Annotated in this window: 55 protein-coding genes (1 of these 55 running past the window's edge); 21 read left to right on the top strand and 34 right to left on the bottom strand. The window is 42.4% G+C overall.

Going from position 1 to position 57671, the window contains the following annotated elements; genetic code table 11:
• Window positions 1-150 carry the 5' portion of an ABC transporter permease gene (locus tag BA70_RS08145; protein WP_034320563.1) on the bottom strand. The gene continues 1026 nt to the left of window position 1, outside the view, so only the first 150 of its 1176 coding nucleotides appear in the window; it begins with the start codon at window positions 148-150; the stop codon falls past the left edge of the window.
• Window positions 150-890: an ATP-binding cassette domain-containing protein gene (locus BA70_RS08140; RefSeq protein ID WP_034320560.1), complete on the bottom strand. Its 741-nt coding sequence runs from the start codon at window positions 888-890 to the stop codon at window positions 150-152. The genes BA70_RS08145 and BA70_RS08140 overlap by 1 nt, the downstream gene beginning before the upstream one ends.
• A gap of 161 nt (window positions 891-1051) precedes the next feature.
• On the opposite strand from BA70_RS08140, the gene BA70_RS08135 reads away from it, so the two are divergent.
• Both BA70_RS08135 and BA70_RS08130 read left to right on the top strand, forming a co-directional pair.
• Window positions 1052-1753 (top strand): LytR/AlgR family response regulator transcription factor, encoded by a 702-nt coding sequence (locus tag BA70_RS08135; RefSeq protein ID WP_034320557.1) that lies wholly within the window; start codon window positions 1052-1054, stop codon window positions 1751-1753.
• Between the two features lie 11 nt (window positions 1754-1764).
• Entirely contained in the window at window positions 1765-2739 is a 975-nt protein-coding gene (locus tag BA70_RS08130) for a sensor histidine kinase (RefSeq protein WP_034320555.1), read from the top strand.
• 31 nt (window positions 2740-2770) lie between these two features.
• Here BA70_RS08130 and BA70_RS08125 read toward each other — a convergent pair whose 3' ends face one another.
• Complete coding sequence (locus BA70_RS08125) at window positions 2771-3700, bottom strand: aldo/keto reductase (RefSeq protein ID WP_034320552.1); 930 nt, start codon at window positions 3698-3700, stop codon at window positions 2771-2773.
• A 471-nt stretch (window positions 3701-4171) separates the two neighbouring features.
• Between BA70_RS08125 and BA70_RS08120 the strand changes: the two genes are divergently transcribed.
• Window positions 4172-5212, top strand: coding sequence for a DUF4352 domain-containing protein (locus tag BA70_RS08120; protein ID WP_034320549.1), 1041 nt, complete (start codon window positions 4172-4174; stop codon window positions 5210-5212).
• Window positions 5213-5267: 55 nt separating this feature from the next.
• On the opposite strand, the gene BA70_RS08115 is transcribed toward BA70_RS08120, so the two are convergent.
• The 3 genes from BA70_RS08115 to BA70_RS08105 form a co-directional block, all read right to left on the bottom strand.
• On the bottom strand, window positions 5268-6353 hold the full coding sequence (locus tag BA70_RS08115) for an SEC-C metal-binding domain-containing protein (protein ID WP_034320546.1): 1086 nt from the start codon (window positions 6351-6353) through the stop codon (window positions 5268-5270).
• Window positions 6354-6545: 192 nt separating this feature from the next.
• Window positions 6546-7484, bottom strand: coding sequence for a response regulator (locus tag BA70_RS08110; RefSeq protein ID WP_034320544.1), 939 nt, complete (start codon window positions 7482-7484; stop codon window positions 6546-6548).
• A gap of 4 nt (window positions 7485-7488) precedes the next feature.
• Window positions 7489-8775, bottom strand: a complete 1287-nt coding sequence (locus BA70_RS08105) for a sensor histidine kinase (protein WP_034320542.1) — start codon at window positions 8773-8775, stop codon at window positions 7489-7491.
• 517 nt (window positions 8776-9292) lie between these two features.
• Here BA70_RS08105 and BA70_RS08100 point away from each other — a divergent pair.
• Together BA70_RS08100 and BA70_RS08095 are read left to right on the top strand one after the other, a co-directional pair.
• On the top strand, window positions 9293-10273 hold the full coding sequence (locus BA70_RS08100) for a glutaminase (RefSeq protein WP_051691126.1): 981 nt from the start codon (window positions 9293-9295) through the stop codon (window positions 10271-10273).
• A gap of 33 nt (window positions 10274-10306) precedes the next feature.
• Window positions 10307-11734: an alanine/glycine:cation symporter family protein gene (locus BA70_RS08095; RefSeq protein ID WP_034320539.1), complete on the top strand. Its 1428-nt coding sequence runs from the start codon at window positions 10307-10309 to the stop codon at window positions 11732-11734.
• A gap of 39 nt (window positions 11735-11773) precedes the next feature.
• Here BA70_RS08095 and BA70_RS08090 read toward each other — a convergent pair whose 3' ends face one another.
• The 4 genes from BA70_RS08090 to BA70_RS08075 all read right to left on the bottom strand — a co-directional run bounded on the left by BA70_RS08090 (window position 11774) and on the right by BA70_RS08075 (window position 16170).
• A complete protein-coding gene (locus BA70_RS08090; RefSeq protein ID WP_034320536.1) occupies window positions 11774-12634 on the bottom strand; it encodes an alpha/beta fold hydrolase in 861 nt (286 codons plus the stop codon).
• A 112-nt stretch (window positions 12635-12746) separates the two neighbouring features.
• Window positions 12747-13112: a VOC family protein gene (locus BA70_RS08085; protein ID WP_034320533.1), complete on the bottom strand. Its 366-nt coding sequence runs from the start codon at window positions 13110-13112 to the stop codon at window positions 12747-12749.
• A 100-nt stretch (window positions 13113-13212) separates the two neighbouring features.
• The gene (locus BA70_RS08080) at window positions 13213-14595 is read right to left on the bottom strand and encodes an amino acid permease (protein WP_034320530.1); all 1383 of its coding nucleotides are present in this window, start codon (window positions 14593-14595) and stop codon (window positions 13213-13215) included.
• Between the two features lie 66 nt (window positions 14596-14661).
• Window positions 14662-16170 carry a class I adenylate-forming enzyme family protein gene (locus BA70_RS08075; RefSeq protein WP_034320527.1) on the bottom strand — a complete coding sequence of 503 codons (1509 nt, stop codon included), beginning with the start codon at window positions 16168-16170 and terminating at the stop codon, window positions 14662-14664.
• A 262-nt stretch (window positions 16171-16432) separates the two neighbouring features.
• Here BA70_RS08075 and BA70_RS08070 point away from each other — a divergent pair, with 262 nt between their 5' ends.
• Window positions 16433-16870, top strand: coding sequence for a MarR family winged helix-turn-helix transcriptional regulator (locus BA70_RS08070; RefSeq protein ID WP_034320524.1), 438 nt, complete (start codon window positions 16433-16435; stop codon window positions 16868-16870).
• Window positions 16871-17029: 159 nt separating this feature from the next.
• Here the strand turns inward: BA70_RS08070 and BA70_RS08065 are convergent, their stop codons facing one another.
• The 4 genes from BA70_RS08065 to BA70_RS08050 form a co-directional block, all read right to left on the bottom strand.
• Window positions 17030-18163, bottom strand: a complete 1134-nt coding sequence (locus tag BA70_RS08065; RefSeq protein WP_034320521.1) for a zinc-dependent alcohol dehydrogenase — start codon at window positions 18161-18163, stop codon at window positions 17030-17032.
• A gap of 165 nt (window positions 18164-18328) precedes the next feature.
• Window positions 18329-19351, bottom strand: a complete 1023-nt coding sequence (locus tag BA70_RS08060) for a quercetin 2,3-dioxygenase (protein WP_034320518.1) — start codon at window positions 19349-19351, stop codon at window positions 18329-18331.
• 80 nt (window positions 19352-19431) lie between these two features.
• Window positions 19432-19995, bottom strand: coding sequence for a TetR/AcrR family transcriptional regulator (locus BA70_RS08055; RefSeq protein WP_034320767.1), 564 nt, complete (start codon window positions 19993-19995; stop codon window positions 19432-19434).
• Between the two features lie 46 nt (window positions 19996-20041).
• Window positions 20042-21523 carry an amidase gene (locus tag BA70_RS08050; RefSeq protein ID WP_034320765.1) on the bottom strand — a complete coding sequence of 494 codons (1482 nt, stop codon included), beginning with the start codon at window positions 21521-21523 and terminating at the stop codon, window positions 20042-20044.
• A 189-nt stretch (window positions 21524-21712) separates the two neighbouring features.
• Between BA70_RS08050 and BA70_RS08045 the strand changes: the two genes are divergently transcribed.
• Window positions 21713-23326: a S8 family peptidase gene (locus BA70_RS08045; RefSeq protein WP_239646642.1), complete on the top strand. Its 1614-nt coding sequence runs from the start codon at window positions 21713-21715 to the stop codon at window positions 23324-23326.
• 39 nt (window positions 23327-23365) lie between these two features.
• On the opposite strand, the gene BA70_RS08040 is transcribed toward BA70_RS08045, so the two are convergent.
• Together BA70_RS08040 and BA70_RS08035 are read right to left on the bottom strand one after the other, a co-directional pair.
• Window positions 23366-23902: a ribonuclease FAU-1 family protein gene (locus BA70_RS08040; RefSeq protein WP_034320512.1), complete on the bottom strand. Its 537-nt coding sequence runs from the start codon at window positions 23900-23902 to the stop codon at window positions 23366-23368.
• Between the two features lie 191 nt (window positions 23903-24093).
• Window positions 24094-24630: a GNAT family N-acetyltransferase gene (locus BA70_RS08035; RefSeq protein ID WP_034320509.1), complete on the bottom strand. Its 537-nt coding sequence runs from the start codon at window positions 24628-24630 to the stop codon at window positions 24094-24096.
• Window positions 24631-24844: 214 nt separating this feature from the next.
• Here BA70_RS08035 and BA70_RS08030 point away from each other — a divergent pair, with 214 nt between their 5' ends.
• A complete protein-coding gene (locus tag BA70_RS08030) occupies window positions 24845-26062 on the top strand; it encodes a multidrug effflux MFS transporter (protein WP_034320506.1) in 1218 nt (405 codons plus the stop codon).
• A gap of 28 nt (window positions 26063-26090) precedes the next feature.
• Here the strand turns inward: BA70_RS08030 and BA70_RS20295 are convergent, their stop codons facing one another.
• From BA70_RS20295 to BA70_RS08015, 4 genes are all read right to left on the bottom strand, one after another.
• Complete coding sequence (locus BA70_RS20295) at window positions 26091-26252, bottom strand: hypothetical protein (RefSeq protein ID WP_167331427.1); 162 nt, start codon at window positions 26250-26252, stop codon at window positions 26091-26093.
• Entirely contained in the window at window positions 26249-26836 is a 588-nt protein-coding gene (locus BA70_RS08025) for a DUF1700 domain-containing protein (RefSeq protein ID WP_034320504.1), read from the bottom strand. Before BA70_RS08025 ends, BA70_RS20295 begins: the two co-directional genes overlap by 4 nt.
• Entirely contained in the window at window positions 26829-27146 is a 318-nt protein-coding gene (locus tag BA70_RS08020; protein WP_034320502.1) for a PadR family transcriptional regulator, read from the bottom strand. The genes BA70_RS08025 and BA70_RS08020 overlap by 8 nt, the downstream gene beginning before the upstream one ends.
• Window positions 27147-27255: 109 nt before the next feature.
• Entirely contained in the window at window positions 27256-28086 is an 831-nt protein-coding gene (locus tag BA70_RS08015; RefSeq protein ID WP_034320763.1) for a YitT family protein, read from the bottom strand.
• 335 nt (window positions 28087-28421) lie between these two features.
• Here BA70_RS08015 and mmuM point away from each other — a divergent pair, with 335 nt between their 5' ends.
• The 3 genes from mmuM (at window position 28422) to BA70_RS08000 (ending at window position 31559) form a co-directional block, all read left to right on the top strand.
• On the top strand, window positions 28422-29360 hold the full coding sequence (mmuM, locus tag BA70_RS08010) for a homocysteine S-methyltransferase (RefSeq protein WP_034320500.1): 939 nt from the start codon (window positions 28422-28424) through the stop codon (window positions 29358-29360).
• A 47-nt stretch (window positions 29361-29407) separates the two neighbouring features.
• Window positions 29408-30811, top strand: coding sequence for an S-methylmethionine permease (mmuP, locus tag BA70_RS08005; RefSeq protein ID WP_034320498.1), 1404 nt, complete (start codon window positions 29408-29410; stop codon window positions 30809-30811).
• 127 nt (window positions 30812-30938) lie between these two features.
• Entirely contained in the window at window positions 30939-31559 is a 621-nt protein-coding gene (locus BA70_RS08000; RefSeq protein ID WP_034320496.1) for a hypothetical protein, read from the top strand.
• A gap of 344 nt (window positions 31560-31903) precedes the next feature.
• Here the strand turns inward: BA70_RS08000 and BA70_RS07995 are convergent, their stop codons facing one another.
• Both BA70_RS07995 and BA70_RS07990 read right to left on the bottom strand, forming a co-directional pair.
• Window positions 31904-32386: a hypothetical protein gene (locus BA70_RS07995; protein WP_034320494.1), complete on the bottom strand. Its 483-nt coding sequence runs from the start codon at window positions 32384-32386 to the stop codon at window positions 31904-31906.
• A gap of 104 nt (window positions 32387-32490) precedes the next feature.
• Entirely contained in the window at window positions 32491-35157 is a 2667-nt protein-coding gene (locus BA70_RS07990; RefSeq protein ID WP_034320491.1) for a S8 family peptidase, read from the bottom strand.
• A gap of 242 nt (window positions 35158-35399) precedes the next feature.
• Here BA70_RS07990 and BA70_RS07985 point away from each other — a divergent pair, with 242 nt between their 5' ends.
• The 6 genes from BA70_RS07985 to BA70_RS07960 are packed head-to-tail and all read left to right on the top strand — an operon-like array spanning window position 35400 to window position 42889.
• Entirely contained in the window at window positions 35400-35858 is a 459-nt protein-coding gene (locus BA70_RS07985; RefSeq protein WP_034320489.1) for a PTS sugar transporter subunit IIA, read from the top strand.
• Window positions 35855-36184, top strand: coding sequence for a PTS fructose transporter subunit IIB (locus BA70_RS07980; RefSeq protein ID WP_034320486.1), 330 nt, complete (start codon window positions 35855-35857; stop codon window positions 36182-36184). Before BA70_RS07985 ends, BA70_RS07980 begins: the two co-directional genes overlap by 4 nt.
• 36 nt (window positions 36185-36220) lie before the next feature.
• The gene (locus BA70_RS07975) at window positions 36221-37339 is read left to right on the top strand and encodes a PTS fructose transporter subunit IIC (RefSeq protein ID WP_034320485.1); all 1119 of its coding nucleotides are present in this window, start codon (window positions 36221-36223) and stop codon (window positions 37337-37339) included.
• Window positions 37340-37367: 28 nt separating this feature from the next.
• Window positions 37368-40031 (top strand): mannosylglycerate hydrolase, encoded by a 2664-nt coding sequence (mngB, locus tag BA70_RS07970; protein WP_034320482.1) that lies wholly within the window; start codon window positions 37368-37370, stop codon window positions 40029-40031.
• A 57-nt stretch (window positions 40032-40088) separates the two neighbouring features.
• Window positions 40089-40973 (top strand): ROK family protein, encoded by an 885-nt coding sequence (locus tag BA70_RS07965; RefSeq protein ID WP_034320480.1) that lies wholly within the window; start codon window positions 40089-40091, stop codon window positions 40971-40973.
• Entirely contained in the window at window positions 40970-42889 is a 1920-nt protein-coding gene (locus BA70_RS07960; protein WP_034320477.1) for a BglG family transcription antiterminator, read from the top strand. The genes BA70_RS07965 and BA70_RS07960 overlap by 4 nt, the downstream gene beginning before the upstream one ends.
• Window positions 42890-42949: 60 nt before the next feature.
• Here BA70_RS07960 and arr read toward each other — a convergent pair whose 3' ends face one another.
• Complete coding sequence (gene arr, locus BA70_RS07955) at window positions 42950-43366, bottom strand: NAD(+)--rifampin ADP-ribosyltransferase (RefSeq protein ID WP_034320475.1); 417 nt, start codon at window positions 43364-43366, stop codon at window positions 42950-42952.
• 790 nt (window positions 43367-44156) lie between these two features.
• On the opposite strand from arr, the gene BA70_RS07950 reads away from it, so the two are divergent.
• Entirely contained in the window at window positions 44157-44438 is a 282-nt protein-coding gene (locus tag BA70_RS07950; protein ID WP_034320472.1) for a hypothetical protein, read from the top strand.
• A 427-nt stretch (window positions 44439-44865) separates the two neighbouring features.
• Here the strand turns inward: BA70_RS07950 and BA70_RS07945 are convergent, their stop codons facing one another.
• From BA70_RS07945 to licT, 4 genes are all read right to left on the bottom strand, one after another.
• Window positions 44866-45051: a hypothetical protein gene (locus tag BA70_RS07945; protein ID WP_034320468.1), complete on the bottom strand. Its 186-nt coding sequence runs from the start codon at window positions 45049-45051 to the stop codon at window positions 44866-44868.
• Between the two features lie 158 nt (window positions 45052-45209).
• Complete coding sequence (locus BA70_RS07940) at window positions 45210-46631, bottom strand: glycoside hydrolase family 1 protein (RefSeq protein WP_034320465.1); 1422 nt, start codon at window positions 46629-46631, stop codon at window positions 45210-45212.
• Window positions 46632-46650: 19 nt separating this feature from the next.
• A complete protein-coding gene (locus BA70_RS07935; protein WP_034320462.1) occupies window positions 46651-48510 on the bottom strand; it encodes a beta-glucoside-specific PTS transporter subunit IIABC in 1860 nt (619 codons plus the stop codon).
• Window positions 48511-48745: 235 nt separating this feature from the next.
• Window positions 48746-49582, bottom strand: coding sequence for a BglG family transcription antiterminator LicT (gene licT / locus BA70_RS07930; RefSeq protein ID WP_034320761.1), 837 nt, complete (start codon window positions 49580-49582; stop codon window positions 48746-48748).
• Window positions 49583-49767: 185 nt separating this feature from the next.
• On the opposite strand from licT, the gene BA70_RS07925 reads away from it, so the two are divergent.
• Window positions 49768-49968, top strand: a complete 201-nt coding sequence (locus BA70_RS07925) for a hypothetical protein (protein WP_034320459.1) — start codon at window positions 49768-49770, stop codon at window positions 49966-49968.
• Window positions 49969-50003: 35 nt separating this feature from the next.
• Here the strand turns inward: BA70_RS07925 and BA70_RS07920 are convergent, their stop codons facing one another.
• A complete protein-coding gene (locus BA70_RS07920) occupies window positions 50004-51623 on the bottom strand; it encodes an APC family permease (RefSeq protein ID WP_034320456.1) in 1620 nt (539 codons plus the stop codon).
• A gap of 342 nt (window positions 51624-51965) precedes the next feature.
• Entirely contained in the window at window positions 51966-52934 is a 969-nt protein-coding gene (gene trhO / locus BA70_RS07915; protein WP_034320453.1) for an oxygen-dependent tRNA uridine(34) hydroxylase TrhO, read from the bottom strand.
• A 199-nt stretch (window positions 52935-53133) separates the two neighbouring features.
• On the opposite strand from trhO, the gene BA70_RS07910 reads away from it, so the two are divergent.
• On the top strand, window positions 53134-54216 hold the full coding sequence (locus BA70_RS07910; RefSeq protein ID WP_078061675.1) for an iron-containing alcohol dehydrogenase family protein: 1083 nt from the start codon (window positions 53134-53136) through the stop codon (window positions 54214-54216).
• A gap of 53 nt (window positions 54217-54269) precedes the next feature.
• Here the strand turns inward: BA70_RS07910 and BA70_RS07905 are convergent, their stop codons facing one another.
• The 5 genes from BA70_RS07905 to BA70_RS07885 all read right to left on the bottom strand — a co-directional run bounded on the left by BA70_RS07905 (window position 54270) and on the right by BA70_RS07885 (window position 56915).
• The gene (locus tag BA70_RS07905; RefSeq protein ID WP_034320450.1) at window positions 54270-55097 is read right to left on the bottom strand and encodes an aldo/keto reductase; all 828 of its coding nucleotides are present in this window, start codon (window positions 55095-55097) and stop codon (window positions 54270-54272) included.
• A 96-nt stretch (window positions 55098-55193) separates the two neighbouring features.
• Window positions 55194-55610 carry a DUF5301 domain-containing protein gene (locus BA70_RS07900; RefSeq protein ID WP_034320448.1) on the bottom strand — a complete coding sequence of 139 codons (417 nt, stop codon included), beginning with the start codon at window positions 55608-55610 and terminating at the stop codon, window positions 55194-55196.
• 29 nt (window positions 55611-55639) lie between these two features.
• Window positions 55640-56101, bottom strand: a complete 462-nt coding sequence (locus BA70_RS07895) for a 2-thiouracil desulfurase family protein (protein WP_034320446.1) — start codon at window positions 56099-56101, stop codon at window positions 55640-55642.
• Window positions 56098-56343, bottom strand: coding sequence for a hypothetical protein (locus BA70_RS07890; RefSeq protein WP_034320756.1), 246 nt, complete (start codon window positions 56341-56343; stop codon window positions 56098-56100). The genes BA70_RS07895 and BA70_RS07890 overlap by 4 nt, the downstream gene beginning before the upstream one ends.
• A 113-nt stretch (window positions 56344-56456) precedes the next feature.
• Window positions 56457-56915 carry a MarR family transcriptional regulator gene (locus BA70_RS07885; RefSeq protein WP_034320444.1) on the bottom strand — a complete coding sequence of 153 codons (459 nt, stop codon included), beginning with the start codon at window positions 56913-56915 and terminating at the stop codon, window positions 56457-56459.
• A 284-nt stretch (window positions 56916-57199) separates the two neighbouring features.
• Between BA70_RS07885 and BA70_RS07880 the strand changes: the two genes are divergently transcribed.
• Entirely contained in the window at window positions 57200-57574 is a 375-nt protein-coding gene (locus tag BA70_RS07880) for a hotdog domain-containing protein (protein WP_034320753.1), read from the top strand.
• Window positions 57575-57671: the final 97 nt, after the last annotated feature.

The raw sequence follows: 57671 nt of genomic DNA, 5'->3' as shown, positions 1-57671 counted from the left end.
ATAGGTTTCATCCCCTGGATCTGCGATCATACTTTCATAAAAGAACACCAGCCCAAGCATCGTCAAAAGAGGAATCAGCACTGTTAAGAGTAACGTTTTCCGGTCCCTTAGCGCATCTGTCATTTCTTTTAAAAATACGGTTTTCCACATTATGAAATCCCCCTTGCGAGCTTCGACATAAAGATATAATTCAAGTCTTCACTTTGTTCCTGTGCATATAATTCTGGGAGTGTGCCTTTGTACACAAGCTCTCCTTGATGAATCATCATCACACTGTCACAAAGCAGGCTGACTTCTTCCATGATGTGGCTTGAAAATAGGATGGTTTTATTTTGCTGTTTGAGCTGATGAATAAAATCTCTGAAAATATTACTCGACGTGATATCTAGGCCTGTTGTTGGTTCATCAAATAAGATAATGTCAGGATCATGAATCAATGTTCTGGCAATCGCCACCTTTTGTTTCATCCCCCGTGAGAAGCCTTTCACCTTGCGATCCATATATTGTCTCATCCCAAAGCGCTTGGCTAAATCCTCTATTCTTGCTTTGATTTCATGCTGATCTAAGCCATATAATTTGCCAAAGTATTCAAGATTTTCTCGAGCCGTCAAACGGTCATAAAGCCCCGTCTCTCCGCCAAACAAGACACCAATTCGCTTTTTCACTTCTGTTGCTTCTTTCACTGTATCAAAGCCCGCTACATTAACTGTTCCATGAGTAGGCTCCAATAAAGTCGCCACCGCACGCAATAATGTGGTTTTTCCTGCACCATTTTCTCCTAGGATGCCAACCACTTCCCCTTCTTTCACAGAGAACGTCATATGTTTCATTGCTTTCACGACTTTTTTCTTATCTTTAAACCAGCAGCTGCAATCACTGAGAGTAATCATTTGGTTCGCCCCTTTCGACTTCCTAAGTCTATGATAGAAAAAATAACGCTTGCCTGACATAAAAATGTCGCGAAACGTCCTTTTTCTGTCTTGAAATGATCTATTTTAAAAAAACAAATGGTAAAATAGACAAATAATAAGAAGAGTCATAGGTGATTTTTATGATAAAAGTAGGTCTCGTTGATGATTACCGAGTAGATTTAGAAAAACTGCACGCCATTGTAGGCAGAATGGAGGCTGTTGACATTGTCTTTGTCACGCAGTCAGCAGAGGATGCCTATGAGAAGGTCAAACAAGGAGACATTGATCTGTTGTTTGCAGACATTGAAATGCCCGGAATGTCAGGTTATGAACTAGCGGACCTCATTCACTCTCACGCACTGAATGTCGATGTTGTATTTGTGACAGGAAACAGCGGATATGCTGTCCATGCGTTTGATTTGAATGTACATGATTATATTATGAAGCCCTACCATGCCGATCGAATCGCCAAATCCTTAGAGCGCTACATGTCAACCAAGCAGGAGAAAAGCATTCACGGACGGCTTCTCATCAAGCAACAGTCAGATATCCATGTGCTACAGAAGAAGGATGTCATTTTTGTTGAACGAACCGGCCGTTCAACGACCATTGTCACAACAACAGGAGATATCCAAACATACCAGACATTAAACGAGTTAAAGGGCGATTTAGCTGAGAAGGATTTTATCCGCTCCCACCGCTCGTTTATCATCAATATTCATTACATTAAAAACTTTTCGGCGTATGCCAAAAATTCATTTATCGTGTCTTTTGAAGGCACTGATAAAAAAGCCATGATGACCAAGCAGCAATTAGAATACTTTAAGAAATACTACTTTTAAGGAGAACGAACGTGAACGCTTTCTATCTTGGATTCCGCATATATGCTCTCATATGGCTAGGTCTTTCGTTTCGAGCAACTGCTGAAGCTTTTCTTCCGTTGACGTCTGTTGTTTTGTGGCTCCTCACTTTTTGTGTCATTTGTCTTTATACATTCTTCATTTACAAAAGGTTTTGGCCTAGTATCAGTGGATACGTGATATTAGGCGCTTTTGTGCTGATCACATGCGCAGGGCTTTCGCTTTTTCTCCCTCAAGGGAACGGGCTGGGCCATCTTTTGGCTTTCATGATCATGATCACAGCAGATCTCCTTTCATTGAAGATGATGCAGACGGAGCACCGGTTAAACGGGCGGCTTCAAGAGCTGACAAACGCAGAATCAAGAACCAATGAATTGCTGCTTGAGCTGCGCAGTAAACATCATGAAACAGCCAGACATTTAAATGCCTTTTCCACGTCGAACGACGAGCATGAGATCAAGGATTTGATTCAGCAATACGTGAAACATTTCCCTTGGATCAAAGGGGAAAACGCTTATCTAGCCTCAACCCTTCATCCCTTTTTCCAGCGGGCTGAAAAAGAGGACATTGCACTTTCACTAGATCTTCAAGCACCCTTTTCATCGCTTCCCTTTTCAAAGGCGGATCAGGTTAGTTTTACTGGCAACCTGCTTGACAATGCCCTTGATGCAGCAATTGAAGCGAAGCAAGCCGGGAAAGAGGCCAGCATCTCGGTTACGACCTCTATTCGAAGCGGGCTATTTTTAATCCATTGTGAAAACAGCACAAAAGGAATGGAGAAACACCTATTAGATCATTTGTTCAAAACCTTTGGCCGTTCCACAAAAGGCGGCGAGCATCAAGGAATGGGGACTTATATTATCCATCAGCTTGTTGGAAAAGCAGACGGTATGCTTGATTTCACTTACCGTTCTCCAAACTTTCGGCTCGTGATCAAAATCCCTCTCACGGGTGACATAAAAAAATAAGGTGCAGCTGAGCACCTTATTTTTTTATATATTAAGAGAAGATCTGGTCGATTTGGTTGATTTCCTCTTCTGTTAATTGAACATCGTTTGTTTTTAGATTTTGCAAGACTTGCTCTGCTCGTTTTGCACCAGGAATAATGGCATCAATGCCGTCCTGCGCTAAAAGCCATGCCAGTGCGACGTGTGCCGTTTCTGCATTCTTCGATTGGGCAATGGCCTTCAGCTTGTCTACTTTTTCGAGATTTTGAAGGAACGCATCGCCTTGGAAAAGCGGGTCCTTTGCTCGAATATCATCAAATGTCGCATCCTTTGTAAATTTCCCAGTCAACAAGCCTGATGCTAATGGGAAATAAGGAATAAAGGAAATACCATGCTCAACGCAGTATGGAAGAAGATCCTGCTCCGCCTGACGTTTCAGCAGAGAATACTCCGACTGAAGCACGTCTAAGTAACCATCTCGATTAAAGGCTTGAAGCTGTTCAAAATCAAGATTTGATGCACCAATGGCCTTGATTTTCCCTTCGTCCTTCAATTCCTTTAATGTGCCTGCTACTTCTTCCAGCGGCGTGCGCCCATCTGGAAAATGCATATAGTACAAATCAATATAATCTGTTTGCAGTCGCTTCAGGCTATTTTCGACCTGCTCTCTTAAGAAATCACGACTATTATCGAGTTCAATTTGCCCGTTTACTTCTTTATGAGCTCCTTTTGTCGCAAGGACAAGCTCATCTCTACCGCCTCTTTTGGCAATGATCTCACCGATCAATTCTTCTGAACGGCCCAGCCCATAAATAAAGGCAGAATCTAAGAAATTGACACCTTGATCAAGAGCCGTTTCCACAAGCTCCCGTCCAGCATCTTCACTCAGATTCGGGAATAAATTATGCCCACCTACCGCATTCGTACCAAGCCCTATCGGATTCACCTGTAAATTAGTTCGTCCAAGCGTTACCTTTTTCAAAAGCTCATCTCCCTTATCTGCTTAATCATCCTTATTTTCCCACGAATCATTTTCAAAATTCAAGTATACTGCTCTCTTAAGAGGTGGACGCTGCGAAATAGATGGTGCGAATGATAAATTCATTTAAGCTGTCTTCCAAATTAGATTCTTGCGACGTATTCAACACCTTCATTTCAAGATTTTCATAAAAAAACATCTAAAACCCATGATAAGTCGATAAATTAATTCTTATTAACCGGTATATTATGCTCACGAAATTCCTTTTTTTATAGGTATTTGTGTAAAAATCTATCAAAGATAGGGACTAAAACCTATTCCGTATCCTGAATGAATTTCGATAGAATGAATAGTGCAAATCGTCATTAGGAGATTTTCCCCTTTAACACCCGAATATACCATTCTATCTGTTTCTTTTTTCTTAGTCAGATAGCGGGAATAAAATGACGAAAGAAAAGCAAAGGAGCATCAACTGTGAATCTTAAAAAAATAAGTGCATTCCTCATGATTTCATTCGTGATGATCATCTCTGCAGCCTGCCAGAGCTCAGCAAAATCAACCGATGCTGATCAAAAATCAACGAAAACAGCAGAGGTAAAAGTCAATAGCTATGAATATACGTTACCAGAAGACTCAACAACTACCTTACGAGACAATGAAATGGTGTTAAAAGTCAACCTAACGATCACAAACAAAGGTGACAAAGCCCTTTCATTATATCACTCTGACTTCTCCCTTTATCAGGACGATGCCAAAGTATCTGATTTGAAATTCTACGGCAGTAAAGACCGCCTTGACCTTGGTTCATTGAACAAAGGAAAGTCACTATCAGGTGCGCTTTATTTCCTAGTGGACAAAGGTAAAAAATATCAGTTCGTCTACCACGACAGCATCAAGAAAAACAGTGATTCTATCGAAATTGAACTTGATGGCAAAAAGATACTCGATACAGCGAAAAAACTGGATAACCCAGCAAAAGCGCTATCCGCTTATACCGACATTATTGTCTTTGACAAAAAGAACGATCAATTCTCAGAATTAACGGGCGACAACCAATCAGATGTCGTCAATAAATATCATGAAATGTTTGTGAAAGATTTCAAGAGAAGTGCAGGAATTTATGGAAATGAAGTCAGTGACCGTGATATTCTTTCCATGTACAAACGCATTCAAAACACGATGAAGGATAAAGCCAAAGTTGAAACAAGTGTGAAAACCATCTCAGATGACGAAGCTAAGGTTGTCGCACAAGTAACAGGCATTGATGCGTCTAACTTAAAAGACAAGCTAGACAAGCAAAGAGATGAGTTTTACAACGGCAAAATCCGCTCTAAAGAAGAATTGTATAAGAAAAGCTTAAGCATGTACGCATCTGAATTCGAAAAGCTTCCTCCAGTCTCCAGCCCAGCTGAATATGAAGTGAAAATGAAACGTAATGGGGATGGTCAGTGGAAAATTGACCTCAACGATTATAATACAGCGCAGTACATGAGCGGCTTTATTAAAACGAGATAATAAGAAACAAAAAAGACGCTGGCCCCTTGAAGGTGCCGCGTCTTTTTTCATTACGTTATACAGTCGCCTCTTGCTCTTCTTTGACCGCTTTTTCGATATCTTTAAAACGGCTCGATACAGTAGACGCACTGATGCCATACTTTTTCGCTACTTGTGCTTGAGAAAGTGGAGCATCACTTGCAAGTGAATGAATGTAGTATTCGATTCCCGCAGCAAACGACGCTGCTTTACGGATTACAGGTGATTTCTGATCACAATAGGCTTTCCAAACTGTTAAAGCGCCATCTGTCAGGCTTTGATCACCGTGCTCCTTCATCCCGTCTTCAATCAGCTTGGCTGTCTCCAGCTGAACGTCATTTGCCCAGTCCATACGATCTGCTGATAGGCCTGTGCCGCCTACCGTTTGAGCAGGTGCTTCTGTTTCTTCTACCTCTTGCTTTGCAAACATGCACTTCAGCACTTCTGGGAATGATTCTCTCATAAATGTGCTGCGTGCTCCTCCATTTGCTTCATATGCTTCAACGAGCTGGCGAACCTGAAGAAGAAGGGTATCTGTAAACTCTTTCGCAAACATCGTATATTGAATGAAAAACTCTGCTTTTTCTTCAAACTGAACAGGGAAACCAAGCACGAGACTCCCCTTCTCTGGCAGCACTGTTTGATCCGGTTTTACATCAACTTCAACCTTCTCCGATGTCACCATATTCTCAAAGTAAAGAGACTCGCCTGCTTTTTCATTTAATAAAAGCAATGATGGTTCCATGTCTGTCCAAGATTGAACCACTTGTTTTGTTTTCGGACGGGTAATATCCTCTGCTTTCTTTGTCAGGAATTCATGGAAGATGGTTTCTTTCTTATCAGTTAATGGGCGGAAGAAGATGCCCCATACACTCAAATGAAAGACTGAGATTTGTTGCGTTTCTTTATCCATATCCGCAAGAAATGTAAACTCATTAATGAATTGATTGATCGCTCTCTGATGCTTAGAGAAAGCATAATTCATTAAATCCTTTTGAACTTGTACAGCTTCCTTAAACACAAGCTCAGACGTTTGTTCTCCGCCTGACTTTTGGCCACAGCAATGTTTATATTTTTTTCCGCTTCCGCAAGGGCAGAGCGCATTTCGTTTAATTTTTCCCAAAATAAAACCTCCGACATTCTAGTCTAACCTCACTATTTTAACAAACGATCGCACAGGAGGGTTTTATTTTCAAGAAAAAAGAAAAATCAGAATGATCAGATAAATAACAAAGACACCTGACTAGCACGACGGATCATAGAAAAAGGCTCCCTTTCTCTGTTTATTTTCTCCAATCATTCCAACAGATTTTTCTTAGCTCATTCCTTCGAATAACTGCTTTGCTTCGAAATAAAAGATTTGAACGAACTTCTTCGTATTGACTCTGCCCGTCGATCCTGCGGGCGAAGATGTCTTCTGCATTTCTTTCATCCTTTGGCTGACATCGGTAAAATCAAAAAACTTCGACGCATAGTGCTCAAACTTAGGATTTGAGAAATCTGTTAATCCTAATGAGGCAAAATGATTCAAGGAATGATGAATGGCTCGTCTAATTCGCTGTTCTGCTGCTTTTACTTCCCGCATCACTTCCACATCGGTCGCACCATGATTCAGCTTTCTCTCCGCCGTTTTGATAAATAACTGCTTTAGTGGAGGGAAATTGACCTCATGAGAATTGGCTGTCTGTGTTTCATGTAAGTAGATCAGTATCTCTATTAGATCCTTAGAGCCGCTCTCTCCGACAATTCCTAATTCAGATAGGAGAAATTCTCCTGCCTCTTTCATCGTTCTTCGCTTCGCCCCAGTGCCCGCATCACGAGAAATCACGGGCTCTAATGGCAGCACATGGCGAAGGGAAGCTTGAATATCGTAAATCGATTTTTCCAGCTTGATGCGCTCTATGACTTTTCGAATGACACTGACGATCTCAATTCGATTGACGGGTTTATGAATATAATATTCAATCCCCAGTTCATAGGCTTCTGCCATCATTTCTTTCGCCTCTACTTGAGAAATCATGATGACCTTGCCTTTGAATTCAGGGTGAATATGACGAATGGTTTGAATGCCATCTCTAGCAGGCATTAATAGATCAATCAGAAGGATGTCTACTTTTTTTAGGTTCAATGAATGGGCTTCTAATCCAATTCCGTCATCAGCTTCATCCACGACCTCTCCCAAATCCTCATCCTCAATGATTTGACCTAAAATCGAGCGTATTGCACGATCATCATCTGCAATGAAAAATCGCATACACTCACCCTCTCTGTATTAAATTTTGTATAGGAAGGACAAGCTGAAAAGCTGTACCTTTTGTTTCTTTTTGTTCGATCTGGATTTGACCGCCAAGCTCTTGAACCAGCTCTCTCACATAGGATAAGCCAATCCCAGTAGACGGTGTACCAAATGCATCAAATTTTGAAGTGTAGCCTGGATCAAATACAACCTCTTTCAATTTTTCAGGAATACCCGGTCCATCATCTTCAATCCGAATCTCTATTTTATCATGACTGCCTTTTAATACGAGTGAGATCGTTCCGTTATCTTCTATTGCTTCAACTGCATTTGCCATTAAATTATTAATCAAAGATAAGAAAATGAACACATGATAATCATGCAAATGAATACCTCGTATATCAGATGTAAAGGAGATGTTTTTCTCTAGAGATAGGGCGTATTTTTCTTGAATGCGGATGACAATGCGAACAAGCTCTTCGGCTCTCATATAGTCTTGCATATTTTCCTTTGTAATCAGCTTTGAAAGCCCAGCATAAATACGCTGATTGTCCTTTTTCACCTCATGGATTTCTCCTGCAAGCTTCAACAGCTCCTGACTCACTTTCTTCCCTGCTTCGTGGTCATGCAGTAGACGGTAAAGCCGATATGATTCTTGCGTAATATGCTCTGTATGTTTTAACGTTTTCTTTAAGTGAACCGTTTCCTCATATAAATTCGAAATGACCATCATCATATGCTCATTTTGTTTCATGATTTGTTTCTCTCTTGATTGTGCCTCATACAGCCTCATCATATTAAAAAAGCTGATCACCACAAAGCTGTGAGCAAACGCAATGAGGAACATATCACTCAGCTTTGATAAGGTCATCGTTGTATCGAACACTAGAAATTGTACAAACAGCTCGACAAAATCAGCAAGTAGTTCGATCATGAGACCGATGATCCCAATGAAAATAGAGCGCTGCTTAAAACGCCCTGTACGGACGGCAAAAAACAGAAAAGCATAAGTGAAATAGAAAAAGAAACTTGGGAATTGCTGATAAAACGACGCAGCCAAATCAGCATTCTGCTGAATCAGATCTAAGCCTACTCGAAAAAGCACAATGGCTGCGCCTGTTAAAAATCCCGGCAGCAGTGGTCTAGATTTTCTTAAGAGTAATAAACAAAAGAAAAACGCAGGTGCTCCAAAACTGATGCGAAATGTCTCGTTCACAGGATAAAACTTCAGCTCTCCTGCAAGCGGCACAATCACCACCATAAAAATTAAAATGAATGCGTCTTTTTTGACAAGCTGGTTTAAACTCAAATGACTGACATCCCTTCCCCTGTTTGCATAGCCACAGTATACAAGGAGACTCTTTTCTTCACAATGTGCAAAAAAATAATTTTCGCTACTCCTTTCATCTCCAAAATCCTTTTTTATGACTATTCTCCGAGGCAGCAAGGTGACCTTTCAGCTATTCTGCATTTTGGAGATTGTCTACAATAATGGGAATTGTTTAGACAATGATCGACAGACTGATTTTTATTTGTAAATTTTTCTGTAGATTTACGTCAGATTGTGTAGTTTCCAAGATAAATTGAATGAACAATTTTAGTGAAACTATATGTAAGCGTTTTCTGAATTTTCACTAAAAGCCCTTTTTGTTTTATCGCCGCCAAAGCCTTCATTTGAACATATATTTAGGTGTAAAGGAGTGGTACAAGCAGCGCATGACAAGTTCTTTGAAGATGTGTAACATGTTTTCGTGCCTATTTGATCGCATTTTTTGTCATCCGCCAATTCAATAGGGTACTTTTTGATTTTTGATTGGAGGAATCGTATGAAAACAGCAATTTCTAATAATACACAACACGCATGCCAATCTTCTGTTGATCAATGGGCAGAAGAAATACGACCATATTACAAAAACGGTCAGAATGCTGGCTACATCCCAGCACTCGGAAAAGTGAATTCCTCTCAGCTTGGTATCAGCGTGATAGGCCCAGATGGATCATCTGTACGATATGGTGATTGGGACGTTCCCTTTACCCTACAAAGTATCTCAAAAGTCATCAGCTTTATAGCTGCCTGTTTAGGAAGAGGCGTACCTTACGTCTTGGATCGGGTAGATGTAGAGCCAACTGGTGATGCATTTAATTCCATCTACCGCCTTGAGATGCATAAACCAGGGAAGCCCTTTAATCCAATGATTAATGCTGGAGCTATTACCGTCTCCTCCATCCTTCCAGGAAATACTTCTACAGAAAAGCTAGCATATATTTTCGATTTAATCGAAAACTTAATAGGTAAGCGCCCTTCTGTTAATGAAGAGGTTTATCAATCAGAATGGGCAACTGCCCATCGAAACCGGGCACTTGCTTATTATTTGAAAGAAACCAATTACTTAGAATCAGATGTCGAGGACACGTTAGAAGTGTATTTAAAGCAATGTTCCATTGAGGTCACAACAGAGGACATCGCCTTGATTGGACTGATTATATCAAGTGATGGCTACCATCCCTTTAAACAAGTCCAAGTCATCCCAAAAGATATCGCAAGACTAACAAAAGCATTGATGCTGACATGCGGCATGTATAATGCCTCTGGTAATTTTGCTGCTTTCGTAGGCGTTCCAGCTAAAAGTGGTGTGTCTGGAGGAATTATGGCTTGCGTTCCGCCAAGCGCAAGAAGAGAATTCCCGTTTCAGACAGGCTGTGGAATCGGCATTTACGGTCCAGCCATTGACGATTGCGGAAATAGCATTACCGGTGTCATGATGCTGAAAAAGCTTGCCAAAGAGTGGGATCTCAGTATTTTTTAAAAAGAACAGTGATGAATTCGAAGAGGTGATGTTATGAACGAAAAAGTTTTGGTATCTTATTTAACACATACAAATGATTTTATTTGGACTTATATTGTGATTGCTCTATTACTTGGAGTTGGGGTCTACTTCACATATAGAACACGCTTCCTGCAAGTGAGAATGATAAAAGAAATGCTGCGTGTCCTAAGAGAAGGAAGAAAAGAAAAAGAGGGCATTTCACCGTTCCAAGCATTCGCCATCAGTATGGCGGCACGTGTAGGAACAGGGAATATCACAGGGATTGCCATCGCAATTGCGATTGGAGGTCCTGGGGCCATTTTTTGGATGTGGATCGTAGCGATTATCGGTTCTGCCTCAAGCTTTGTCGAAAGTACACTGGCTCAGGTGTATAAAGTAAAAGATAAATCAGGATTCCGCGGTGGACCTGCTTATTACATGGAAAAAGGATTAAACAAGCGCTGGATGGGGGTTTTATTTGCCATCCTGATTACGATTTCTTTCGGAATTGTCTTTAACGCGGTTCAATCCAATACAATCACAGTCGCTTTTAAAAGCTCCTTTGGTCTAGACCGTTTAACAGTCGGCATTGTTATGGCCGTTATTTTTGCAGCGATTATTTTCAAGGGAATCCAAGCGATTGCAAAGGCATCTGAATATATCGTCGTTGTGCTTGCTGTTGCTTACATCGGAATTGCTTTCTTTGTCATTATCACAAATATCACAGAACTTCCTGGTGTCATTAGTACAATTGTGCAACATGCCTTCGGATTTGAACAATTCGCTGGAGGTACACTAGGTGGGGCATTATTACAAGGGATTAAACGCGGTCTCTTCTCAAACGAAGCTGGTATGGGTAGTGCACCTAACGCAGCAGCAACTGCAGTGACAAGCCATCCTGTTAAACAAGGGTTAATCCAAGCGTTCGGCGTGTTAACAGATACATTAATTATTTGTACAAGTACAGCCTTTATTGTTCTGTTCTCTGATGCGTATAAAACAACAAACCTGCAAGGAATTGAATTAACACAGGCTTCACTAAGCCAGCACATGGGACCATGGGCCTCCGGATTCCTTGCGATCATGATTTTTCTATTCGCTTTTAGTACATTAATCGGTAACTATTACTATGGTGAAACGAACATTGAATTCCTGGGAGCGAACAAAATTTGGCTTAACATCTATCGAATTGCCGTTATTGGAATGGTCCTTTTCGGTGCTGTTGCCACTGTTCCTGTCGTTTGGGGTTTAGCCGACCTATTCATGGGACTCATGGTCATCGTCAACCTGATTGCCATTACCATGCTGTCTAAGGTCGCCTTTGCAGCATTGAAGGATTATACGAGACAGAAAAAAGAAGGCAAAGATCCTATCTTCTATAAAAATGCCGTTCCAAACAATGAGAAAATTGAATGCTGGGACGACGAACCTGCTTCTTTGAAAAAGAATCAAATCGGGTAAATAAAAAAAGCTCTGGTCTTCTGATCAGAGCTTTTTCCTTTATTTCAAAAATTCGAGTATGAGTTTGTTGACGACATTTGGTTTTTCATGATTGATCCAATGAGAAGCATCATCGACAAAAATCAGCTGTCCGTTTGGACAAATCTTAATCGATTCCTTCGCCAGCTTTCTGCTTAGAAACTTGTCCTCCATCCCCCAGATCATGCGAACAGGAACGAGAATGCGTTTTGAAATCGGTTTTTCAAAGCCGCCTTTTTTGATAGCCCTGTACCAATTCAGCATGGACGTTATGGCTCCTGGCTGCGTCCAAGCCAGCTTGTAGCTTGAGACATCCTCCTTGGTGAACAAGTGTGGTCTAGCAGTCAGCCCAATCGCTTCATCCAGCCTTTGAAATTGATTTTCTTGAAGTGCTGCCTCTGGTACATTTGGAAGCTGAAAGAAAGCAATATAGGAGCTCTTCTTCCACTGTGTCGGATAAAACGGGAGAACCTTCATCATCACTCGCGGATGCGGCATATTAACAATGATTAATTTCTCTACATATTGAGAACGTGTGGATGCCAAATGCCACGCAACCGCTCCTCCCCAATCATGTCCGCCGACAATCGCCTTTTGATTCGGACTCAGCGTCTTAATCAAGCCCACGATATCATCTCTCAGTTTGTCCAATACATATGAATCGACTCCTTCTGGCTTGTCGCTTAGATGGTAGCCTCTTTGATCAGGAACGACAACACGATAGCCTGCCTCTGCCAGGGGAATGATTTGATTTTTCCAGCCGTACCAAAACTCAGGAAACCCGTGCAGCAGCACAAACAGCGGGCCATTCTCAGGTCCAGCTATTGCTGTATGGAGCTTTATTCCATTTGTTTGGATAAATTGAAACTGAATTTGTTCCATTCCTTTGCCACCCTTCTCCTTGTCCTTTTATTCTTCCAACATAGCATATTTTCCATTTTTCAGAAAATAAAAACACTCGTCAAAAAACCTTCACCATCGTGAAGGTCTTTATCTATTTCATATAATTCAAAACCCAGATCAACCCATTTTTCCGGTCTTGTACTTGTCCGTGGAGTGCGCCAAAGAACGTATCCTGTAATTCTACCAGTACATCCCCGTCAGCTTCGAGCGCTTCATACACGGCCTTTAGTTCTTCTTCATTGTCAAACTGCATAATCAATCTGAGATTCTCCGGCTTTGGTGTGCGGCCAAACGTATCTGAAAAGTGGAGCAGTGATTTTCCAAGGTGCAATTCAGCATGTAACACACGGTCTTGTTGTTCATTTAAAATATGAATATCTCCGCCAAAAATACCTTGATAATATTGAAGAGATTCTTTCACATCTTCTACTACAATATAAGGACTAACGCTGATCATATCCCTCATCCTCCTCTTGTTCCGTCCAGCTTCTCTTTTATAGCTTATCCCAAATCGTAAGAAAAAAGGCACAAATCGTCAACGGATTTGCACCTTTTTCTCATAAAGATTTCGCTAATTCACTGTGTTTGTTTGAATACGCTGCGTACATGACGACACCGATTAACAGCCAAACCCCGAAGTAAAGCCATGTCCGGCCCGGTAAGTTGAGCATGAGGAACAAGCAGCAGCCCATTGATATGATTGGCAAGACCGGTACAAAAGGAACCCGGAATCCCCTTTCAAGCTGCTGATGCGTCTTTCTTAAAATGAGCACAGATAAGCTCACCATCGCAAACGTCAATAAAGCACCGATATTCGCTAAGTTGGACAGATCCTTCAAATCAATAAACCCTGAAATAACAGCTGTCATTCCGCCAATCATCCATATGCTTGCAACAGGTGTATCGTTCTTGTTTGTTTTCGAAAACACTTTAGGCAAGAGCCCGTCTCGACCCATCGCATAGGCAATTCGAGTTGCCGCATAATTATTGGCGAAAATCACAGCCATCAATCCAATGACAGCACCGACAGAAATAATACCAGCCACGCTATTTTGATGCACACTTTGCAGCACATAGGACATGGCCTCTGTCACATTCAGCTTTGTATAGTGCACCATACCTGTCATGACCAAACAAACGACAATATAAATGACCGTACAAATCAGTAATGAACCAATAATACCAATTGGCAGGTTGCGCTGTGGATTTTTCACCTCTTCTGCAGAAGCCGAAATCGCGTCAAATCCTAAAAAGGCAAAAAACACAGCGGCTGCACCGGCAATGACACCTTCCGTGCCAAACGGCATGAACGGCTGCCAATTGGTTGGCTGTACATAAAAGCCACCTACTACAATGAAAAGAACAATAATGCCAAGCTTTACAAATACCATGATATTATTGAATTTTTTACTTTCCTTCGTTCCTCTAGATAAGATCCACGCAATCAGTAAAGCAATGATAATCGCTGGCAGATTCATGTATCCGCCTTGTTCTGGCCCCGCTAAGAATTGATGGGGGATAGAGATTCCAAACCCCTCCAGCAGGCTGTTGAAATAACTAGACCAGCCACTGGCCACAGCCGAAGCAGTCAGCATATAAACGGACAATAGGGTCCAGCCCATCAAATGGCCCACGAGCTCACCCATCGTTGTATATGAATAAATGTACGCACTGCCGAATACAGGAAGCGCTGAAGCCATTTCTGCATAACAAAGTGCTGCTAAACTGCACACAATCGCTGCGATCGCAAAGGAGAAAATGACAGCCGGTCCTGCATCCTTAGCCGCTGTAATTCCCGTTAACACCATGACCCCTGTGCCGATCACAGCCCCTATACCAAGAAGCGTTAGATCAAGCCCGCCCAGCGTTTTCTTTACCTTTTGCTGCCTACTCTGTTCTAACAAATCGTGAATTTGTTTCTTACGAAGAATTTGTCGCAAACCCTTTCCCTCCAAAACGTTAGAAAAACAAAAAATCATTCAAATTTCATTATAGCAGAATAGGTCCTACGCATTCACAACCAATTCACGTAAATCTTTCTTCATAATTTTACCAAGCTTGTTTTTTGGCAGTTCCTCCGTGAAATGAATGGACGGAACCTTGTAATCCGCCAAACGCTCCTGGCAATAGTTCACAACATCTTCTTCGCAAAAATCGATGGATTCATCTTTTACAATATACGCACTTGGCACTTCACCATATAAATCGTCTGGTACACCAATAACCGCTGATTCAATGACACCTGGAATTTGATCAATGACTTCTTCCACTTGGTCAGGATAAATATTATCCCCGCCGTACAAAATGACATCTTTGTATCTGCCTGTGATATAAAGAAAACCTTCTTCATCTAGATAGCCTGCGTCTCCCATATGGAACCAGCCATCTTTTAGTACCTTCTCAGTAGCGTCAGGCTGATGGTAGTAGCCGAGGAAGTAAAATGGGCTTCTCATGACAACTTCGCCTATTTCTCCAGCTGGCAGTGTCTCCTCTGTTTCAGGATGAACGATTTTTACTTCTACATCCGCATCGACTTTACCGGCAGATCCCATTTTATCTTCGCCCATCGCAGGATGCCATGCACTGACAACCCACGCTTCAGTACTTCCGTAGCCATGCATCATTTGAATGCCCACTTCTTTGTAGTCCTTAATCAAACGTACTGGCACCTTCGTACCACCCGAAATCGCAATTTCAAAGGATGAAAGATCATACGAACCGCATTTCATCTCTTCTAGCATGTACGTATAAGCTGATGGGAAGGCCATCATAAACGTAATTCTTTCTTTTTCAATTGTTTCTAAAATACGTTTCGGCGTTGCATCATGTAAAAAGACAAGGGTATACCCTTCAATGGCAGCTGCGATGAGGTGATTGATCGAGCTCATATGATACAGAGGGTGACTCGCTAAATATCGTTTTCCTTTTAGGTCAAATCCTCGATTCCCACGTCTTGTTAAAAATTGATAGATTCGCCCATGTCCGACCATACAGCCTTTTGGATTGCCCGTTGTCCCAGAGGTGAATAAAATCATCGCTAGATCCTTTTCTGATACCTCTTCAGCAAGGTTACTTCCATCATTTGATGCCAAAATGTCTTCAAACAGCTGTGTTGTTTTCGCATTGACACCTGATTCCACCATCAGGCAATCTTCTAAAGACACATTCACAGCGGCAATGATGTCACGGAATTCTCGGTCAAAAAATAAAGCCTTTGGCTCTGCTTTTTTCAAAATGCCTTCCAGCTCAAAAGAAGTAAGCTGCCAGCTAAGTGGAACTGCAACTGCACCCGCTTTGATGGCTGCCAGCATAATCGTTGAAAAGTGATGATGGTTTTGACAAATAAAGCAAACGCGGTCGCCTTTTCGAATCCCCTTACGATGTAAGTAATGAGCGAGCTGGTCAATGCGTTTTGCATATTCTTCAAATGTATAAGACACACCTCCGCCAGTTACCGCTTCAATTTGTGAAGAGCGTTCCATTCTGTCGTTTAGCAATGCCTGTAAAGTATTCAATATCTTCATCTCCAAACGTTTAATTTCCAATAGCCAATTTCCAGCGAATTGGATTGGCAGATTTTATCTCAATCACATTCTAAAATAAAAACAGATGAAAGTAAAATCATTTCATTTTGGAATTATTCTTTTTATTAATTGATAATATAGGTAATTTTATAGCCGTCTTCCATTTTGGTTTAAATGATGATGATTATTATGATAAGATAGACCTAGTAATTGATCGGAAAATGCGAATGCAATAGGAAAAGAGGTATGGAGAATGCAACATTTCGAGCTAGAGGCAAGTTTGTTAGACCATGCACTGACAAAGTATTTAAAGGCGACGAAACGAATAGATGAAGAGAACATTCCGAAAAACGTCACGAATATCAAAGGGTTTATTTTACGCATCATCTATCGCCATCAATCATGTACTGTGAAAAATATTCTACAGGAAGTTTCATTATCTCCCTCTGCGACAACAACCGCTCTCAATCACTTAGAAGATGAAGGGCTGATTATCCGCTCTCGAAATAACAATGACCGCCGTACTGTATGGATTACCCTTTCTGAATCGGGTGAACAAATAGCAAAACAAATGATCGACAATCGCCAATTGCTTGTCAATCAACTGTTCAACCATTTATCTGAGGACGACAAAAAAACATTTTTTGAATTAATCAAAAAAATGATGGACGAGCAAACATTAAAGGCTTAGGAGAACTCCTAAGCCTTGCTTGATCGATTGCGGTTGCTCCGACATCCCATCACTCCTCATGACTAATTGACTATTTCGTGAGCACCAGCGCGCAGGATTGACACCGAATGCGAGGGTTTGTCTTCACGCTGGGCTTAGGAGAACTCCTAAGCCTTCTTTTTATGGCTTTAAGATGACCTTTATACAATCATCCTGTTTTTCGTTAAATATTTGGTAAGCATGTGCGGCATCATCTAATGGCAATTGGTGTGTGATGATCGCTTTAGGATCAATTTCACCCGTTGTCACTTTTTGATAAAGCTTTGACATGTACCCTCTTGCCGGGGCCTGCCCCATTTTCAGCGTGACGTTTCTTGCGAAAAAAGCGCCTAATGGAAACATATTGTACAGCCCCCCGTATACACCAGTCAGCTGAACCGTTCCACATTTTCGAACAGCTTTTGTAGCAATTTGAATCGGTCCAATCGTCCCGCCTAGCAGCTTGAGTTTCTGCTCAATTTTTTCAAGCGGCGACTTCTTCCCGTCCATTCCGACACAATCAATCACGACGTCCGCTCCGCCCTTGGTGAGCTCCTTTAATGTTTCTCCCATGTCGGGATCTTCTGTAAAATCAAATACTTCTACTCCACTCATCCGTTTTGCATGCCGCAGGCGGTAATCAATATAATCGACGGCAATCACCCGCGCGGCACCTTTTTGCCAAGCAAATTGCTGTGCCATTAACCCAACAGGCCCGCAGCCTAGCACGATGACCGTATCGCCCTTTTTCACTCCTGCGTGCTCCACGCTCCAATAGGCAGTTGGCAGGACATCTGATAAAAACAATAATTGTTCATCCTCTAACTCACAATCATCCGGCACCTTAAACGGGGTATAGTTTCCAAAGGGCACGCGTAAATATTCAGCCTGTCCTCCGGGATAATTCCCGAATTTCTCACTATACCCAAAAAGTCCGCCCGAATCATAATGCGGGTTTGAGTGGTCGCATTGGCTTTCTAAGTGATGATGGCAATACTGGCATTGACCACATGCAACCGTAAACGGAATGACAACACGATCTCCCTTTTTTACCGCTGTGACATCCGGCCCGACTTCCTCCACAATTCCCATCGGCTCGTGCCCAATCACATAGCCGATAGGAAGCGGGAAATTCCCTTGATACAAATGTAAATCTGATCCACAAATCGCTGTTGATGTAATCCGAACGATGACATCTTCACGATCTTGAATAGACGGCGCATCCACTTTCTTTACTGCAATGCGATTTTTCCCTTGGTAGGTAACAGCTCTCACATACATTTCCTCCTTTAACTCGAGTCATCTTTACTTAGCTTCACCTTGAATGGATGATGGTTCATTCATGGGATTAGGATTATATGATACGAAGGAGAAAATCAAAAAAGCCCATCGATATATTCGACAGACTTTTGGATGCTGTATGTGTAACGCGTTACACAATTATTCTTTTTCGACAAAAACCAAATCATACTGAGCTGATGTCTCCCGATCAATCATCAGGTTCCCTTCATGAATAAAATAAGGACACATACATGGACTTTGTGATTCTTCAAACTGTTCATATACTTGCTCAATATCTCCTGGAAGCAGCAAAGTCAAAAATTTATTTGAATGAGACACTAATTCATAAGAGTGGATGGTATCAGGTGGTATATAGGCAAAGTCACCCGGCATTAGGCAAATATCCTCCCCGTTTAAATGAAGGTTCATTTTCCCTTCAACACAATAGAGGGCTTCTGTATGTACTTGATGATAATGCGGAGGAAAATATTTTCCCTTCGTCCCTTCAATCACTAAATGACTGAATCCGCCTCCTGTTGTTTCAGTTGTCGCAATCAGCTCATGAAGCTGACCATCAATGATGTATTGCTTCCCTTCACCAGCCTCTAACACATAAGGCTGCACCGAATGAGGGAGCTGACTATGAAATAACACTGAGGGCTTGGTTGTGCTGGATAGCTCTCTGATGCCATGCATCAGCATGATATCGCTTTCTTTTTCAACTTGTTGAAAGCAGTCTGCATCAAAAATAAGATCGGTCATCGGCCATTTATTCTGAAAGAGCCTCTTCCCAATTTGCTGATAGATATCTGTCATTTGTCCGCCCAATGTATACGAAATAAACCTTGTTTTGTGACTATGCATTCTGTAGCCATGAATTGTTTTAGGCGGAATATGAATATAATCGCACGCTGTCACCATATATTTTTTACCGTCCAGCATCACTTCAAGCTTACCTTCGAGCACAAAGATGGTTTCAAACAATGTCTCATGACAATGCAGTGGAAAATAAGCTCCTTTCCCACCTGTGATTAAGACAAGCTCAAACAGTTTATTCGTTTGATTTGCTTCTGCCAGCACATGAACAAGCTGATTCTCCATACCATACAGCTTTCCCGAACCAGACACGGTATAAAAAGGGGTACCCTCGGATTGCTTGATCGATTGCGGTTGCTCCGACATCCCATCACTCCTCATGACTAATTGACTATCTTTATTATATAGACCAATTGATATAATAGATAGACAATATGCGAGAGATTTTACTCCTCTCGCATAAATAAATGTCTAAGGTAACATTTTACGTGTTCTAAAGGTGTCGTTTGCTTGAGTGCAGTGGTCATCGATAGACCTCCGATCACCATTGAATGAAGGAGAGAAGCGAGCTCATCGGCTTTGTTTTCTTCATAACCGCTGTTCATCAGCTTTTCTTTCACAAGCTCTTGCCAGCGGATCATTTCTTGTTTGCAAGCATCATGTAGCTTTATATGCTCTGGTTTTGACTCTGCCGCCAGCAAGACAATCGGAATCCCTCTTTCACTTTCTTGCTCCATAAATCCCTGAATGATATTTGTCATAAAACGATCGATGGCGATATATGGGTCATCCGAATAGGCAAAGCTTTCTTCAATTCGATTGATGACCTTTTGACTAATATATTCAACAGCTGCTATGGCTAGCTCTTCTTTTCCATTTGGAAAGTAATAATAAAGAGACCCTTTAGGCGTGCCGCTCTCTCTAATGATTTGATTCAATCCTGTCGCATGATACCCCTGTTTACGCAAAAGAAGTGCGGCCGTTTGAATGATTTTGTCCTTCGTACTCACGTGTGACACTCCTTTCCCTCCATAGACCAAAGTCGATTTCAACGTGTTATTCATTTAATTGATTTGTCCCTTTCCAAATCGAGGATACCTCCATTTCCGCTGCAAGCCTGAGCAGCCAGTCCTCCTTTCCTTTAGGCGCTGTCACCTGTACACCTAAAGGCATGCCCGCCCCAGTGAGATGAACAGGAACACTCATAGAAGGCTGACCTGTTAAGTTGGCAAGCTGTGTAAATGGTGTGTAGGTTAGACTCTTTAGAAACATGTCATAAATGAGATCCTGCTGCGCTTTCATTGAAAGGGATGACACACGTAAAAGTGTGGCTATTTCCTGATCTGAATGCATAAGCTCACCAATCTTTGGAGCCGAATAGGCAGTAGCTGGTGTCACATAGAGATCGTAGGTTTGATGAAATGCGGCCATTTGTGCAGCAGCCATATCCCACGCATCAAGACTCTCTGTATAGGCGGCAGCCGTCACATTCTTTCCAGCCTCCGCCAGCACCCATGCCACGATGTCTGTTTCCTCTGGTTTCACTGGACGCCCTAGTGAACGAGCCAAGGAAGTGAATAATGCCGACATTTCTCCGCTGTTCATGACGTAATATTGCTGCATCAGATGAATACCATCGATTGACGGTTTCGCCTCCTCTAGTTGGTGCCCTTGTTCACTCAGCCATTTCACCGTTTGCCGTACCGCTTGCTTCGCTTCCTCACTGACCTTCGTGCCAACAGGAGATTCTACGCTGTAAGCAATTCGCATTGAAGAGGTACGTTTCACTATATCCTCTTGGTAGCTGCCGTCGTATAACGGGGTTTGGAAAGCTGCTTCTGGTTGAATGATCTGAAGCAGATCAAGAAGAGCTGCACTGTCTCGAACTGTTTTTGTGAGTGTAAAGTCAATGGAAGCCCCTTGCCACTGCCTTCCTGCACCCGGGCCTACTGGCGTTCTACCTCGTGTTGGCTTGAGTCCAAACAAACCTGTAAAGGATGCCGGGATACGAATGGACCCTCCACCATCACTTGCTCCACCCGCAGGAACAATACCGCTTGCAACAGCCGCAGCCGTCCCGCCGCTTGAACCGCCCGGTGAATGCGCGGCATTCCAAGGATTCCTCGTTGGACCATGTAAAGCGGGTTCTGTCACATTCCTCAAACCGAATTCCGGTGTGTTTGTATGACCGATCATGAGAAGCCCCGCCTGCTTCAATTGATGGACAAAGTGGGAATCCGTTTTCGCCTTTACATCCTTTAACAGCATCGCACCTGCTGTCAGCGGTTCATTTTCCAGCCCTTGCGATATATTTTTCAGTACGAACGGAACTCCCGCAAACGGCTGATTTGCATCTAATTGCTTGATGTCTTTTAACACTTGATCCTGCCTTGTCTGAATCACCGCATTTAGTTCTGGATTGACCTCCTCCAATCTAGCAAATGCGGCCTGTACAAGCTCCTCAGGCGTTACCTGCTTTTTCTTTACAAGTGCTGCCAGACCAGTCGCATCATACGTCATATACTCTTTTACGTTCATCGGCATGTCCTTCTTTCTCTTATTATGATCTCTCTCTATTGTCTACTAGAATTGTATGAATTTCAATTTCAGGCTACCTGCAAAAAAACTTTCTGACAAGACTATGATTCTTCTAACCATCCATCTAATTTCTCCGATATAATAAAGAAAAAAAGACGGAGGTCATCTCGTATGCAAGGAGCCATTGCCTTGAAAAAGAAAATATTCGTGGTCATCGCGTTTCTTCTTGCTTTGACAACTGCTTTGCCCTTCCATTCGCAGGCAGCTGCACCGCCAAAAGAAACTGATGTCATCATCGTCTATAAAAACCAAAAAGGAAAGCAAACAGCTATTGAGGAAAGTGAAAAAGTGAACGCACAGTACATACATCTTCCCGCTGTCGCTGTGACAGCAGATGAACAAGCTGTCACCTCTCTCAAAAAAGACCCAAACATCGCTTATGTCTCAAAGAATGCGAGAGTCAAACTAGCTTCTTCTGCCGTGAAAAAAGCCGCTTCTATTACTGGTCAGGATGAATTGGTACAAAAATCTTACAACCTGCAAAAACTCAATGTGAAGCAAGCGATCAAAGAAGGCGTTACTGGGAAAAATGTGAAAGTAGCCGTTTTAGATACTGGCATTTTCCCACATGAGGATTTAAAGGTAGCCGGTGGTAAATCATTCGTGAATTACACGTCCTCTTACAAAGATGATGAAGGGCATGGAACGCATGTCGCCGGCACGATAGGTGCGCTCAATAACGATTATGGCATAGTCGGCGTCGCTTCTGGTGTGAAGCTGTATGCTGTGAAAGTGTTAGATAAAAAAGGAGAAGGCGACTTATACAGTCTGCTTCGAGGCATCGATTGGGCGATTAGCAATAAGATGGACATGATCAATCTGAGTCTAGGCTTTGAAGATAATATTCCAATTTTGCGTTCAGCTGTAGATGAAGCATACAAAAAAGGACTGCTGGTGGTCGCTGCAAGCGGAAATGATGGGAAGAAGAATCATATTAGCTACCCTGCGGCATACAATAGCGTCATTGCTGTCTCCGCAACAACTCCCAAAGACAAACTCGCGTCTATCTCCAATACAGGGAAAGGGATCGAATTTTCTGCCCCTGGCGAGAACGTCATCAGTACTTATTTGAAAAATGAATATTGGTATGCAACGGGTACATCACAAGCTGCACCGCACGTCACAGGAATGCTTGCGCTGTTAAAACAGCTTCATCCGAAGAAAACAAATGCACAGCTTCGCACCTTATTGCGCAGCTATACAGTGGATCTTGGCGCGAAAGGAAAGGATCCACAATTCGGCTATGGCCGCGTGCAATATATTCCGCAATCAACCTTTTTAAAGGCTGCGACCAGCTCTGTCAAAAAAGCCGAAACATCTAAAAAGCAGGCAGATGTCGATCAAGCCAAAACGAAAATCGACCGCCTCACTGCAAATAAACAAAAAACAGCACTCACAGAACGGGTGAAAAAAGTACAAGCAAACATTGATATCCGTTCCGCACGTGCAAAGGTCAAAACAGCCGAAAAAAACAAAACGCAAGGCACCATTAAAAGTGCCCAAACGGCCATTCACAAACTGAGCAAAGGCAAAGAAAAAACAAGCCTGCAAAGCCGGCTTGACAAGGTGAAAAAGCAAGTCGCCTATCAAAAGAAAGTGACAGACGCTAAACAAAAGGTAAAAAAAGCGGAAGCCAAACGAACAAAGAAAACAAAAGCATCAGCTCAAACTGCTGTCAAACAACTAAAAGCATCCAAAACGAAAACAGATTTACAAAAACGATTAAATCGAATAAAAGTCTGACAGAAAAAATGATTCCTCGTATAAAGGAATCATTTTTTTCTATTTCAGAATTGGCTCAAACAAAGTGTGATGGTATCTTCCTTCTGCATCTGACCTCACTTGATCGAGTATGCGTTCTAATGAATCGATCACATCCTCTAATGCTCGACGCACCGAACCATGTTCAAAAGTCGTTAAACTCTCCGGCAGTTCATCTTCATCTAAAACAAAGAAAGCACCATTCGGAAGAACGAGAAGATCAATGATTAAATCTTCAAAAATGACCTTCTGATCCTCGAACCATGTATTCCTGACCATATTAAAATAAGAACCAAGTTCATTCCCTTGATGATCTCTCCAGAAATATACATTGTACGGCCGATTCTTCCAATAATATGCGGTCGTATAGCTGCCTTTTGGAATCGTTACAGCACCATCACCTGCAATCATCGTAAACGTCTTTTCAATCTTGTGAAACAACACAACCTGCTCCTCCTGCGCGTTTAACAGCTGGCAAGTATGTTCCACAACCTCTCCATCGTATCTCATTTTTCTCTCGATCACTTCACCCCAAGAATCTGCATGTAGCGGAAACAATATGTCACAACTCCTTTTGCATCTGCTTTCTCTTATTCCAGTATACACCGATTTTCTTTGAAGAAATAAAGGGGCATGTTCGGTCTACTCTCCTGAGGTTTTTCATTTCTTGCGCTGCAATTGTGGGTGTAGTACTTAAAAAAGAAAGAGCCGTCCATGGGGACGTGCTCTTCCTTTTCTTGTGCGGTATGTTATGAACCAGCTGGCTGTTCTTTTTTAATCACATACTGATAGCTCTTCACATGCGTCCCATTTTGATTCACAAATTCTTTATCAAGTGCACGCTCAAAACCCATTCTTTCATATAGACGAATGGCGGCCTGCATTTTATCAGATGTATGAAGATACAGGACATTCTCGCCCCATGATTGCGTCAGATCAATACTTTTACGTAACAATGACTCTGCAATTCCTTTTCCCCGGACATCAGGATCTACTCCTAAAAACCGGACAATGGCTGATGTAATGCCCATTTCAGGTTTATCATACGCTTGTTCAGATGACCGGAACATTTGAAGCGTCCCTACCACCTTGCCCTCAAGCTCAGCCACAAGCATGAGCTCCATGTTCGGATTATCTACAGCTGCTCGCAGTGCTGCAGAATAATTTTGCCAGCCTTCCTCTGTAAATTGAGGTTCATACTGTTCGTATGATTTGATCAGCACGTGTCTGATGGCCTCATGATCTTCTTTGACTGCTTGACGAATCATCAGCTCTTGCTGCTTCATGTCAGCACCTCCTGTTGTCTATTGATGGATATACGTATCATGCAATCACTGCATGCCGATGATCTTATTCTTTTCTCTACTCATTCAATGTAAAGAGTCTCATTCGAAAGATCAATCATTTTGCATGAAATTAGTTTTGAAATTTTTTGATTGAAAAGAAACGCTTAATTCATTATGCTGATTTGAGGAAGTATACAAGGAGTGTTGTCATCATATGAGTTCTTTATCCTATCCCCAAGAATCGAAAAAAAATCGATTTCTCCTTGCCGCGCTGCTTGGTTCTTTAACAGCTCTTGCACCGCTGGCAATGGATATGTATTTACCTGCTTTGCCTAATATCGCCCGTGATTTTGAAGCAAGCACGGCGCTGTCTCAGTTAAGTCTTATGGCTTGTTTGATTGGACTGGCGCTTGGACAGCTGATTGCAGGCCCGATCAGTGATACGATCGGCAGAAGAAAGCCGTTGATGATTGGCTTGATCATCTTTATAGCCGCATCACTTTTATGTACAGTGGTCACATCGATTTGGACGTTCATTCTCTTAAGACTGATTCAAGGACTCGCTGGTTCAGCAGGCATTGTGATTGCACGAGCCATCGTACGAGATCATTATGAAGGGTCAGAGATGACGAAATTCTTTGCACTGCTGATGTTAGTCAACGGGGTTGCTCCGGCAGCGGCACCTATCGTGGGCGGACAGATTTTACGCTTCACAACATGGCAGGGTGTGTTTGTTCTACTAGGAATCCTTGGGGCATTGATGCTCCTAAGGTCGATGTTTTCATTAAAGGAAAGCTTGCCTGTGGAACGCAGACAAACTGGAGGCTTTCAACAAATTCTAGGCGCAATGAAAATTCTGGCCAGTGATCGCCTCTTTGTTGGGTATGCCCTCTCACAAGGTCTTGTGTTCGCAGCGATGTTTGCCTACATCTCTGGTTCTCCATTTGTGCTGCAGGGTATTTTCAACCTTTCTCCGCAAGGCTTCAGCGCTGCATTTGCGGTCAATAGTCTTGGCATCATTACGGCTGGACAAGTATTTGCTCGAGTCGCTGTGAAAATTGGCGAGGAGAAAGTCCTTCGCATTGGTTTACTGACAGCTGCCCTAGGCGGTGTCACACTATTTATCATGATCTCCATTGATGCAGGATTGTATGGCATTCTCATTCCATTATTTTTTGTGGTCTCAAGCGTTGGGATTGTCGGTACCTCTGCGCCGTCTCTAGCAATGCAGCAGCACGGAGCGCATGCAGGGAGTGCGGCTGCGCTGATCGGTGTTGCGCAAATGCTGCTCGGCGCATGTATGACACCTCTTGTCGGACTAGCTGGAAGCCAGACCGCCTTTCCAATGGGCCTGATTATTATGCTTTGTGATCTAGGCGCGCTTTGCTGTTATTTCTTCTTTGTGGCCAGAGCAAAAAAAAGACCCGCATAAGCGGGTTTTTTCATGTCATCATCGCGTGCTACCAATTGATGGTGCGGAACACGTTGTTCTCATTTTTTGTGTGATATACTTCTGGGTCAAAACCGGATAGCCCAAACCCAATCGCCGTTACAATGCACCCGGCAACGGTGAAGATCATGCCCCATTTAAAGCATTGCTTTTTGAATTCATTCACGTTCATATTCTCACGACCTTCTTTCTAAACATTCCCATGAATGCCTTAGTGGTTTGAACAGTCATTTGCACAAATAGCTTTGTCAAATACACCGTCGCAATGCCGCATAATAATCCAACACCTAATAGAAGAATACCAACACCAACCTGCGTCACCACCACATGCAAACCGTCCTGAAAGATAAATGGAGAACCAATGATGCTCCAAACACCTCCGAGCAGACCAGTCAACGTCAATGCACCTGTCACGAGCGGAATGCACCAAATGACCATATACACAGAAAGAATCAGCAGAATGACTGTTGCTAGAATACTGCCCCATAACGGAAAGCCTAAAATGAGAATGGAGAGCCTTGTGGCTTTTTCTCCAAACGTTGGCACCTGAGCGGTTTTCATTCCTTGTTCCTTCATAATCCCTTCAGCGATGATTGCAGGCTGCCCGACTTGATGAACCGCTTCCTGTTCACTGTAGCCATCCTCCTGATAATCCTCGATCATTTCATCGTAATATTCGATAAACCGGTCACTTTCTTTTTCGCCCAGACGATGCAGATGCTTCTCTAAGCTGCTTAGAAACTCTATTTTATTCATTGCCCTGTCCTCCAGAAATAAAGTCGTAAATCGCCATCACCTGATCCCATTCCTCTAAAAATTGCGTCATATGCTCCTGGCCGCTTTTTGTCATCCGATAGTACTTTCTTAATCGACTGTTATGTTCCTGGGAATAGGTCTCTACATAATTGTTTTGCTCTAGCCGCTTTAATATCGGATATAATGTTGATTCTGAAATCTCAATACAATGGGACATATCTTTAATGATTTGATAACCATAGGAATCGCCTTTCTTTAATACCGCCAGCACACAAAATTCCAGTAATCCTTTTTTTAATTGTGCATTCATGTTTACAACTCCTAACCATTCATACTATACAATACATAGTATAATGTGACAAGAGGTATATAGAGTGTTAGAACACAAAAAAAGACCCAAAAAGGGTCTTTTTGCGCTTTTATATATTCACAAATCCTTCTCCAAACACATCACGCACGTCATGGACGACAACGAATGCGTCCCTATCAATTTTCTTGATAATTTTCTTTAAGCGCATGAGCTCTTGCTTTTGAATGACTGCGTATAGAATTTCCTTCGATTCCTTTGAATAATGACCGCGTCCATTTAAAATCGTCACACCCCGGTCAAGGGTGTGATTGATTTCTTCGGCAATATCATCTTTACATGAAGAAATAATCGTGACCGCCTTTTTCGTGTTGAGTCCTTCTATGACGAAGTCCATCACCTTTGTGGCGACGTAAAGCATCACAATGGTAAACATTAATTTTTCCGCACCAATAATGAAGTAGGAAGCAAATACGACGATCAGATCAAAGAACAAGATGGCATAGCTCACGTTCCAGTCTAAATACTTGTTGGCAATTCTTCCGAGAATGGCCGACCCCGCCGTTGTACCGCCTGCTCTTAACACAAGACCAATTCCAATACCGATGATAATTCCTGCGAAAATCGCCCCAATAATCAATTCATGTACATTCACGACCCATGTTGTGGTCAGGTGTAGAAATAGGGAGTTACTTGCGACGGCAACCACAGTATATATCGTCGTCTTCTTGTCCAAATATTTATACCCCACCAGCAATAAGATGGCATTAAACACAAGATTTGTCAGCCATGGTGCGATCTCAAACAAATAATAAAAAATGATGGACAGCCCCGTTACACCGCCTTCACCAAATTCAAGCGGAATGACAAACATGTTCACAGCTGCGGCAAATAAAAAAGAACCAATGAGAATCATCGCAATGTCTTTTACACATTTTTTCAATTTTTTCTTTCCTCCTTTTTTAAGCATATAAAAAACCCTCTTTCTGCACGAAAGAAGACAGTCGTTGGACAAAATAAAATCAAAAGACAGCGCCTTTTGATGATGCTTTCTGAAATGAACCTTTCCATAATATATATCTCTTTTTAGAGGCTGTCAATGACTTGGTTTTCTATTATTTTGACTGCATGTTTATGCACGGAAACCCGCATGTTTTCAGGGTTTTTCCGCCAGCTTATGCTTTTTCCTCTCCTTGACAAAAACACTTTAGTCATTTAAACTACTGCCTCATATCATACCCATTATTTCCGATCTAAAAAGGAGGCTGTTCTATTCCGATGAACCCCATTCAAAGCCGTTTACAGGCTCACGCACCTTTGATTTTAGACGGTGCACTTGCAACGGAGCTTGAACGAAAGGGCTGTGACTTAAACGACAGTTTATGGTCAGCCAAAATACTCATTGAACAGCCAGAATTGATTCAGCAAGTACACTTGGACTACTTCCAAGCAGGTGCTGACTGTGCAACAACTGCCAGCTACCAAACAACGATAGATGGCTTCGCTGGAAAAGGCTATACAAAAGAAGAAGCAATTGAACTCATGAAACGATCTGTCACTTTAGCGAAAGAAGCACGTGATCTTTTTTGGCAGGATGATACGCGTCATGAAGGGCGAACAAAACCCTTTGTCGCTGGATCTGTAGGACCATTCGGCGCTTATTTGTCTGATGGTTCAGAATATAAGGGAAATTACGGACTCTCAGAGCAGGCACTCATTGATTTTCACAGACCAAGAATTCAGGCATTAGTCGAGGCTGGTGCAGATATGCTTGCGTGTGAAACAATTCCTTGTCTGGTTGAAGCAACGGCCATCGCAAAGCTGCTGCGGGATGAATTCAGCGGTGTATATGCTTGGATCACGTTTAGCGCAAAGGATGACCTGCACATTAGTGAAGGTGATTTGCTGAGAGAATGTGTACAAACACTTGAGCCGTATGAAGAAATTGCTGCTGTTGGCGTGAACTGTACTCCGCCGCAATTCATCTCTTCTCTCATTCAAGAGATGAAAAAGGGGACGAGCAAACCGATTGTGGTGTATCCAAACTCAGGTGAATTATATGATCCTGAAGAAAAGGTATGGAGCGGAGATACGTCTCACCATACCTTTGGTGAATGTGCACATCAATGGTTCAAAGACGGCGCGCGCATCATCGGCGGCTGCTGCCGGACGACACCAGAAGATATTACTGACATCCTCAAACGGACAACATCGTAGCATCATGAATCAACACACATACTTCTAAGCAAAAAGGGCGGGAAGACATGGAACAAGCAAAAGATCAGTCACAGCAATATCAACGAAAAATGACGAGCCGGCACCTGTTCATGCTTTCGCTAGGCGGCGTCATTGGAACAGGGCTCTTTTTAAGCTCTGGGTATACCATTAGTCAGGCCGGGCCTGCGGGAACGATTCTTGCCTATCTATTCGGGGCATTAATTGTGTACCTCGTGATGCTCTGTTTAGGTGAGCTGTCTGTTGCAATGCCGGTTACAGGCGCTTTTCATACATATGCAACAAAATACATTGGTCCTGGCACTGGCTATACGGTCGCTTGGCTTTACTGGCTGACGTGGACAGTGGCACTTGGTTCGGAATTTACAGCGGCAGGACTTTTAATGCAGCGCTGGTTTCCAGACACATCGGTTTGGATGTGGAGTGGCGTGTTTGCTCTTCTCATCTTTTTACTCAATGCATTTACAGTCAAGTTCTTTGCAGAATCAGAGTTTTGGTTTTCTAGTATTAAAGTGATGGCGATCATTCTCTTTATTATTCTTGGCGGAGCTGCGATGTTTGGCTTGATTCCATTAAAAGGCGGTGAGGCCGCTCCGCTCTTTTCTAACTTTACTGGAGAAGGCGGACTTTTCCCAAACGGCTTTTTACCGATTTTAATGACCATGCTTGCCGTCAATTTTGCTTTTTCGGGTACTGAATTAATTGGCATTGCTGCGGGTGAAAGCGTCAATCCAAATGAGACCATCCCGCGGGCGATTCGAACGACCGTGCTGCGTCTTGTCCTGTTTTTCGTCGGAACGATCATTGTTTTAGCCGGCTTGATTCCTGTGGAAGAAGCCGGGGTGATCAAAAGTCCATTTGTGGTGGTTTTTGATCGGATCGGTATTCCTTATGCTGCAGATTTCATGAATTTTGTCATTTTGACGGCGATCTTATCAGCTGCCAACTCGGGGCTATATGCGTCATCTCGGATGCTCTGGTCGCTTTCTGAGGAACGGACACTGCCTAAGAAACTGGCGAAGTTGACGTCAAAAGGAATTCCATTGAATGCACTCATTTTAAGTATGATCGGCGGTATCCTCTCTTTGCTATCGAGTGTCATCGCACCAGAAACGGTGTATCTTGTTCTTGTTTCGATCTCTGGACTGGCCGTTGTTGTGGTCTGGATGGGGATTGCTGCCTCGCAGTTCATGTTTCGGAAAAGATTTTTGCAGGATGGTGGGCAGCTCCATGATTTATCCTTTCGAACCCCGCTCTATCCAGTGGTTCCGATTGCTGCCTTCTTCCTGTGCCTTGCATCTGTGATCGGCATTGCCTTTGATCCAAATCAGCGAATTGCCCTCATCTGCGGCATTCCTTTCATCGCACTCTGCTATGCTGCATATTATGTGACAGCTTGGATTCAGAAGAAACGAGAAGAACCTGGTGTCTAACATCAGGTTCTTTGTTTTGTTTTAAAAACAGCCTGACAAAAAAGGATATCGCTAGAAAAAGAAGCACAGTTTGGTATATGATAGGAATCTATGATTTTCAGGATGAACCAAGGGAGTTGTCGCTGATATGGAAATGACCATTACAAGAGCATTAAGTGAACTGAAAATGTTAGATAAGAGAATCAACCGAACCGTTGATGAAGCCGTACTTGGTGGATTGATGATCGGGAAACATATACAGCATGGATTTCAGAATCAAGAAGAGATTGAAAAAAAGGCGAAAGCAGATGACCAATCGATTCAAGCTTTAATCAAACGGCGAAATGCCATTAAATCAGCCATTGTCGTGTCAAATGCTACGACAACGATTGATGTAGCGGGTGTCAGCATGACGGTGGCAGAAGCCATTGAACGCAAGACGTCCATAGATTACGATATTCGTTATTTACGTAAATTGAAAAAGGTGTACAAAGAACTAGTCGACAAAGCAGAACAAACCAATGAAGACGTAAAAAAGAGACTGGATCAGCATTTAGAAACCTTGTTTGGTAAAGACGGAAAAACACAAGCGGCTGCCAACCAAGAGATCGTCAAGTCTTTCCTAGCTGAAAATGAGGCAACGATCATTGATCCGCTTCGTCTTCGTGTGAAGATTGATCAGCTTTCGAAAGAGATTGAGGATTTTCAAATGGAAGTTGATTTTTCCTTGTCTGAAAGCAATACACTGACGAAAATACAGATCGATTAATGGATTTTGTTAGTGAGCCGAAAATCGATAGAACTAAACACCTCTGAGGGAAAGGTCATTCCCTCCTCATCTGATGATCATCTTAGGATGATCCTTGATAAAAGTTCAAAGCTGAGCGTTCAAGGATCAAAGCTCAAGTGTCAAAGTTCTTATCCATCAAAGCTCAGGATTAAAAGCTAAAAGCTCGATCGAATCTGGGAATAACGGCTGATGAGTGTTTGTTTATCGACTCTTTCGGTTGCCGCCCAGCAGGCTTGCTAACAAAAAGAAAAGGATGTCAGTTGTTGACATCCTTTTTTCTATGAAAACGACAGAGCTTTCGCCAAGTCGCCTCTTCCAGCAGATTAGTAACGTGATGTATATGCCAAATGATACACACTTGTGACATTTGAAGATAGCGTGATGTCGTTTGAAGTGAAGGTCACTGGAACGATATCGTAATAATGTGTAGACCAGCCAGCATTATTGTATGTACGGTAGCCTGCACCTGAAGGTACTTGAATCGTCAGTGAAAATTGTCCATTCTCGTCCGTTGTGCCTGTCGCTGTTTGAGCCAATGATTTGATCGCTGCTTCAAAATAAAGCTGGATTGACTGATTGGGCATAAGGTTTCCGTTTGTATCTTTTAGTGTCCCTTTAAAAGTAGCTGGATAATACGACCCCACTCTATATTTACTGCCAGCACCGTAATTAACCATACCACCGTCTGCTGCTGTGACACTTGTTACTTGTACAGATGCTGGTACTGCTCCTGTTTCCTCTGCATGTGCAAAGGCTGGGAATACGAGAAGCAATGATAGAAAGAAAGCAAACATCATTTTTTTCATCGATAAATCCTCCTTTTTTTTCCTGTTATATTACTATCGACAGTAATTGGCATTTTTCCAGTAACAAACAAAAAACTTCCCTTTTAGAAAGGGAAGCTCTAAGACTATTTTTTCACGACAACTTTCACCGCTTTACTTTCTCTTTTTCTCACATCTGAAGCGGTCACATACAAGACCGTTTTGGCCTTTTGCGGCTTGATTTGGGCAGTAAATGCGCCCTTACTATTGGTTTTCACCGTTTTGATGACTTTTTTTGATTTGTTTTTTACTTTAATGGTCAAGCCTGCACCCGCAGTCCCTTTGACCGTTTTACTTTTGACCGTTACTTTGCCCACCTTCGGCTTAGCTGGCGCTTTGCCCTTTTTCACGACTGTTTTGAGAGAAGTAGCGGCCTTTCCTTTTGAAACCTTGATGTGCAGTACTTTGTTTTTGTTCTGATGCTTGATCTTCACACTAAAGGTTCCCTTTTTGCTTGCTGTACCTTTTCCGAGTAATGTCTTGCCTCTATACACTGAAACGATGGCGCCTGCTTTCGCTTTTCCTGTCACCTTTTGATGCTGATCCTCTACTTTGTTGACAGATGCATTCAGTTCAACAGCACTTAATGCGGCAAATGCATTCAGTCTGCCATGTCCTGTCATCCAATCGATACCAGGAATTTTTGGATCGACAATTGGTTCTTCGTTTTCGTCATAGAAAACGTCATCTTTTCCATCAACAGATGTAAAGGAAATATCATCTGCTGTACTTTGCAAAATAGTTCTCACTTGATTTGGCTTCAAGGATGGATTTTTAGAAAGCAATAATCCGGCTGCCGCTGCAACATATGGTGTAGCCATTGATGTCCCGCTAAGGTAGGAGACATTCCCATCAGGCATTAAGCTTGGAATATCAGAACCTGGTGCAGACATGCTCAGTCCTTTGCCGTAGCTTGAGAATTCAGCGGCAATATCCATACGGTTGCTTGCGCCAATCGCCATTGCGTATTTTGAAGTCGCAGGATAGCCCATTTCTGGAATGCCATCATTTCCACTCGCCACGACCACTAGTACATTTTTTTGTGCAGCGTAGTTCATCGCATATTCAATCACCCTGCTGTAGTAGCCGCCAAGACTCATGTTGATGACCTTTGCCCCTTTGTCCACTGCATGCTTGATTCCAAGTGCAATATGCTCTGTATCTCCAAAGCCATAGGCATCCAGCACCTTAACCGGGATGATGCCCGTGTGTTGGTTGAGACCTGCCATTGAGTAATGATTATCGGATTTTGCGGCAATGATGCCTGCCACATGCGTACCGTGTCCATTGTCATCTATCGCATCTTTGTTTCGTCCAATGAGATTCGCACCTAAGTCTGTACGAACAGTCCCGCTTAAATCCGTCAAACGACTGTCTACACCTGTATCCACAACAGCAATTAATGTTTGCTTCATTTTGCTTGTGCCAATCAGTGTATTCATTTGTTCAAACTTGACGTCAGCGCCTTTTTTCCCGCTGTTTTGCGCACTGTTTTTCAGCGGCCATTGGTAACCATACTGCGCGTCATTGCTAAACGCGCGATAGGTTTGAACAGGCTCTGCAAATTCAACATTTGGCATGCTGGACAGCTTTCTTGCCGTGCTCTTGATGACAGCTTTACCTGCTTTTAGTGTCTTTCCAGCTGATTCTTGCCCTGCTGGCACATCATAGACATACATTCCTTTGAATAAAGGACTTACTGTCTGCGATGTCACACGGTTTTCTTGGATGCCATAGCTTTTCATCTTCTTTTTCGTTGATTGAAGCGTTTGGCCATCCTTTAATTTAAAAATGATTTTGTTTGTTTTAACCTTTTCTTCTTTTACAAGCTTTTGCTTTTCTAGTACATATCCGACCGATTTTCCTTCAAGCTGATCGATTCCAATTTTTTGACTCACTGCTTCTAATTCCTTCTTTAAATATGCCGGACTTGCCTCTTTGAGCATATCCAATAGGGAGCGAATCGCCTGTTGTTCTTTCTTTGTCACGATATGGCCACTGAATGCACCATTTTTCTCTACATCACTTAGCAATGATTTTAATGTAAGTAGATGATTGTATACCTTTTGCTGCTCTTTTTGATGTTTGATGAGCTTCGATTTGAGAAACGGCTTTGTCTTTTGAAGCAAACGAGCGAGCTTCTGACCATCTGCTGTTTCATTGAAACGTTTATCTTCGATTGTGCGAATGGATTGAAGAATTTCACGTCCGTACTTTTTCTCAATGATAATGATTTCAGGCTCATCTTCTTCAGGGAAAATCGGTTCAGAAGGCGGAAGTTTGGCTCCTTTATACCCGATTGTATATGCCGCATCCTCTTCCTCATCGCGGCTGTCTTCCTCTGACCCTAAATAGAGCACTTTCACATAATAAGGACCTGACCATGCATGCGGGAAGTTTATCTCTGTCTCTCCGCTTGCTGTATCCACACGATATCTTGAATAAGTGTCATCCTTCATCGCTCTGCCCTTACTTGGATAGACCGATATAGACAACATTTGTTTACTTTTTACAGAAATTTGCATATGCGTATGTTTTGCCACCTCTTGTGTAGATGGCGTGATTTGGTACCATGACTCTTCCTTTTCATTCTGTAATGCACCTGAGATGACTTCACCATTTTTCAACCCAATGGCTTCATTGACATTTGTTCCTTTACTGGCAGCTGCTGCCTCGTAGCCAGGTAATGCCGCCATACATAGCATGATCGCCATGAGTACGATCACACAGGATTTGACCTGCTTTTTGAACATGAAAAGACCCCCTTATCTTTTACAATACCTTGGAAGAATATCACAGAAAGACAGTTAGTAGAATCTGTTTTTTACATAATTAAACTCGTTTTAAGCTAGGATTTGAGATATCTAGGCAGCAAGACTGATTGACTCATAAACTTTTTGCCATTTCAAACGGAAAATGATGCTATTTAACCATGTCGAAAAGTACATTACAATCAACTTGTAAGCGCTTAATAAACAAGAGAGAAGGGATCAGCTTGTTCCAAAAAGATCATGTTTTTACACAAGTAAACGGTCAATCAAAGAATGAGATTTTACAATACATTTCCGAGAAAGCTGAAGACCTTCATATTACAAACGATCAGTCGGGGTTATTAGCAGATTTGTTGAAACGCGAAGACGAAGTCTCAACAGGGCTTCAGCAAGGCTTTGCCATTCCTCATACAAAAAGCTCCACTGTACAAACGGCTTCACTTCTCTTTTTAGAACTTGAACAGCCCATTGAATGGGGAAGCTTCGACGATTTACCAACAAGCTATTTATTTACACTGCTGGTTCCACTAGAAGAGGCAAATGTCACGCATCTGAAACTACTATCAGGCATTGCCACTAGCTTAATGGAACCTGCTTTCATCGAAAAGATTCAACCCGGTCAAACAGCTGATTATTATTACGAAGTCATTGAACAACAATTGAAAGAGGGGATTACACAATGAAAATTGTCGGTGTCACTTCATGCCCAGCAGGGTTAGCTCATACACCAATGGCAGCAAAAGCATTAGAGAATGCGGGTAAACAGCTCGGACACGAGATCAAAATCGAACAGCAAGGAATTATGGGACAGGTGAACGGCATTACACCAGAGGAAGCAAAGCAGGCAGATCTTTGTATCATTGCCTCAAATCAGCATATTAACGATGCAGAACGCTTCTCAGGCATTCCCACTGTACGTGTCGAGATCGGACGCGCCTTAAAAAATGCCGAGCAAATCATCACAAAAGCCGTAGCACTTGTTGAAAAGAAAAAATCTGAATCTCAATAAACGTGAGCAATGCCATATAGAAAGGAGCAAAGCAAAATGAAAGCAAAATTAAAAGTCATTGAAGGCCATCTCATGACCGGTATTTCTTATATTCTTCCTGTCATCATCGGCGCTTCACTTATCGTTGGTTTAGCCAAACTAGTCGGGTTAGGATTTGGTGTTTCAGATTTAAACGCCTATAAAGACGCTGGCGGTATTCTACACGGTGCCTATTTAATGGAGCAGGTTGGTTGGACAGGTATTGGCTTAATGAATGTACTGCTCGCTGGATTTATCGCCTATTCTATTGCGGATAAGTCAGGCCTTGCGGCTGGATTTATCGGTGGAGCCCTTGCCAGCTCAACGAATGCTGGATTTATCGGTGCCGTCATTGCAGGGTTCTTCGCAGGATATGTCGCCCTTCTTGTGAAAAGAAAAATTCAAATTCAAGGCTCCGCAGCCGGACTTGTTCCTCTGCTCATCCTACCGCTCATTACCGTTGGCTTAACCGGACTTCTCATGTCCGTTCTGCTAGGCGGGCCATTAGGCGCTTTGAACACGGCATTAATTGAATGGATCAAAGGCATGGTTGCTGATGGAACAAGCACACTCGCGCTCGCTTTGATTTTAGGCGCGATGATTGGATTCGACCTTGGCGGACCGGTGAATAAATCCGCTTGGATGGCGGGTAACGCGCTCTTCCTATCAGGTGTTTACCTCCCTGCCATTCTCGTCAATATTGCGATTGTCATTCCGCCGCTTGGATACGGACTTGCGACATTGATTCGAAAACGTAACTTCTCCCCAACCTTTAGAGAAGCCGGACGAGGCGGCCTTGTCATGGGGATTATCGGTATTACAGAAGGAGCAATTCCTTTTACCCTCGTCAATCCTTTGAAATTGATTCCACTGAATGTCGTCGCTTGTGCCGCTGGAAGTGGGGTTGCTGCATTATTAGGTGTTCATGACATCATGCCGCCAATTGGTGGACTATATGGCTTCTTCTCAGTTGGAAACTGGTGGGCTTATTTAATCGGTGCCCTTACTGGCGCACTCGTCATCGGTATTGGTGCCAACCTGCTTGTGAATTTCTCTGAGAAAAAAGAGCCTCAAAAGCCAGAACATGATCAGAAGCAGAAAGAAGAAGACGATTTTGACCTTGTGCTAGAAGGATAATTTGAACAAAGAAAGGTGTCGTTGATCAATGACTGTCAATGTACATGTGATTCCACATACTCACTGGGACCGGGAATGGTATTTCACCACCTCCCGCTCCCGTATCTACTTAATGAAAAGCGTAATGGACATTTTAGACACCCTTGAAACAGATGAAAGGTTCCATTACTTCATGCTCGATGCCCAAGCATCCTTATTGGATGATTACCTCAAATGGCGTCCAGAGGATGAAAATCGAATCAAAAAGCTCGTCACAGCCAAACGCCTCATCATCGGTCCATGGTATACACAAACCGATCAGCTCGTTATTTCAGGTGAATCGATTGTAAGGAACCTGCAATATGGAATCGAGCGTTGTCAGCAATTCGGCCATGTGATGAAAGTCGGTTATGTCCCTGACTCCTTCGGTCAATCCGCACAAATGCCACAAATTTATCAAGGCTTTGGCATTGTAGATACAGCATTTTGGCGCGGCGTTTCTGATCATATGACGAATCATACAGAATTCAATTGGCGTGGCGCTGACGGCAGTGAAGTATTTGCTGTGAATCTGCCATTTGGCTACTACTACGGTGGAAATATCCCTGAGAAGGATGAGGACTTACAGGCCTTTCTGTCTGAAAAAATCGGTGCGCTGCAAGCAAAAGCCACAACGAAAAATGTCTATTTTCCAAATGGCTTTGACCAGGCACCTATCCGCAAAAACCTGCCTGACTTATTAGAAAAAGCCAATGAACTTGACGAGCATCACTATCAAATCAGCAGTCTAGAAGATTACATTGCAGCGGTGAAAAAAGAGCGGACATCTTTTGATACATTACAAGGAGAGCTCATTCATGCGAAGCATATGCGGATTCATAAATCTATTTTTTCAACACGAGCGGATTTAAAAATCTTAAACAATCAAATTGAAAACTATCTCGTCAATGTGATGGAGCCGATCCTAACGATCAGCTATTCACTCGGGCACGATTATCCGCATGACACCGTTCGCGATATTTGGTACCTCATGTTTGAAAATGCAGCGCATGACAGCATTGGCGGCTGTAATAGTGACACGACGAATCAAGACGTCTTCTTCCGCTATAAGCAGGCAAAAGAAATCGCCGAAAACCTTGTGGACTTACACATGCGTCTCATCGCTATTCGCCTGCAAACAGAGCAAGAAATCACGTTCACTTTATTTAATACATTGCCTTCAAAGCGTTCTGAAGTCATTGAAGTCGAAACCTTTATTACGGAACGTCCTTTTACGTTAAAAGACGCAAACGGAAGAACTCTTCACTACACGGTGAAAAGCAAAACGGATGTTACTGATTATGTCTTGGCACAGCAAATTTCTCTTAACCCAAGCAAAGAGGTGTACATGCCAAAACAAGTATGGAAAGCTGTTTTGCTCATTGAAGCAAACGACTTACCATCAGTTGGTTATACACAAGTCAGCATGGTTTTTGATGAATCAAGTGAATCCGTTTGGGAACAAGCAGAAGGCCGAGTGATTGAAAATGCATATTATCGAATTTCTGCAAATGATAATGGATCACTCGAGATCACAGATAAGCAAACAGGTCAAACCTTCTCTGAGCAAATGATCTTTGAAGACAATGGAGACGATGGGGATTCCTACAACTATTCACCACCGCGCGAGGATCTGTATGTGTCGTCTAAAGATATTTCATCTGCGGATATCACAGTGTCTAAAAGCAGGTTACAGGAGGAGCTTACCATCCAGCTTCATCTCACTGTCCCATATGACCTAGAGGAACGATCGGAGCAAAAGGTCACGACTTCCCTCCCGATCACAGCGAAGGTGGCTTTAAATAAAGATGAGTCTGTCATCCGTTTTCATGTGGATGTCGACAATCATGCATTAGACCATCGTCTGCGGGTACTCTTTGATACAGGTATCGCGTCAAAAGTATCACTGAGTGATCAGCAGTTTGGCACAATCGAACGTCCAACAGAGCTCTCGCAAGAGCTTGAATGGTGGAGCAATGAGCATTGGGAAGAAAAACCGATCACCATTGAACCGATGCAATCATTTGTCGCACTTCGCGATGAAGCATACGGTGTCACTCTTTTGACCGACTGCGTGAGAGAATACCAAATCACAGGCGAAGGCTACACAACGATTGCTTATACCCTCTTCCGCTGTTTCGGAAAGATGGGGAAAGAAAATCTTCTTTACCGTCCAGGCCGGGCATCTGGGGAAAAAATCGTTGAGACACCTGACGCTCAGCTTCAAGGCGCGCTATCATTCTCATTTGGCATGCTCTATAGCCAAGAAGCGGTAAGTGAAGGACACTTAGCGCAGCTTGCCAAGCGGTATACCACTCCAGTTCAATGCTATGAACGAGCAGACTTTTTAAACGGTCGTTTAATTTTCTCTTTCCGAGATGAAGAAGAAGACTTACAATCTACTTATAGCCTGCTTGACATTGAGACAGACGGAGCCATTCTAAGCGCCTTGAAAAAGGAAGAGCACGGAACAGGTATTGTCATCCGTCTCTTCAATCCATATTTAACGCGTCAAACAGCCGCTTCAATCAATAGTTCATCTCTACAACACGGAGAAACAGCGAATTTAGGCGAAACACCTGAAGGACATATACTCAAAGCACAACATGGATCATTACAGATTGAACCGCTCACACCTTGTCAGGTACAAACCTACATTGTAAAGAAAAAATGAACATGTAGGGGCGGGATCCATTTGGATTCCGTCCCTCTTTAATGGAGGGCATTGATCATGCGAATTGGAGGCATCGAAGCAGGCGGTACAAAATTTGTCTGCGGTTACGGAACAACAGACGGAACGATTGAACACATGACTTCCTTTGCAACAGGGAATCCAGATGAAACATGCCAAAAAGTGATCGATTATTTTACAGAGCACCCAGTCGATGCGCTTGGAATTGGGGCATTCGGGCCGGTCGATGTGAAGGAACACAGCCCAAGCTATGGGACGATTTTAGACACACCGAAAACAGCCTGGCGCCAATTTCCATTACTCTCTACCTTAAAACAAGCGCTCGGGCTCCCTATGAAGCTTGATACTGATGTGAACTGTGCAGCGCTCGGGGAAGCCCGCTTTTCGACTGAAGCAGAAAATCCTGCTTCTTTGGTTTACATCACCGTTGGAACTGGAATAGGTGGTGGTGCATATATTGAAAATCGCCTCATTCATGGATTGCTACATCCAGAAATGGGCCATATTACAGTCCAACGCCATCCTCATGATACCTATGGGGGCTGCTGCCCTATTCACCATGATTGTTTAGAGGGGCTGGCATCTGGACCTGCCATAGAAGGACGCTATCATACATTGGCACAAATGCTGCCAGAGGACCATCCAGCCTGGTCATTGCATGCCTACTATCTCGGGCAAATGGCGGCAAATTTATTACTCACCCTTTCACCAGAGCGCATCATTTTCGGCGGAGGTGTGATGAAACAGCCAGCTATGCTGCCGCTCATCCATGAAGAAACAGACAAGCGGCTTCGCGGATACCTGCAACTACCAAAACCATTAAATGAAATCGTCACAAAGCCTTCCTTTGACGGATTATCTGGTTTAATGGGAGCGATTGCCCTTGGAGCCGACGCCTTACAGGCGCAAGGAGCGGCGCAATGATGATGACGGCAGATACTCGAACCTATCAGCTCATTCAGCGGCTATTCGAAACAAAAGGGTTCGTGAAGCTGGAGGAGCTAACTGCCTCTTTTCGCTTATCTGACCGCTCCATCCGCAATTTAATTAAAGAAGCAAATGAGCTATTAAAGGAAGCCGGGGCCATCATTAAGACCATCCGCGGAAGGGGCTACACTCTCTTAACGAGTGACCAAGACGCTTTCCTGCTTTGGCTTCATCAACAGAAGCTTCCTGCCCGCTCTCTCGTACCCGTCATGCCAGAAGAGCGTGTACGATTTATCATGAGAAAACTATTGCTTCAATCTGACTACTTAAAAATTGATCAACTGGCTGAAGAGCTGTTTATCAGCCGCATGACTGTCAGCAGTGATTTAAAAAAAGGACGAGAACTATTAGCCCGTTACGGCATGACCCTTGTATCAAAGCCTGGCTTTGGCTTAAAGATTGAGGGAGACGAATTGCAAAAAAGAACGTGCTATGCAGACTTGCTGCTTGAGGAAGAGCCTGCGCTATCAAATATCACCGAGCGGGAGCAGCTTCATTTTCCTGATATTTCTCTTGAAACCATTCGATCCATTGTGCTGACGAATCTGTATCAGGAATCATTACTCATTAAAGACATTGCCCTAAAAAATTTAGTCATTCATTTAGCCATTGCGATTCAGCAAACACGAAAAGAACAGAGAATATCCGCCAGCACCGAACGCACACAAAGGTCGCCAGTGTTAACGAAAATTGCCAAAAAAATCACTCAGCAAGTCAGCGACACTTTTTATGTTACCTTGTCAGAGGATGAAACAGATTACTTAGTGATGCATCTCTTGGCGAATCAAACGTGGAAAGAAGCCGACCAGCATCAAACGACAGAGGAAGTACGGCAGGCGGTCACGGTATTTCTCAAGCATATTGAAAAGACAAGCGGACATCGTTTTGCTGATGATGACATCCTGCGGCAAGACTTGATGCTTCATATGAAGCCATTATTAAATCGAATCCAATACGGCGTGTCCTTACAAAACCCGCTTTTGCATGAGATCAAAACGTCTTATCCTTACCCATTTGACTTGGCTGTCAGCGGACTGAATGCTTTACAGCTGGTGCGTACACCAAATGAAGACGAGGCCGCATATGTTGCCTTGCATATCGCTGCTTCATTTGAAAGAAGCCAGCTCGACACCTCGCAAAAAAAGAAAGCCATTATCGTGTGTGGGTCTGGATTAGGGACAGCAAGACTGCTTGAAATTAAGTTAAAGGCTGCCTTTCAGCATGAACTTGAGATTGTCGAGCTCTATTCTTATCAAGATTATGCATTTAGCACCTCTTTGCCCTGTGATGTCATCATCACAACCGTCCCACTAGCATCAAAGGGAAAACCGATTATTCAGGTCAATGCCTTTTTTGAACATCATGATGTACAGCGCGTAAGTGAGGTCATTCATTTATTAAATGGACACGGGACACCCTCAAAGGAACTAATGGCGTTTTTTCAAGAACGATTGACTTTAATGAATGCTGACCTATCCAGCAAGGATGAAGTATTAGACACACTATGCAGCCGTTTAGAGGCGCATCAGCTAGTATCGCCTTCTTTTCGATCCTCGGTGCTTGAGCGGGAGCAAATGTCGTCTACCTATCTTGGCAAAGGGATTGCGATGCCGCACCCTCTCATCACCAATGAAGGCACCTCCTGCGTAGCCATCGCACGCCTGAAACAGCCGATTGACTGGCAGGGAGATCAAGTATCACTTATTTTCTTATTAGCCATTCATAAAGATGACGCTGCCTGCATGAACCAATTCTTTGAACAGGCCGTCGATTTACTAGACAATCCAGACCGCATTCACTCACTCAAGAAAGCAAAAACATTCGATGACCTGATGGATGCGTTATTTCAATAAATAGAACAAAAGGCCGCCTCATGAACTGGGCGGCCTTCGTCTTATTTAAAATATAGATCATCAATCGTAGATGACATTTTTTCCTTCTTCACTTAATTTTTTTAAGGAGCTCAGCATATGATTGATTTCTTCATCGGAATGTCTTTCCCATGAACCTAATTCTGCGACTATTTTCAACGGAGATTTCGATCGATAAGAACGTGTTGGGTTGCCCGGAAATCTTTTGTCAGTTACATTCGGATCATTTTCAAACTCGCCTAACGGTTCTACAATATAAATTCTTTCTTTCGCATCAGACCTCGCTAATTCAGCCCCCCATTTGGCCGCGTTTAATGTTCCGGTAAAATAGATATGGTTCGATTTTTTATCCTGATAATTGGATAAGTACAGCGGTTCAAGCAGATCTCCAATCTTCAATTCTGCTTTCGTCCCATGAAAAAACGGCCCAGGATCTAAGACATCTTTCTTGTCGTTCATACAGCCACATCCCTTATCGTTTTTGACTTGCGTATAACAGTATAAGGGCTGTTTTGGATGGAAAACAGTCTATAAATCATATTGGATTCGGGTTATAATGATAGTAGAGAGTAAGATGTGATCGGAAACTCCAGCAATAACACCTACTGCTACCCTAACCCATTTAAGCCATAAAGTAAGAGGATAAAGGCTTCCTGCTAATATTTAAAAATAAGCTTTTTTAATTCCCCTGCATGTTTGTAGAATAGTTCTCCATTTCTCAGCCTGTGTGTTAACATCCCAATTAAGAGAACGATTTCATTTTTGTTGGATTCAAAATATCCAAACACTTTAAATGACCAACTTTATTCAAATCTACCTTTTGCATTTCTTTCTCCATTCCCTTACTCTATTTCAGCACATGATCATTTCTCAATGTTAAACTCAACTACAATCCGTTAAAAAATCTATCAACAAATCAATACATTTGATGATCGCATAATTGCGTTTTTTAGGAGGGGTTTTATTTGTTTTTTGTAGGTATGGCAATTTTTATTGTGGTGTGTATTTCCGGATCGATGATAGAAAAAAGTTTAAAATCAATCGAGAAACAAAATGATATTATCATAGAAATATTAAAAGAAATGAACAATAAAAACTGATTGGAGAATTTCAGTAAATATCTTTTGTACCAACCGATAAATACATTAAATTCTTTAAATGTATTTATTTTCAAATTTCAGGAGGAACTTTTCATTATGGGTCGAATTTATTCCATTGTTAGCAAAAATTAATTAGGGAGTGATTGATTATGTCTATTAAGAAAGTACTAATTACCGCTTCATTGGCTTTGTCGTTACTTGGAAGTTCTATACCTGCTTTCGCTACTAGTCCAGTTACTACAAGTTCTAAACAAAATGTACAAATAACCGATGATGCCTCTACTAAGGCGAGTTTCACAAGATATATTTATGGTCAAGATTTTGATGCATTCCCAACTTCATTTACGGAAAACAATTTACTATGGATTCTTCAGCAAAGAGTAGATATGGGAGATGGATGGTGGCGTGCTGAATATAAAGCCACATTTTAAACAACTGTTACTTGAAGGACTCACTGATCATACATGATTAGTGAGTTTCTTATTGGACGTTACTTTTTTCTTTAAGCTCCTTATTTGATAATATCTGCATTAAAAGGGGCGCGTTTAATGAAAGTTGTCTGTTACCTCTTTAAGTTTTCTTCTTTATGTGTAGCCACGGTTTTCTTAACCTTCCGTTCACTCTCTTTGCTACTAAGGCGTACTAAAACATTTATATATTCTATTAGATTTTAAAAATAAGAAAAACAAAAAGCTAACCCGAAAGAGTCAGCTCCATCTGTTGAATTTATTATTCTTCATGGCTTATAAAACAAATTTTTAATTTCGATCTACAACCTCCCCAAGGCGTCTGCATGTGTTATAAGCAGTGCTCTATGCGCATATTTTCCTTTCTTTTTATTTTAAAAAGAAGGTGAATTCATAAAAAAGGAAATTTCTCATTGATTCCAACAAGTACAAAAACAAGAATACCTTCTACAGCTGACAGAGTCACAATCACTCCATGGTTCATTGGGTATTCCTTCGCAATTAATTTCTGACCTATATAGTTTAAAGCATAAAAAAGGAAGAACAATAAGAAGAACATAAAAAGGATCGTCATCATATAATCAGCCTCCTTTCTTATAATGGATTATTAACCAATTTTTACAATATATCATTAGACTATCATTTTAGAACAACTCGAACAATATGATCTTGCCAATAAAGTGAACGAACAAAAAAAGCCAACCACCCGCATAAGGTGATTGGCTTTTTCATTTTTTACTTCCCGATGTTCTCTCCATTTTGCTGAATCAAGGTTTCGTACCAATAAGAGCTCTTTTTACGAATTCGTTTGAGGTCTTTTAGGTCAAATTCGTCACGGTTGACGTAGATGAAACCGTAGCGCTTGGAGCATCCTTGGTGTGTGCTGATTAGGTCAATGGCTGACCATGGGCAGTATCCGAACACCTCGACACCGTCAGTGATCGCCCATCTGATTTGTTCGATATGTTTCTCTAAATAATCAATTCGATAATCGTCCTGAATGGATCCGTCTTCTTCTAATTGATCAAAGGCACCCAGCCCGTTTTCAGTGATAATGAGCGGCAGCTGATAGCGGTCGTAAATCTCGCGCATCGTTGAACGGAAGCCGACAGGATCAATCTCCCAACCAAATGCATTTTTACTTAAGTATGGGTTATTGCCGCCTTTGTATACGCCATCTTCACCGGATTTCAAATGCTGATCTCCGCCGCGTGCAAACTCGTCATTGCCATCTCCTTTACTTGCTTCAACCGTTTGAGAAGTGTAGTAGTTAAAGGCAATGAAGTCTGGCTTCGCACTTTTTAAAATATCCATATCTCCCTCTTCAATAACAGGAAGAATGTCTTTTTCTTTCATGTACGCCCAAGCAAGGTTGTTATAACGGCCGAAGACTGCCATATCAAGATAAAGCCAGTTCCGGATCGCATTGTAATTTGCCGCAGCAAGTACATCCTCAGGCTTTGGAGATGCCGGATAAATGAGCGCGATATTTGGCGCTGGTCCAATTTTCGCCTCAGGCAGCATTTGATGACAAAGCGTCATGGCTTTCGCTTGCGCTACGAGCATATGGTGGTTTTGCTGATACAGTTCTTTTTTCGGATTTTCTAAATTTGGGTCAAGTGTACCGAGCGCCGATCCATGTAAAATCATCATGTTTTGTTCATTGATGGTCAGCCAATATTTTACCTTTTGACCATACTCCTGAAACAGAACCTCTGCATAGCGTTCAAACGCATCTACTGTCGCACGATTCGACCATCCGCCCTTCACTTGAAGCGCATGAGGCAGATCAAAATGATACATCGTCACGATCGGCTCAATGTCATAACGGCGTAATTCGTCAATGAGAGAATGATAGAAATCAATGCCCTTTTGATTAATCTCCCCATCTCCGTCTGGCATGATGCGTGTCCACGCAATGGAAAAGCGATAAGCCTTCAAGCCCATTTCTGCAAACAGCTTCACATCCTCTTTATATCGGTGATAGTGATCACTGGCTACCTTAAAATCGGTTGTTCCTTCAGGGTAACTTTCTCTCATGTCAATGACAGAAGGTCCCTTTCCATCCTCGTTCCATGCACCTTCTACTTGATAGGCGGAAGTAGATCCGCCCCAGAAAAAGTCTTTTGGAAATGGTGCTAGTGTTGAATATCTCATGATTTCTTCCTCCTCTTTATTAAACTAAGTGTAAAAATGATTGTCCTGGTGTGACTTGTTTTTCTTCTGTTTCAATCATATCGCTAAATTCACCGGAATTGGTAATAATCACTGGTGTTGTGACTGACAGACCGGCTGCTTGAATCGCCTCAATATCAAACTCAGCAAGCAGTTCACCTTCCGTAATGGTTTGTCCCTGCACAACCTTCGGGGTGAAATGCTGACCACCTAATTGCACCGTATCGAGTCCAATGTGAATGAGTACTTCTGCTCCGCTTTCAGAGGTGAGACCGTACGCATGACCTGTTGGGAACACCGTTGTCACAACCCCTGATACTGGTGCAAACAGCTTGCCTTCTGCTGGAATGATGGCTGCACCCTTTCCTAGTGCACCAGATGAAAATGCCTTATCTTGCACTTCCTCCAGCTTGATGACCTCGCCCTTTAAAGGACTTTTCACATGAGCTGCTTTGACACCATGTTCATGTTCGGCCTTTGGCGCAGTACTCGTCACAGGCGTCTCATCTTCATCAACAGGATCTTTAAATCCAATTAAATATGTTAAGACGATGGATAGGACGAACGAGACCGAAATTCCGATTAAGAAACCTGTAAATCCTTGGCCATAGAAAATCGGAAGTGTCAGTAAACTCGGAAGTCCTGACGCAATGGCCACACTCTGTGAATAACCGATAATCGCACCGCCGACCCCGGCAGAGATAACCGCTGCAATAAATGGTTTTTTCAAACGAAGCGTAACCCCGTATACAGCAGGCTCTGTAATCCCAAACACAGCAGAAACCGCTGTCGATCCAGCCAATGATTTCAGTTTTTTATTCTTTGTTTTCAGCATAACACCAATTGACGCACCGGCTTGAGAGAACACAGCTGGCGCAGTGGCCGGCTTGATATGATCCTTTCCATGGACCGCAATATTATTTAAAATGACTGGCACAAGTCCCCAATGGATGCCGAAGATCACAAGAACCTGCCATGCCATCGCAATTAAAGCACCTGCAAGTGTAGGGCTAAAGGAGAATACTTTTAGTAAGACGGCTGCTATGCCGTTTCCTGCATACACACCAAATGGTCCAAACACAATGAGTGTCAGCGGAACAACCGTGACGAGTAAAATGAGTGGTGTGATAAAGTTTTTGACACTCTCATGAATGACTTTGTTAAAGAAACGTTCTATATATCCCATGACAAACACTGCCAAAATAATTGGGATGACCGTTGATGTATAAGACATTAAGACAACCGGAATGCCAAAGAAGGTAACATCTCCGCCGCCTTTTGTCAGCTCTTGAATGGTTGGGTAGATCAGTGCACCTGCAATCGTCACAGCAACAAACGGATTCGCTTTAAACTTCCTAGCAGAAGTGAATGCGAGCAGTAGTGGCAGGAAGTAGAACAAGCTGTCTGACGCAGCAAATAAAATTTGATACGACGTATCTTCAGGAGATAACCATTTCGCATTGATACAAATGCCCAAAAGACCTTTTAAAATACCGGCACCCGCCATCACACCGAGAAGTGGTGTGAAAATGCCTGAAACAATGTCGACGAATTTTCCAAAAAGGCTTGTACTCTCTTCACTCGATCTGGCAGATGAAGAAGCTGAATCCTCTAATAAATTCGTAAACTCCCCAATCTCTCTATATACCTCTGGTACGGTATTGCCAATGACCACTTGGAATTGGCCGCCGCTTTCCATGACCGTCACGACACCATTTAATTTTTCAATGGCTGCTTTATCTGCTTTTGACCTGTCATTTAATGTGAAACGAAGTCTTGTGGCGCAATGGACCAATGAATGAACATTTTCCTCTGTGCCAATGTGTTTGATAATGTCTTCTGCTAATTGACGATAACTCATACAAAAACCCCCTTTTTTTGAAAAAAATACGTTTTTGGGCAAAATAAAAACCTAAACGGGCACCAAAAATAGTCGCAACTTGCCATTGCGCTTTTTCAGTGAACGTTTAGGTTTTGCCTGCCGAACAGTCACAATCCTCTAAGACGATCATTGTGAAACCGTATTCTTTTATGTTTATGAGCAAATAGTACCACTCACCTTTTCTCATGTCAACGCTTTCTTTGAAAATCTATCTTTATTTCTCTCGTTTGATGAGTCGATTCAAATGAATTGAGAGGTACAGCATTTCCTCTGATGTCAGATCTCGATGATACGTTTGATAGACATATTCTGCGATTTTCTTTGCACATTCGTATGCCTTTGGATATTTCACTTTGATCAACTGGTATAAGTCCTGGTCTTCGCTGACAAGTAATGTTTCGTTGATCAGACGCTGTACGAAAAAGCGCAAATGCGTGAGAAAACGGTAAAAGTTGAGTGAGTCTTCATCAAACTCCATGTTGAGATGATATTTCACAATGGTGAGAATGGCATTGACTTCTTTTGTGATATTGACCGTCGTATTCATATCTTCATTGAGCTCTGCATTAATGATATGCATGGCAATAAAGCCCGCTTCATCCTCAGGCAGTTCAATATGGAGACGCTCTTCAATCATCTCAAGACAATCCTTCGCCACGAGAAATTCATCTTTGTATAAGCGTTTAATCTCCCAAATGAGCGAATTCTCAATCAGGTGATTTTTCTTTAATCGTTCGATAGCGTAATGAATATGGTCTGCGAGTGATACATGCAGACTTTCGTTTAATCTTCGGTTCAGCTTTGTATGTGCATATTGAATCATTTCCTCGGTCACCTTGACCACATCATACGGAACCTCTTGCAGTAGCATTTTCATCCGCTCGTGAACGGAATGATCCTCTAGGCGAAAGACTTTATCAATTAACGCTTCATCCACCGGGTCCCCGGGACGTCTTTGAAAAGCAATGCCTCTGCCCATGACGACAATTTCTTTTCCGTGTTCATCTATCACACTAATGACATTATTGTTTAGAACCTTTTGAATCTGTATCTCCAAACACCTCCGTCTATGACCCACAATCTTCACTCAAAATATCTCTCATCTTAACACAACTGTCAAATCACTTGGTGTTTTTATCTGACTTTTGCAATAGATTTCATAAATATTTCTACTTCTTCATTGCTGGTCTGATCCTCCATCAGCCTGCATACAATACCCCAAGGAGGAGACCGTCTATGAAGAATTTTTTCTGGTCAGCATCTTTTTTATTCATGCTCATCTTCACCCTCGTTTTTCTAGGAATAGTTTATTGGCTTAGCGGACAAGGCTTGAATCAGCTATGGAGATATGTGCTCATCTCACTGGTCACAGCGGCTGTTTTACACGGTGTCACCACTTGGCTAAAGCGGCATGTGATGCATAGCTCATCAAAATAAAAAAGGCTGCCCGCAATGTTCAGGCAGCCGTTCCTTTATTCTTTTGATGATGCTGCTTCTTTCTGAGAAGTACGCAGTTCATCATTGATTTTTCTCGCGTCTTCTAAAAACTCTGTTTCAAATCCGCTTTTGAGTGCCCACATATAAAATAGCAAGGCAACGACCGCTATGAGTGCCATATCCCAGCCATAATGAATCACATTGTAGCCCCCGAATTTGTCACTGCCAAGACAGGAAATGGTCATCATCACAAGTAAATACACAACCATCCAAGCACCGGCCTTAAAGTTGCGGCCAAAGCCCTTCCACTTCACTTTTGCTTGATAGTAAAAATAGATGGGAAGACCAATGAGAATAATGAACAGCACCTGACCTGTTAACGGCCATCTCGCCCAATACATCGTCAATGATGCAAACACAAAGCCTAGAGGAGCAATAATGCTGAGCCCTTTAATTCGCAATGGACGATATAAATCCGCCCCTGTCTTTCTCAGCGTCATGACAGTAACTGGTCCTGTCAGATAAGAAATAAGTGTCGCGACAGAGATGATTTCAGCAAGTACACCCCAGCCTCTAAATAAAAACAGAAAGATAAACGATACGCCTAAGTTAAAAAACATCGCTTGGCGAGGCACGCCGTAAATAGGGTGCAGACGGCCAAGCACACTTGGCATGTATTTGTTTTTTTCCATTCCATAAATCATACGAGACGTCGTCGCGGTATACGTAATGCCTGTTCCAGAAGGTGACACAAATGCATCCGCATATAAAATCAGGACAAGCCAGTTAATCCCAAGCGCAATGGCAAGGTCAGCAAATGGTGAGTTAAAATTCAAATGCCCCCACCCATTCACAATCATGGATGGATCGACCGCCCCAATAAAGGCGATTTGCAAAAGCACATAGATGACAGTTGCAATCAAAATCGACCCTACAATCGCAATTGGAATCGAGCGGCCTGGATTTTTTGCCTCACCAGCCATATTAATCGGGCTTTGGAAGCCATTGAAGGCAAACACAATCCCTGATGTCGCAACAGCTGTCAGCACACTGGCCCAGCCGTTTGGGGCAATACTTGTTCCAGAAGTGAAATTCTCACTATGAAAACCTACGAATAAGAGCGCACCAATTGTTAATCCTGGAATGATAATTTTAAACACTGTAATAAATGTATTGGCTTTTGAAAATAACCCAACTGTCCAATAATTGAGCAGAAAGTAAATCACAAGAAGCACACTAGCGACCATGAGCCCTTCTGTCGTCAAAACTCCTTTTGTGACCAAGTGACTTGTCCACTTTGCCCACTCCCAAGGCCATGAGCTCATGTACTGGACGGAAGCAACCGCCTCAACAGGAATAACAGAGACAATCGCGATCCAGTTCGCCCATGCTGCGATAAACCCGATAAAAGAACCGTGTGAATATTGCGTATATTTAACCATTCCGCCTGCCTCTGGAAACATTGATCCGAGTTCACTATAAGACAAAGCGATAAATAAAATCACAACCATCCCAATCAACCAGGACAAAATAGCAGCAGGACCGGCGATTTGGGCGGCACGCCAAGCACCGAAGAGCCATCCTGAACCAATGATTGAGCCAAGACCTACCATCATTAAAGCGAAAGTTCCCATCCTACGATGCAAATGATTCATGTTCATAACACCTTTCGATTAAAATACAGAGCATGTGTCGAGCAAGCGTCTTTCTTTCATAGCCGTTCCCTTTTCATTCAATTGGAAAATATTTTCTAAAATGAACCTTTATCCTTGTTCATTTTTTCGCCTGTTATATTATCTCTCAATTCTTCATTTTCTGAAATAGTCGAACATGCTCATTTCAACAGAGAGCGCTTTTTCAACGGTTCAATCTATTAGACTGATTAACTACCTTTACCCTTATTTTGAAAAAAACAAAACAAAAAAGAAAGAGGTAATGACTTCCTCTTCCTTATGAACAACTATCCCGCAAAGAAAAAAGGATAAAGGGGGTTCCCTCTATCCTTGTGAAATCGCTTGTTCTTTTTCAATCACAGCTAGTCTTTCTTGTACTTCTTCTTCAGACAGATTGTGCTGCTTCACATAAAGATTACGTTCGCTTGTACGACATTCATGGCTGCAGCTGCGCATATACTTATGCTCACTTTCTTCAGTTGCAATGATTTTGCGGTTACATGCAGGGTTCGCACAGTTTACATAACGCTCGCAAGGCTCACCGGTGAAGAAATCTTTTCCGACAACCACGTGCTCTGTTTGATTGACTGGCACAGTTAGACGGTTATCGAACACATAACATTGACCGTCCCATAGCTTACCTTGGACTTCCGGGTCTTTTCCGTAAGTGACAATCCCGCCGTCAAGCTGAGATACATCTTCGAAGCCTTCACGCTTTAACCAGCCTGAGAATTTCTCACAGCGGACGCCGCCTGTGCAATAAGTCAGGATTTTTTTCCCTTCAAGAATCTCCTTGTTGTCACGAATCCACTCAGGCAATTCACGGAATGTCTCAATATCAGGACGAACCGCACCTCTGAAGTGACCAACATCAAATTCATAATCATTACGCGCATCAATGACCACTGTATCAGGTGATTGCATTTGCTCGTAAAATTCAACCGGGCTGAGATGTTTACCTGTTAGTTCTAACGGATTCACGTCATCTTCAAGGCTTAGATTCACCAATTCATTACGATGGCGGACGTGCATTTTCTTGAACGCATGACCATCTGCTTCGTCAATTTTAATCGGCATAGACGCAAAGCGTGGATCTTCTTTTAACGCTTGCATGTACTTGTCCGTTTGCTCAATGGTTCCTGAAACTGTTCCGTTTATACCTTCTGATGAAACAAGAATACGGCCTAACAAACCAAGCTCCTTACAGAATGCTAGGTGCTCTGCTGTAAACGTTTCTGGGTCCTCGATGGGGACATATTGATAGTAAAGTAATACACGATATTGTTTTTCCATATATATAAACACCTCTTAAATTTAATGAGAACATACCGTTCTTTATCATACAGGAAATACATACCTAAAGGCAATGACAGCGGCTTAATTCCATAAAACGGAAGGGTCTATCTACTCATTTTGTCTGATAATTTGACAGAACTTTCTGTAAAGTGAGATGATTTATAGACTATATGATTTTGTAAAGGAGCAGAACTCAATGATCCAACCAGAAGATATCGTCAGAAGCGGTCCCAACCAATTTATTTCTCAAAAGGGAATTTATCATGAACTAGATTCACTTGTTTCTTCCTTTCAATCACCCGCTGTAGTGACTGGATATCATTCATTTCATGCTTTTTCACAGTACACAAAGCTCCCATCCCATTGGCCAGTTGTCCAGCACAAAGGATACAGTTCACCAAATGCGATCACAGGAATTGCAGAAGAACTAAAAGGAACCGATGTGATCATAGGGATCGGGGGCGGCACTATTTTAGACACCGCCAAATCGGTTGCTGATGCTCTTCAAATTGAAGTGATCATGGTTCCAACGATTCCAGGTACATGTGCTGCGTCTACACCGCTCAGCGTCATTTATGATGACAAAGGGAATTTCATGAGAGTCGATTATCATAAGCGATCTAGCTATCTCACCTTAATTGATCATACCTTTTTGCTTACATCTCCACTTTCCTACCTTCAGAGCGGAATTGGTGATACGCTGGCGAAATGGTACGAAGCGGAAGCCATTATTCGAAATGCAAAAGATTCCTTGCCGCTCATGGTACATGCTGCACTAAAACAAGCTGTATACGTTCGAGATATTCTTCTTTCTCATAGTGAAGAAGCTGTCCAAAACTTGAAAACAGGTCAGCTTTCGCAAGCATTTGCGGATGTCACAGATACGATTATTACATTAGCCGGCACGGTCGGAGGCTATGGGGGACGCTATGGAAGAATGGCAGGAGCTCATGCCATCCATAATGGATTGACGTTTATTGAAGAAACACATCATGTGTTACATGGTCAAAAAGTTGCCTATGGCATTCTCGTTCAGCTTGCTGCAGAAAACCGAATGACAGAAGTAGATAAATTACTAGAGCTTTATCAAACATTTGGATTACCTAGAAATATGCATGAGCTTGGCATCAAGACTGATCTAAACGAAGCCGCAAAAACGGTGGCGAGCCATGCTGCACGCACAGATGAAACCTTTTGTTTGATGGGTGACTATTCCAAAGAGCAAATTGTCGCCGCCATTCAAATCATTGAGACGTTTCAGTCTAAAAAGACCGTCTGAACATGCTGGCAAACAAAAAAGCACAGGCATCGCAGCCTGTGCTTTTCTTCATGTTAAAAATCAAAGTTATCTGGGTCTGGACCCGTCCGCTCGTCTTCATTTAACTGATCGATGACACCCATCTCATGTGTGGATAGCTCAAAATCAAATACTTGTGTGTTTTCAATGATTCGACTCTTCGTCACAGACTTCGGGATGGTAATAATGCCATGCTGCAAGTCCCAGCGAAGAATCACTTGGGCCACTGATTTGTCATGTTTTTTCGCAATATCCTGAAGAACCGGATGGTTAAGAAGCTTCCCGCTGCCTAATGGCGACCACGCTTCTACATGAATGCCTTTCGCTTTGCAGTAGTCTCGTAAAGGCTCCTGCGTCAGCTTTGGATGAAGCTCAATTTGATTGACCATCGGCACGACTTCTGCACCTTCTAATAAATCCTCTAGATGATGCTGATGGAAATTACACACCCCGATTGCTCGAACGCGTCCATCCTTATACAGCTTCTCTAGCGCTTTCCATGTCTCTTTATATTTGCCTTCAACCGGCCAATGAATTAAATAAAGATCTAATACATCCAGTCCCAGCTTGTTCATACTTGTTTCAAAGGCTTCGAGTGTTGACTCATAGCCTTGATCACGATTCCAAACTTTTGTCGTAATGAACAGATCATCGCGAGAGATGCCTGATTGCTGAATGGCTTTGCCTACCCCTTCTTCATTTTGATAAGCCGCTGCTGTATCAATGCTTCGGTAGCCCGCTTCAAGAGCGTGTTTGACTGCATTTACAGCCTCATCCCCATCTTTTACTTGCCATACACCAAAGCCTAGCTTCGGCATTTTTACTCCGTTTGCTAATGTGACTGTATCTTTTAATCCACTCATCAAACAAACCTCCGCTTCATTTTTACTTACCAAGCACTATACCCGAATTTTTTATTTAACATGCATGAAGTTCGATCATTCAGAGACCGACTGGTGTTATTTAATATATTTTCCTATATCGAGTTGGTTGGCATCAACGATTTGATATTCGCTGGTTCGATCTTTCGTTTTAGAAAAATCATATGTCTCTAAAAAGCTTTGATCGTAAAAAGTTAGACCATATGTTTCCTTCTCATTCTCGTAGACTCTGATCCAATAAGATTCTTTGGAGGCTATTTTAACTTCATTCGTTTTCTTTAATTTCATACCTGAAAATTCCTTCAGAAGCTTTTGAATATCCTCTTTCTTTTCAAGCACAACACGCTCATTATCATGCTCAATTTGAATCGAAGTCACCTTGTTTTTGTCAATCGAGACCACATCATCAAAAGAGCCTGTTTTCGCATTGATCATAAAATAAATGCCAATGCCAATTAAAATAACAACAACTACACCAATGATCCACTTTTTCAACCTAACTCCTCCTTCTATTCACGTCACACCTATAGAAACAACGAAGTCCATTCATCCTCCTCAGAGAACACCTGAATCCCATGCTGTTTCAGCAAAGCTGACGTCACACCATCTCCAGCCTTCGTCTGACCGTTAAAATCACCCCGATAAATCATCTGGCTGCCGCAAGAAGGGCTGTACTCTTTTAACACAACCGCTGTCGCTTCAAGAGACTGAACCTGTTCAAGCGTAGCTTGTGCACCTTTTACATACATCTCTGTCACATCAGTTCCATGCACATCGACAACAGAGGCAATGCCCTGTAATACATCATATCCATCGCCGCCAATAATTTCTGCTGGAGGCCTTGGCGTGGAGAAGCCGCCTAGCAGCTCGGGACAGACCGTGACCGCCTTACCTTCCTGAACAAGCTCCTCGATTCGCTGATCTAATCGGTGACTGCCATTATAACGAACCTTCAATCCAGCAAGACAAGCGCTGACAACAATCACGTATGTTCCTCATTTCTATGGATTGAGTGTTTTTTGCTGACCGAAAAATAGATACATAATGGCAAACAGAATATCGTGTACCCCAAAAAAGGCAGAGCACAATACAAAGCAGCCGCCCAAATCGGCTCTTCAACTCCTGTAATGCCAAAAAAATAAACAAATAATAGCAAACTGACAAACAATCCAACGAATGGCATGATGAACACGTACTTTTTAAAATTTCCTATCATTTCTTTCTCCAATGAGGCTCCCTCCTTTTGATCATGATCAAGAATAACGTCAATATATGTTAATTTTACCATATATAAAAAACCGAAATCATCTAGTTTGTATGATGATTTCGGTCTTTTTTTATCTATATCTTTTCCTTCCACGCCTTTAAGAAGCGTTCAATCACTTGTAATTCATCTTCATTAAATTGATGTAGGAATTCTAAATAGGATGTGACTGCTTTTTCATGAAGTTCATCATGTAGCGCCGCCAATTGCGTGCCTTCCTCTGTCAGTGAATAATAGACAGATTTCTTATCACCTTGCCGGTGGCAATAGTCCACCATGCCTTTTTCGATTAGTTTTTTCACAGCCTTTGTAATGGCTGGTTTTGATAGTTTCAGTTGTTGAGAAAGAAATGTATTATTTGATTCGTTTGGATTGGCTTGAATCATCGATAAAATGTGAAGCTGTGTGAGTGTCCAATCTTGCTTGAGTGTATCAGTCGTGGTAATCAGTGGATCTGTTGGATCGTTTCGTCTCTTTTCCCTATGCATAATCAGATCTTGAATCGCTTTTAAGACAATCTGCTCGTTTGTTTCCATCTGAACCTCCACTCTTAACTGGTTAATAAAATGGTACTAATAATCAAGAGAGGAGTCAAAAGAAATGTGAATATGAGAAAAAGAACAGGCCATCGGACCCGATAAGTGTATGAACTTTTCTACTAGATTACACGATATGAAACTGCATGTTTTCTTTTTAGCAAAGGAGTTGCAGAGATACCTCCTCTTTTGCTCTCAAATTAATGATGAAGACCTATCGCTTGAAAATGAATGTACATTCATTCATTCCTTTGGTACATTTAAAAAAAGGAGCTGAAGGAAAGATGATTCAACCAGGTGATCAGTTTCAAACAAGCAGAACCTATACACACGAAGACGTGATTCAATTCGGAGAAATGACAGGTGATCTCGGCAAACACCATACCGAGCTTGATGACCAGGGGCGGCGAATGGTTCACGGCTTTCTCACGGCAAGTCTGGCCACTAAGCTAGGTGGTCAGTTTCATTTTATTGGTCAAGACGTGACCTGTACCTTCTTCCGCCCCGTTTACACGGGAGATACCATTACTTGTCAGATGACCGTCACCAAAGTGGAATCCCTTGAACAATATGATCGTGTGCATCTTTTTTCTCGCTATATCAACCAGCATGGAGAAGAAGTAATTACTGGGAAAAGTGAAGGTGTGATTTTGAAATAGAATCGAACATAAAAAAAGCTCCCTAATCATAGGCAGCTATAGACTGTTGACAAAGGACTAAAATGATCTTTATTTTAGCCCTTTGTCTTCTTTTCAG

The sequence above is a fragment of the Bacillus zhangzhouensis genome (assembly GCF_000715205.1).
GTDB lineage: Bacteria > Bacillota > Bacilli > Bacillales > Bacillaceae > Bacillus > Bacillus zhangzhouensis.
The sequence above is the reverse complement of the archived record's forward strand: the minus strand, read 5'-3'. Positions and strand labels throughout refer to the sequence as shown.

Bases quoted from the DNA above. Each gene is read 5' to 3' on its own strand.
- mmuM (WP_034320500.1), top strand. From the start codon at position 28,422: ATGAACCCCATTCAAAGCCGTTTACAGGCTCACGCACCTTTGATTTTA.
- trhO (WP_034320453.1), bottom strand. From the start codon at position 52,934: ATGGAAAAACAATATCGTGTATTACTTTACTATCAATATGTCCCCATC.
- BA70_RS08060 (WP_034320518.1), bottom strand. From the start codon at position 19,351: ATGTCGGAGCAACCGCAATCGATCAAGCAATCCGAGGGTACCCCTTTT.
- mngB (WP_034320482.1), top strand. From the start codon at position 37,368: ATGACTGTCAATGTACATGTGATTCCACATACTCACTGGGACCGGGAA.
- BA70_RS07945 (WP_034320468.1), bottom strand. From the start codon at position 45,051: ATGATGACGATCCTTTTTATGTTCTTCTTATTGTTCTTCCTTTTTTAT.
- BA70_RS08085 (WP_034320533.1), bottom strand. From the start codon at position 13,112: ATGATCAGCGTTAGTCCTTATATTGTAGTAGAAGATGTGAAAGAATCT.
- BA70_RS07925 (WP_034320459.1), top strand. From the start codon at position 49,768: ATGAAGAATTTTTTCTGGTCAGCATCTTTTTTATTCATGCTCATCTTC.
- BA70_RS08110 (WP_034320544.1), bottom strand. From the start codon at position 7,484: ATGCGATTTTTCATTGCAGATGATGATCGTGCAATACGCTCGATTTTA.
- BA70_RS07885 (WP_034320444.1), bottom strand. From the start codon at position 56,915: ATGGAAACAAACGAGCAGATTGTCTTAAAAGCGATTCAAGATCTGATT.
- BA70_RS07880 (WP_034320753.1), top strand. From the start codon at position 57,200: ATGATTCAACCAGGTGATCAGTTTCAAACAAGCAGAACCTATACACAC.
- BA70_RS08050 (WP_034320765.1), bottom strand. From the start codon at position 21,523: ATGAACGTAAAAGAGTATATGACGTATGATGCGACTGGTCTGGCAGCA.
- BA70_RS08020 (WP_034320502.1), bottom strand. From the start codon at position 27,146: ATGAATGCACAATTAAAAAAAGGATTACTGGAATTTTGTGTGCTGGCG.
- BA70_RS08070 (WP_034320524.1), top strand. From the start codon at position 16,433: ATGCAACATTTCGAGCTAGAGGCAAGTTTGTTAGACCATGCACTGACA.
- BA70_RS08095 (WP_034320539.1), top strand. From the start codon at position 10,307: ATGAACGAAAAAGTTTTGGTATCTTATTTAACACATACAAATGATTTT.
- BA70_RS07965 (WP_034320480.1), top strand. From the start codon at position 40,089: ATGCGAATTGGAGGCATCGAAGCAGGCGGTACAAAATTTGTCTGCGGT.
- BA70_RS08140 (WP_034320560.1), bottom strand. From the start codon at position 890: ATGATTACTCTCAGTGATTGCAGCTGCTGGTTTAAAGATAAGAAAAAA.
- BA70_RS07975 (WP_034320485.1), top strand. From the start codon at position 36,221: ATGAAAGCAAAATTAAAAGTCATTGAAGGCCATCTCATGACCGGTATT.
- BA70_RS08135 (WP_034320557.1), top strand. From the start codon at position 1,052: ATGATAAAAGTAGGTCTCGTTGATGATTACCGAGTAGATTTAGAAAAA.
- BA70_RS08025 (WP_034320504.1), bottom strand. From the start codon at position 26,836: ATGAATAAAATAGAGTTTCTAAGCAGCTTAGAGAAGCATCTGCATCGT.
- BA70_RS08030 (WP_034320506.1), top strand. From the start codon at position 24,845: ATGAGTTCTTTATCCTATCCCCAAGAATCGAAAAAAAATCGATTTCTC.
- mmuP (WP_034320498.1), top strand. From the start codon at position 29,408: ATGGAACAAGCAAAAGATCAGTCACAGCAATATCAACGAAAAATGACG.
- BA70_RS07935 (WP_034320462.1), bottom strand. From the start codon at position 48,510: ATGAGTTATCGTCAATTAGCAGAAGACATTATCAAACACATTGGCACA.
- BA70_RS08035 (WP_034320509.1), bottom strand. From the start codon at position 24,630: ATGAAGCAGCAAGAGCTGATGATTCGTCAAGCAGTCAAAGAAGATCAT.
- BA70_RS07990 (WP_034320491.1), bottom strand. From the start codon at position 35,157: ATGTTCAAAAAGCAGGTCAAATCCTGTGTGATCGTACTCATGGCGATC.
- arr (WP_034320475.1), bottom strand. From the start codon at position 43,366: ATGAACGACAAGAAAGATGTCTTAGATCCTGGGCCGTTTTTTCATGGG.
- BA70_RS07960 (WP_034320477.1), top strand. From the start codon at position 40,970: ATGATGATGACGGCAGATACTCGAACCTATCAGCTCATTCAGCGGCTA.
- BA70_RS07920 (WP_034320456.1), bottom strand. From the start codon at position 51,623: ATGAATCATTTGCATCGTAGGATGGGAACTTTCGCTTTAATGATGGTA.
- BA70_RS20295 (WP_167331427.1), bottom strand. From the start codon at position 26,252: ATGAACGTGAATGAATTCAAAAAGCAATGCTTTAAATGGGGCATGATC.
- BA70_RS07980 (WP_034320486.1), top strand. From the start codon at position 35,855: ATGAAAATTGTCGGTGTCACTTCATGCCCAGCAGGGTTAGCTCATACA.
- BA70_RS07995 (WP_034320494.1), bottom strand. From the start codon at position 32,386: ATGAAAAAAATGATGTTTGCTTTCTTTCTATCATTGCTTCTCGTATTC.
- BA70_RS08090 (WP_034320536.1), bottom strand. From the start codon at position 12,634: ATGGAACAAATTCAGTTTCAATTTATCCAAACAAATGGAATAAAGCTC.
- BA70_RS08000 (WP_034320496.1), top strand. From the start codon at position 30,939: ATGGAAATGACCATTACAAGAGCATTAAGTGAACTGAAAATGTTAGAT.
- BA70_RS07905 (WP_034320450.1), bottom strand. From the start codon at position 55,097: ATGAGTGGATTAAAAGATACAGTCACATTAGCAAACGGAGTAAAAATG.
- BA70_RS08100 (WP_051691126.1), top strand. From the start codon at position 9,293: ATGAAAACAGCAATTTCTAATAATACACAACACGCATGCCAATCTTCT.
- BA70_RS07940 (WP_034320465.1), bottom strand. From the start codon at position 46,631: ATGAGATATTCAACACTAGCACCATTTCCAAAAGACTTTTTCTGGGGC.
- BA70_RS07950 (WP_034320472.1), top strand. From the start codon at position 44,157: ATGTCTATTAAGAAAGTACTAATTACCGCTTCATTGGCTTTGTCGTTA.
- BA70_RS07910 (WP_078061675.1), top strand. From the start codon at position 53,134: ATGATCCAACCAGAAGATATCGTCAGAAGCGGTCCCAACCAATTTATT.